Source organism: Flavobacterium glycines, assembly GCF_900100165.1.
GTDB classification, from domain to species: Bacteria; Bacteroidota; Bacteroidia; order Flavobacteriales; family Flavobacteriaceae; genus Flavobacterium; species Flavobacterium glycines.
The window spans coordinates 1-57,671 of the sequence record NZ_FNEO01000011.1; the positions used below are offsets into that span (position 1 = coordinate 1).

A 57,671-nucleotide genomic window follows, 5' to 3' on the forward strand; every position below is an offset into this window, starting at 1 on the left:
ATCTTCACCAAGAACTTTCTATATTCGAGCAGAAGCAGGAACAACTAATTGTTACAGCACTGCATCGTTTACAGTTACGGTTACAGATAATCCAGATATAACAGTTCAAAATCTTACTGCTTGTGAAACAGGAACTACTGGTGCCGCTTCAGTAAACTTAAATAATGCAATTTTAACTAATCCTGACGGAGGAGTAATTAGTTTCTATAATTCTTTGGCTGATGCTCAAAATGAAGTAAATGCAGTAACAAGTCCAACATCTGTTACTGTTGCATCTTCTCCTAGAACTTTCTATATTCGAGCAGAAGCAGGAACAACTAATTGTTACAGTACTGCATCATTTACAGTTATAGTTACAGATAATCCAGATGTAACCACAACACCACTTTCTTCTTGCGAAAGCGGATCAACTGGTCAGGCGACATTTACTTTAAATTCTGGAGTTACAGATGCTGATGGAGGAACATTGAGTTTCTATACCGATGTAGCAATGACTAATTTGATATCAGATGAAAATGCAGGATTAACAGGAGTACAATATACAACCGGTTCACGCACCATTTATGTAAAAAGTGTCAGTGGATCTTGTATGGGTACAGCTCAATTTGTTATTACAGTTAATGCTAATCCAACTTGTGATATTACAGGAGAACAAACCGTATGTTTAGGTGGTAGCTCAACATTTACAGCCACAGCAGGAATGACAACTTATGCATGGACAGGACCAAATAACTTTAGTGCTAATACTCCGTCAATTAGTGTGAGTGTTGCGGGAGTTTATTATGTTACAATAACAAATGCTAATGGTTGTCAAAGTACTTGTTCACGAGAACTTATGGTTGTAACTTGTGGTGGTCCAATATGTACTTATACCCAAGGTGCTTATGGTAATTCCGGAGGTAAATATTGTGATGGTACAGAGGGAGGAATTCCTACTGTTGACTTAATTACACAAGCGCTTACCAATGCCGGAGGTACTATTACTGTAGGTAAACTAGGTTCTTCTGTTGTTATGAGCTTAGGTGATGAGAACTGTATCATTACTCAAATGCCTGGAGGAGGAAAAGCGACTGAAATAGTTCCGGCAGGAGATTATGATATTTGTCCTTCTTTACCAAATAGCTTCTTGAAAAATGGTAAAATTAATAATGTATTACTTTCTCAAACCATTGCATTGTCTTTGAATGTCAATATAACTAACCCTTCTAAATTAGGCAATTTTGAGTTGCAAGCAGGTACTTTAGCAACTGCAAAACCTGAAGGAGGTTGTGGTTCGGAAGTTGCAAAACCAAGAGTTTGTGGTCATTTTGAAGGTAATATTTGGGTTGGTACTGTAAATGAGTATACTTACAGAACATTCAGTGCTGCTGTCATTAATGCTATTATTCCAGACGGAAATGGTATGAAAACCATAGCCGGATTGTTAGATTTAGCAAATAGAGCTTTGGCTAATGTTGATGATGTTAAAAATAGCGAAGATGGTGCATCATTGTCTGATATTGCCGGAGCAGTAGCTGCTGTAAATGAGGTGTTTGATGAATGTGCTATAGCTGTTGGTTGGGATATAGAAAAATGTCCAGAGCCACCAACTTTAGATTTAGCAACAGTAACAACTGCTAAAATCAGCAGTGTTGAAACCGCTGGTTTTGATGCTTATCCGGTACCTTTTAAAGATCAATTGACTATTAAATATAATTTTGATTATGTATCTGATGTGACAATTGAAGTATTTAATTCAAAAGGAATCATTGTTTATTCAATGATTGATACTAATAGTTATCTTGGTAAAGAAGTTGTAATTACGATTAATGCTACTTTGGAACAACAACAAGTGTATTATGTAAGATTAACAACTAGCCAGGGAAGTACTGTGAAAAGTGTAATGTCTTCGTATTAAATAGAGTAATTAATTTAATTAAAAACACCCGTTAATTCGGGTGTTTTTTGTTTTTAGGAATAGCAGCTTTCGGTTTTTAAAGAAAAAAGTAATGCTAAAATAAATCTTTGGCACAGTTCATGAATAACTGATTTTAAATCTTAACCATTTAAAAATTTATTACCATGAAAAAAATAATGACACTTTTCGTATTTGTAGGTTTATTTGCTGTTTCAAGTTGTACTACATCAGATGATTTGCATGAAGATAATGATACCTTTCCTGAGGCTTTTGAAATTAAAAATGTTAATTTGGCCAGGGTAGCTGATAATGAATATAATTTAGAAAGTACTTTTCAGTATGAAATAGGAGGGAATTTATACGATGATGAAACTGTTTTGGTGTATCGATTAACAAGTCTTATTAATTCAACTACTCCGGTTTGGCAATTAATTCCAAGAACCATCTATTTTACAAACGGAGATGAATTGGATTATGATTATGATTTTAGTAAAGTTGATTTTGTTATTACTGCCAGGGGAACTTATAATTTGTTAAATACTCCTTCATATATCAATAATCAAACATTTAGAGTTGTTATTGTGCCTTCTGCTTTGGCTGCTACTATGGATACCAGCAATTATACAGAGGTTATGAGTACTTTAAAAATAAGTGAAAGTCAGGTTCAAAAAGTAAAATTGTAATAGTACAGTGAATTGGATAATAAAAAAGGAAATCTCACGATTTCCTTTTTTTGTTTTATATTTTTTGACTTCGTTTGTCCTTTTGTATTGAAGCAATGATTCCTGATAATAGAGCAAGGGCAATAAATGCTAAAGAAGCCCATTCAGGTAGGTTCAGGAATTTGTGGAAAATCATTTTTAATCCTACAAAGCATAAAATGGCAATCAGACTGTATTCCAAATAGCTGAATTTTTCAAGCATATTGGCTAAAAAGAAATACATCGAGCGTAATCCTAAGATGGCAAAAATATTCGAACTAAATACTAAAAATGGATCTGAAGTAATTGCTAAAATGGCAGGAACACTGTCGAGTGCAAAAACAATATCCATTAGTTCGATGAGAAATAAAGTAACAAATAAAGGAGTAGCAGTATTGATGTTGTTTATTTTAACAAAAAAATGTTCGCTCTCAATTTTTGTGGTTATAGGCGTTAATTTTTTCAGGTATTTGTAAAAAATGGAATTATGAGGATCGTATTCATGATCTTCTTTTTTAAAAAACATTTTGAGGGCGGTGTAAATCAGGAATGCGCCAAACAAGTAAGTTGTCCAGGCAAATTTTTTGATAATCATTACTCCAAAATAAATCATGATACCACGGAAGACGATAGCTCCAATTATTCCCCAAAACAAGACACGGTGCTGGTATTTTTTTGGAATTCTAAAAGAAGAAAAGATAATGGCAATTACAAAGATATTGTCAATACTCAAGGAGAGTTCTATGAGGTAACCCGTAATGTATTTCATTGAAGCAACTGATGGTTTTAAACGATCAGGGTTTTCAATGTAATTGTTTTGGTAGAGCCAGTAAACAATTGTAGAAAACAGGAAAGATAAGGAAATCCAGATAGCGGTCCATTTTCCGGCTTCTTTGGAGCTGATTTCGTGTGGGGTTTTGTTAAAAATTCCTAAGTCTAATGCAAGGAATAAAAAAATAGTCGCTATAAAACAAATCCAAACTATCATAATAATTTTATTGTGTTATTACAAAGATAGTTTTTTGTATTAATGATTGATTGGTGAATTTCATTTTATAAGATAAAAAAAATGCCTCCATTTCTGAAGGCATTTTTAGTTTTATAAATTGGGAATTATTACAAAGCAGATTTAACTGTTTTGATAATTCTAGCAGCAATTTTGTATGGGTCACCGTTAGAAGCTGGTCTTCTGTCTTCCAACCATCCTTTCCATCCTTTTTGAACAGTGATTAAAGGAATACGGATAGAACATCCTCTGTCAGAGATTCCGTAAGAGAAATCGTGGATAGAAGCAGTTTCGTGCTTACCAGTTAAACGTTGGTCGTTATAAGCTCCGTAAACAGCGATGTGCTCTTCAACAACCGGACGGAAAGCCTCACAGATTCTTTCGTAAGTAGCTCTGTCTCCACAAGTTCTCAATACTGAGTTAGAGAAGTTAGCATGCATACCTGAACCATTCCAGTCCATATCTTTTCCTAGAGGTTTTGGGTGGTACTCAATATAGTAACCATATTTCTCAGTTAAACGATCTAATAAATATCTAGCAACCCAGATTTCGTCTCCTGCTTTTTTAGCACCTTTAGCAAATAATTGGAATTCCCATTGTCCGCAAGCAACCTCTTGGTTGATTCCTTCAAAGTTGATTCCAGCAGCAATACATAAATTAGCATGCTCTTCAACTAAGTTTCTACCGTGAGTGTTTTTTCCACCAACTGAACAGTAGTACATACCTTGTGGAGCTGGATAACCTCCTACAGGGAATCCTAATGGCAATTGAGTTTTAGTATCCATGATGAAGTATTCTTGTTCGAAACCAAACCAGAAATCATCATCCTCATCGTCAATAGTAGCTCTTCCGTTAGATGGGTGTGGAGTACCATCAGCATTCATAACTTCACACATTACTAAATATCCGTTGATACGATCTGGATCTGGATAAATAGCAACAGGAACTAATGAACAATCAGAAGATCCACCTTCAGCTTGTCTTGTAGATGAACCGTCAAATGACCATTTATCTAATTCTGCTAAAGTTCCTTGAAAGTTTTCATGCTCTTCAACTTTAGTTTTACTTCTAAGATTTTGAGTTGGCTCATATCCATCTAGCCAAATGTACTCTAATTTTATTTTTGCCATAATAATATAAATTAATTTTCTTGATTTAATTTTGAAGTGCAAATATAAGATATTTTTTTCTAGTCCTAAAAACCTTGGGGGGCTTTTGTTTTGAATAGGTGTTATTTTTCACATTACTATATTTTGGTGGGGGGTATATTTAAAAAAAAACAATTTTCAAGCTAAATAAAAAGCAATTTAGCAATGCCTTGTTCGGCTGTTTTTAGCTTAGGATTCTTTATCTTTGTGTTTTTAATTACAAATTGTTATTAACTATTTAAAAAACAGCTTATAATGTCAACAATACGTTTTCAAGCATTAAGGGAAGCTTCTAATAGAAAAGTAGTATCTTTTGAAGAAGCTAATAGAAAATCAAATATTTTTGGTTTAAATGTATTTAATGAAAAAGCAATGAAGCAATATTTGACTTCGGATGCTTTTAAAGCGGTGCAGGGAGCTATTGAAAATGGAACAAAAATAGAACGAAAACTGGCAGATTATATTGCGATGGGGATGAAAGAGTGGGCTCTGTCAAAAGGTGTTACTCATTACACCCACTGGTTTCAGCCATTAACAGGGACTACAGCAGAAAAACACGATGCTTTTTTTGAAACCTCTTTTGATGGTAGTGATCCTGTTGAAAAATTTGGAGGAGCGCAATTGGTGCAACAAGAACCGGATGCTTCCAGTTTTCCAAACGGAGGAATCAGAAATACTTTTGAAGCCAGAGGTTATACAGCCTGGGATCCTACTTCGCCGGCATTTATATATGGTACTACTTTGTGTATTCCTACTGTTTTTATTTCGTATACAGGAGAGGCTTTAGATAATAAAATTCCTTTGTTAAGAGCTTTGGCTGCAATGGATGAAGCTGCGACTGAAGTTTGTCGTTATTTTGATAAAAATGTAAAAAAGGTTACCGCAACCTTAGGTTGGGAACAGGAGTATTTTTTAGTTGATAAAGCTTTAGCGCATTCCCGTCCTGATTTGATGATGACCGGAAGAACTTTGTTAGGGCATACTTCAGCTAAAGGACAACAGTTAGACGATCATTATTTTGGTTCAATTCCTACTCGCGCGTTAACTTATATGCGTGATTTAGAGCAGGAATGTATGTTGCTTGGAATTCCGGTTAAAACCCGTCATAATGAGGTAGCGCCTAATCAATTTGAGTTGGCACCTATTTTTGAAGAGACTAATTTAGCTGTAGATCATAACTGTCTTTTGATGGATATTATGCAAAAAGTAGCCGAACGTCATGATTTTAAAGTGTTATTGCACGAAAAGCCTTTTCAGGGAGTAAATGGTTCCGGAAAACACAATAACTGGTCGTTGGCAACTGATACCGGAGTGAATCTTTTGAGTCCGAGTAAAACGCCAATGAGTAATTTACAGTTTTTGACTTTCTTTATTAATACCATTAAGGCGGTTAATGATTATGAAGAATTATTACGCGCTTCAATTGCTACAGCTAGTAATGATCATCGCTTAGGTGCTAATGAAGCGCCTCCGGCGATTATTTCGGTATTTATTGGAGAACAATTAACTAAGGTTTTGGCTGAATTAGAAAGTGTGACCAGAGGTAAATTATCACCGGAAGAAAAAACAGATTTGAAATTAAATGTAGTTGGTAAAATTCCTGAAGTAATTTTAGATAATACGGATAGAAACCGAACATCACCTTTTGCTTTCACTGGTAATAAATTCGAGTTTAGAGCAGTGGGTTCTTCTGCCAACTGTTCCAATGCGATGACAACTTTGAATACAATTGTAGCCAAACAATTAAGAGATTTTAAAGCAGAAGTAGATACTTTGATCGATTCTAAAGCAATGAAAAAAGACGATGCTATTTTTAATGTTTTAAGAGAATATATTAAGGTTTCAAAAGATATTCTTTTTGAAGGAGATGGTTATAGTGAGGCTTGGGAGAAGGAAGCTAAAAAGAGAGGCTTGAGTAATTTTAAAACAACTCCGGAGGCTTTAAAAGCTAAAGTATCAAAACGAGCATTGGATTTGTTTTCAGAATTAGGGATTATGAATCATGTAGAAGTAGAGGCACGCTACGAAATCGAATTGGAAGAATATACTAAAAAAATCCAGATTGAAAGCAGGGTGTTAGGAGATATTTCTAAAAATCATGTGATCCCAACGGCTATTCGCTACCAAAATACTTTGATTGAAAATGTGAAAGGGTTGAAAGATATTTTTGGTAAAGAATTTGAATCGATTGCTAAAGAGCAAATCGGTTTGATAAAAGAAATTTCTACGCATATCGAAGGTATTAATGCTAAGGTAGAAGAAATGCGAAACGAAAGAAAAAATGCAAATGCTTTGAATAATGCTCAAAAAACGGCTGAGGCGTATTGTAATAAAGTAAAACCTTATTTTGAAATCATCAGGAATCACTGTGATAAATTAGAATTATTAGTAGATAATGAATTATGGACATTAACTAAGTACAGAGAGTTGTTGTTTACGAAATAATATACTTAGTTAGAAGTTAAAAGTTAGAGGTTATGGGGCGGGGCTTCTAACCTCTAACTTTTAACCTCTAACTTCTAAAAAATAATTATCTTTGCCGCAAAATCAAGTTGCTTTTGCAATTACACAATTAGAATTCATGAGTTCAGATACTTCAAAAAGATACGCACAGCGTGGTGTTTCAGCATCTAAAGAAGATGTGCACAATGCTATTAAAAATATAGATAAAGGATTATTTCCTAAGGCATTTTGTAAAATTGTTCCGGATTATTTAACTCAGGACGAAGATTATTGTCTTATTATGCACGCCGACGGAGCTGGAACTAAATCTTCTTTGGCATACATGTACTGGAAAGAAACTGGAGATATCTCCGTTTGGAAAGGTATTGCACAAGATGCGTTAATTATGAATATTGACGATTTATTATGTGTAGGAGCAACTGATAATATCTTGCTTTCTTCAACTATTGGAAGAAACAAAAACCTGATTCCTGCGGAAGTAATTTCAGCTATTATCAATGGAACAGAAGAGTTAATTCAGGAATTAGATTCTTTTGGTGTGAGCATTCATTCTACAGGAGGAGAAACTGCTGACGTGGGTGATATCGTTCGTACTATTATCGTAGATTCTACAGTAACTGCCAGAATGAAACGTTCTAGAGTTATTGACAATGCGAATATTCAGGCTGGAGATGTAATCGTTGGATTGGAATCTTTCGGTCAGGCTTCTTATGAAAAAAGCTATAATGGTGGAATGGGAAGTAATGGATTGACATCGGCTCGTCATGATGTTTTCGGGAAATATTTGGCAACAAAATATCCTGAAAGTTACGATGCTGCTGTTCCTGAGGAATTGATTTATTCAGGTCAGGTACAATTGACAGATGCTGTTGAAAATTCTCCTATTGATGCCGGACAATTAGTGCTTTCGCCAACGCGTACTTATGCGCCAATTATCAAGAAAATTTTAGACAAATATGCTGCGAATGAAATTCACGGAATGGTTCACTGTAGTGGTGGAGCGCAAACTAAGATTTTACATTTTGTAGATAATTTACATATTATAAAAGACAATTTATTTCCGGTTCCTCCATTGTTCAAATTAATTCAGGAACAATCTAAAACGGATTGGAAAGAGATGTATCAGGTTTTCAACTGTGGACATCGTATGGAATTGTACGTTCCGGCAGCTGTAGCAGAAGATATTATTGCGATTTCAAAATCGTTCAATGTGAATGCGCAGATTGTTGGTAGAGTGGAAGCTTCTGAAAGTAAAAAACTGACTATAACCAGCGAATACGGAACTTTTGAATATTAATTATTAAAGAGTTACTAAGTATCTCAGAAACTTAGCTACTCAGCAACTCAAAAAAACATGTACGAATTAGTTTTTTGGAAATATTTGGAAGAGGTTTATTTAAATCATCAGGAGGTTTATGAAGCTATCGATGAGCAAAAAAACATTGAGGGTTTAGAAGAACTTCCGGTTGAGGTTATCATGAACCGAATTGCATCGGTTTTTTCCAAATGGGAAAGAGTAGATGAGAACAGCTGGAAAAATAAGGATGGAGTAGGTGCCTTTCAGGTAAAAACTACACCTCAAATTGTTCAGATTGATTGTTATGGGACGCAGGGTAAAACGATGGATAAGTTAGTAGATGTTATGGAAGAATTCAAATGTCCGCTTTATGATCCGCAAGTTCCGGCCCGATATGATGAAATGTACGAAGAAGAATAAAATACAAAAGCGTTAAGTTAGAATCTTAACGCTTTTTTTATGCTATAATGGTTTTTTGTCTTTGTCGTCGTCTTTTTCTTTGCTCTCTTTCTTTTCACTTTTAAATCCGATAAGTTTACGGTATTTGGTTTCGGTTTCTTCTAGTTCTTCTTCCATTTTTTTGTATTGGCTGATGTCTTTAATGGTGATCACGGCTGCAACTATATTGTTGTCTTGGTCAATTAAAGGGCGGCCGCTAATTAGTACTCTTCTTTTTTCCTGTGAAACAGGATTCCAAAGCACTAAGTCAACATCATCAGTAACTTCGCCGTTAAAAGCGCGTTCCATAGGCAAATTTTGAGCCGGAAATACGGTTTTTTCATCCGGGAAATAGAGTTCAAAATGAGTGGTTAAATCCGTTGGGATTTTGTCGTCTTCTTCGATTCCAAAAATGTCATTAGCCACATAATTAGCCAGTATTACTTTTTTGTCGGCATCGGCAACAATTACTCCTTCGCCGATATTTTCAACAATCACTCTTAGTTTTTCTTCATTTTCATAGAGTTCATCAACGGCTTTTTGTTGTTCGATACTAAGTTCTACTGTTTCCGTAATGTCTCTCGCTGCCGAATAGATTATGCCTTCTTTCAAATCGATATTACTGTTCCAATCCAGCCATCGGTAAGAACCATCTTTATGGCGTACTCTGTTTTTAAAGCTAATTACTGTTTTGCCTTTACGTATTTCGGCTAAGACTTCGTCGGAGGTGGAGCGATCCTCAGGATGTGTTAAATCCATGAATTTTATTTCATCCATGTCTTTTTGGGTGTAACCTAAGGTGTTGGTAAAAGCAGCGTTGATTTTGATAAAATGATCATTTTTGGCAACGGTAAAAATATCAAAAGACATATTGAAAAATGCATCGGTAGCTTTAAGAGAATCTTCTAATTTTTTTCTTTCGGTTATATCAGTTGAGATACCACCAATGGCGTAAATACGACCTGTTGCATCATATAAAGGATATTTTACGGCAATGTAGGTGTGGATTCCGTCTTTTTGCTCAATGGTTTCTTCTGATTTGAGTTCGGTTAATTTTTTTGCTACTTCTAAATCAGAATTTCGGTATGTTTCAGCAATTTCTTTAGGTAAAAAATCATGGTCGGTTTTGCCAATTATTTTTTCGTTAGTGGTGCCAAATAAATCACCAAAATTTTTGTTGATTAGAAGGTATTCACCATTTAATTTTTTGATAAAAATAGGACTGGATGTATTGTCAATGATGGATTGTAATAATTGTTTGTTTTCTTCCAAGAGTTTTTGAGCTCTTTCTTTGGCTTTGAATTGCGTTCTGATAATGAAATAAACTACAATCAAAAGAAGTATGGAAAGTACAAATAAAGAGATTTCAATAGCATTCAATTGGGAGTCCATTGTAGTGTCATGAGCAGGGTCTAATCGGATTAAAAAAATCCATGCGGCAGCAACTACCACAATGATATTGATAATAAATCCCAGAAATATTTTTTTTTCAAAAGAGATATTCATGGCTTTTCGGTTTTGGTTATGGACTTAAAAAGATAGTCTTTAGAGTTCAATTAAATAGTTAAGTTAGTAAATAATATCCTGAAAAAGAGATTATTTGCTTTTTTGTTTCTGAAAATTACCAAACCCACCAGGGAGCCTGAGTGATTTCTGCATATACAACCAAATCAAAAGCAGCATGAGCTATAATTGACGGAAGTAGGTTTTTAGATTGCTGTTTTAAGATGCCCAGAATAATAAAAGCAATGAATGAAGCAATCATAAAAAATGGAATATTTTCGTGAGGTATTATCGTGGCAGGAGAGATAAATAAACTGGTTTTATAGGCTGTATGTGTAAAGGCAGCGAAAAGAATAGCCCAATAAGTATTTATCCTGTTCAATTGGGTTTGGATAAAACCTCTGAAAAATAATTCTTCTGTGATGCCAATGGATACCGCTATAATTGAAAACGGTTTTATTAAATTGGGAAGTACGGGCATTGTGTTACTTCCTCTGTAATACATTGCTGCGGCCAGCCCCATTTGAATTCCAATAATAAGATAAATTATCGTTCTTGTTTTAAAAGTGTTTTTAAATAGTTGAGCAAAAGAAATTAATTGGTGATTGATATTACGACTTATAATAAAGGATGTATGTGATAAAGCAACGAAAGCGATAATTTTATAAGGAAATGAATAATTGATGAAATAACCAAAAATCACAATTTCGAAACTGCATATTAAGGTATCAAATAGCTTTTTTTTAACGTTAGGGGATACTATTATAGTTTCAGAGGTCTTCATTAGATTTTTCAATGTTTTTGAGATTTTTTTATAATAATCAAACTGAAAATTAGAACTAAAGGAATTAATAGGAGCAACCATCCTGAACCCATGCAGGCTCCGGAATTAGGGACGATAATACAGCCGGGTAAACTTATTTTTAGTTTTTGTATGCTAAGGCTGTCTTTCATGTTCTTTTCGGATAGTGATAAATAGCGTAGTGATTTTAAGTTGTTCAGCGATTTTAAGTTGGATACTGAGTCTTCGATTACCAGTCCTCTTAGATTGGTTAATTCTTTTAAGGGTTCCAGATTTTTAATAGAATCGTTTCCGTTTATTTGTAGTATTTGCAAATTTTTTAATTGAGAACAGAAAGTGTTTAGTTGTGTTTGTGTGGTGTTTTCAGGTAAACCCAACCATTTGATATTGTGATAATTTGCGAGTAAATCAATGGAACTAAAAGTGCCCGATAATAGAATAATGGATAATTGGGATAATTTATCTTTTATCGGGGATAAATCTGCTTTACAGTCACTATTCGTCAATACGATTTCTGTTAGTTTTTTTAATGGTCTTAAAGCGGAATAATCGTTCAGACAGCCAAATAAACTTATTTTTTCCAATTGTGGGTTTTCAACGAAAAAGGATTTGTCTAAAGATTTGAGATTATTTCCATTGATAATACATTGTTTTAATCCAATTATTTTAGGTAGCGGTTTAGTAATAACAGAATCTGAGAGATTGAGATACAGACACTCAATGGAATTGAAATTTTTTAAGAGATTTAATTGTTTTTGATTTAAAGATATTTTTATAAAGTGAGGAGAGAAAAAGGCAGCATGCTGCAAATAGTCTTCGATGTTATTTTCGTTGTTGTAGTTTTCAAAAACTAAATTAATGTTTGGTTTTTGTGAGGCAATTTCTTTTAAGTATCCTAAGTAGTTTCCAGGGATTTTGTCGTTTATAATTATTGTTGCTAAGTTGTCAATTTCGGAGGATTTCATTTTTTGAAACCATGAGAGAAGATTGACTTTTTTGTTAATCAGTAAGCTGTTTAATTTTCCGTTTACATATATAATTGAATCTTTTGAGTAATTAATTTTGATTGAATCAATTTCTGGGTTACTATAAAGAATTGGAATGGAATTGAACTCTAACAGATCTCCATTTTCTGCTAATACAGCTCCAAATTTGTTTGATGTAGAAGGAAAACTTATTGTATTGTAATTTTTAGAGAGATTTATTATTGCGCCTTTACCGTAAGATTTTACAACAACATACTGTTGTTCGTTTTTGTAATAATTAGCTAACCAGGCTAACAATAAAAATAACAAAGTCATGAAAAGAATTATGGGCCAACTAATGCGTTTAAGGTTATTCGAACCTTGCTCTTTAAAGGTTTTCATGATGCTGGTGATGGATTAAAATTATATCATTTTATTTTGTGTTAAAAAATGGTGTGTAATTTAAATAATTAAAAGTAATGTTTTGTAAATCAGTAAACTAATTTAAGTTGTTGAAGTGTCTTTTGTTTTTGTTTTTTCGAATTGCATAAGGTTCAGACTGAACAAGATTACAATTAGTGTTACCCCTACATCGGCAGCAATGGCAAGAACCAAATTGCTGTATCCAAATACCGCCAGTAAGATAAATACCAATTTTGTAATGATGGCACCATAAGTATTGGCTTTTATTTGTTTCATTGTTTTTTTACTAAGTCTGATAAGGAATGGGATTAAAGATAATTGATCGTTCATTAAGGCAATGTTTGCGGTTTCAATAGCTGTGTCACTTCCGGCTGTGCCCATGGCAATTCCTACAGTACTTAATGCTAAGGCAGGAGCATCATTAATTCCGTCACCTACCATTGCTACTTTGTCGTATTGTTGTAAAAGGGCTTTTATCTCTTCTGATTTTTGTTCGGGTAGTAATCCTCCAAAAACTTTGGTAATGCCTACTTGACGCGCTACAAAGTGAGCTGCTTTTTCCGTGTCTCCGGTAAGCATAATTACATCAATATTTTGTTCCTGAAGTTCTTGTATGGCTGAACGACTATCGGGTTTTATTTCGTCGGTAAGTCCAATGATACCCGCAACACCTTTACCAAAGCTAACGACTACACTTGTTTTTCCTTCGGTAGATAATTGAGCAACGATAGATTCTACTTCGTCTGAAATGTCATGATATTCCCGGATAAATTCCAATTTGCCTACCAGAACTGTATCGATTTGGCAAACAACGCATTTTGCTGTAGCTCCTTTTCCCATTATGCTTTTAAAATCTTTAGCAATATGAGGCTCAAAACCTTCCGTTTTACTGGCGGTAATTATGGCTTGAGCTAATGGATGTTCTGAAAACATTTCGGCACCTGCTGTGCAGGAAAGTAATTCTTCCCGGCTGGTTCCTATTAATGGATAGACATCGGATACTACAGGGGTTCCGTATGTAATAGTTCGGGTTTTATCTATTGCAATGGCTTGAATTTCGGACAGGGCTTCAATGTATTTTCCTCCCTTTACCAGAGCGCCTTTTGCGGAAGCATTACCAATAGCGGCATAAATGGCTACAGGTGTTGAGATAACTAAGGCGCAGGGGCAGGCAATAACTAAAAGTGTGACGGCTTGTTTTAACCAATGATTAAAATCTAATCCTAATATAAAAACCGGAATTGTAAAAATTAAAATAGCTATTCCAATAATAATAGGAGTGTATAATTTTGAAAAACGCTGAATGAATTTTTGTGTTTCGCTTTTGGCGGCACCTGCTTCAAAAGTGAGTTGGATAATTTTTGCAAAAGTGGTGTCGGTGGAAAGTTTGGTCGTTTTAATTTCTATAAAGCCATTTTTATTGAGAGTTCCTGCAAAAACAGCATCACCCATTTGTTTTTCCTTGGCAGTGGGTTCTCCTGTAATGGCCGATTCGTCAATGAGACTTTCTCCAAAAGTTATTTTTCCATCTAAAGGAATGATTTCGCCAGCTTTAATTTGGATGGTAGTTCCAATTTCGATTTGGTCAACAGGAATTTCACAATTTAATTTTTTTACAAATGCTGTTTTGGGTGTGCTTTTAATTAATTCATCTAAAGCCGATTTGGAGTTTTCGAGTCCGATGTCTTCTAATCTTTCGCCCAAAACATAAAGAACAATGACAACGGCAGCTTCGGGATATTCGCCTAAATACAAGGCTGCAATAACGGCAATGGTCATCAGTAAATTGATACTGCTAAAATTGAATTTAAGAAGCGATTGTATTCCTTTAAGAATTACTTCATGGCCAATCAGGATGATAAAGCTACAGAAAATAAAAGGAGCATAAGGCATTGGGAGATGAATACCTAATAAGGAAAGTATTTCTAAAATAATGACAGTACTGACCGAAAGGAGTAAAAAAACAAATTTTCTATCTTTAAGAGGTAGGTTCATAAGAATGGGATTTTATTTGAACTATAGGCAGTTAAATAGTTGAAATATTTCGGTTTTTTAAGTGTAAAACTTCATGTGTAAGGAATAATGATTATATATTAAATTTACTTAAAAAATATCGTAACTACTTTAGCTTTAATAAAATCTTAAGATTATAAATGATTTATATGCCTGAGATGTGAAAAAGTTTTCGAACTTTGCAGCAGAATTATTTACATATGAAATCGCCATTAATAACAAGTTTGTACAAGCAATTACCTAATAAATAAAAGCGATACCATATATAACTGCTAAAAAAATAAATTTTACATATATGAAAATAAACCTTAAAAACGGAATTGATAAACTTATTTTCGGTATGAAACAGAAAGATGTTTCAGCTGTTTATGGTACACCGGATAGAAATTACAAAGACGAAGATGATAATGTGATTTTTACTTATAATAAGTTTAAAATGCGTTTGACTTTTTATAAAGACGAAGATTTTAAAATGGGTTATATTGTGGCTTCCAGTCCTGATTTGGAATTATTTTGTAATAAAGTTATCGGTAAAAATATCAAAGATGTTAAAAATGAGTTGGCTAAAAAAAGCATAACTAAATTTACTCAGGAAGAGTTTGATACTTTTGAAAACTATTTTAACGAAGACAATTGGTTGCTGTTTCAAACGGAATTTGAAGAGGTAGTGAAATTAGAAGTAGGAGCCATCATCAATGATAAGGATGAGTTTGAATGGAAATTTGGAAAAAAATAAAAACGTACTAATAAACAAAAGCAAGACCCCTTTCATAAAAATGAAAGGGGTCTTGCTTTTGTATTTTGTTTCTAAATATTATTTGGTTTGTTTGTCGAAAATTTCCAATTCGAAAATTAAAGTTGCATTAGGAGGAATCACTCCGCCGGCACCACTTTCACCGTAAGCTAATTTAGAAGGGATATAAGCAATCATTTTGTCTCCAAAAGAAAGTAAATTGATAGCTTCAATAAATCCCGGAATCATACCGTCTTTTTTACCAATTTCAAAAGGAAAAGGATTGTAACCACCTTGCATGGCTCTCATTTCGTTGTACACGTTATAAGTCTTAGCAATTTCTTCACGGCTGCTGTCAAATAATTTTCCGTCTTCAAAATAGCCTGAATAATGAAAATAAACAGTAGTACCTGCTGCCGGTTTTGTTCCTGTACCTTTTTGTGTGATTTTGTATATTAAACCAGAAGGCGTAGTTGTTGCAGTTGTTTTTTGACTGTTTAAATAAGCTACTTTTTCAGCAGTTAATGCAGCCATTTTTTCTTTTTGAATTTTTTCTGCTTCTGCTTTAGCTTCTGCTTCTTTTTTTTCTTCTTCGGCTTTGTTGTTGTAATAGTTAGCAAATACTTTTTCGGCTTTGAATTTTTTTGCTAATGAACCTTTTTGAGTGATGACGATGTTTTTGATTACATCATCCTGAGCAATTTTATTGACAACATCCATTCCCTGAACCACATGACCAAAAATAGTATGTTTGCCATTTAACCAAGGTGTTTCTTTGTGAGTAATGAAAAACTGACTACCGTTTGTTTTTGGACCGGCATTGGCCATAGCCAGAATACCGCCTTTGTCAAATTTTAATTCCGGGATAAATTCATCTTTAAAAGCATAGCCCGGTCCGCCTGCACCTGTTCCCTGTGGATCTCCGCCCTGAATCATAAAATCATTGATAACGCGGTGGAATTTTAAACCATCAAAAAATGGTTTCCCTTTAAGTTTGCTGTCGGTAACAAATTCGTTTTTGCCCTGTGCTAAAGAAATGAAATTGGCAACGGTAACAGGAGCTTTTTGAAAATCTAATGTTAAAACAATTGCGCCTTTACTGGTATTGATGGTAGTAAAAATACCTTCTTCTTTTAAAGGAGCTGTTTTTTTAACTACTTTTTTTGAAGTTTCCTGAGCCTGAATTGTAAGTAAGGCAAAGAATGCTAAAAATAATATTCTAAATTTCATTTGTTTTTGTTTTTCTAATGGTTGTATTTAATATTATTGGGCTTTGATTAATTCAATTTCAAAGATAAGGTTGGTTTGTGGAGGGATTATATTTCCAGCACCGCCGGGACCATAGGCTAAATAAGCTGGTATAAATAATACAGCTTTATCTCCAAAAGATAATTTTTCAAGTCCTTCGGTGAAACCGGGGATAATTCCATCTTTCTTTCCAACTTGAAAAGGTACCGGTTGATAACCGTTTTGAGCAACACGTTCCGAATCAATTTTTCCAAAAGCCATTGCAACGTTTTCTAAAGTAGTGTCATAAAGTTCTCCGTATTCTGAAAATACAGCATAATTTACTTTAACTTTAGTTCCGATAGCTGGTTTTTTACCACCTCCTTTATGTGTAATAATGTATTTTAATCCCGAGACTGTTTTTTTTGACTTTTCTTTTAACGCTCCGAAATAGTTGATTTTAGCTACAATTGTTTTCCCGTATTTTTTATCATACATTCTTTCTTTTTGAGCTTCAAGTGCTTTTTGTATTTTTTGATTTTTAGATTCGATTACAAAATAATCATCAAATGTTTTAACGGCATTAAATTTCTTAGCAGCTTCTCCTTTTCGGATAATGGTAATGGACTTCACTTCATCGTCCTGATTAATGGAATTGACAACTTCCATACCTGCATTAATTACATGACCAAAAATAGTGTGTTTTCCGTTGAGCCAGGGTGTTGGATTTCTGGTAATAAAAAATTGACTGCTGTTTGTGTTTGGGCCATTATTGGCCATAGCCAGAACGCCTTCTTTATCAAAAATTTCACCGAAATATTCGTCTTTAAATCTATAACCGGCATTTCCTGTTCCGCTTCCTTCCGGGTCACCGGTTTGAATTACAAATCCTTTGATAACACGATAGAATTTTAAACCGTTATAAAATGGATGTCCTTTTTTGTAATCTGTACTAACAAAGCGATTGTTCCCTTCGACAAGTGTAATAAAATTAGCCACAGTAATAGGGGCGTTTTTGTAATCCAGTTCTAAATAAATGATTCCTTTATTAGTGTCAATTTTAGCATAAATACCATCTGCGAAATAATCACTTTCATTTTTGCAGGAATAAAAACTGCTGATAAGAAATAATACAAATAGAATGCTTTTTTTCATATGGTAACAATTTATTGTTCTAAGGTATCTTGTGTTTTGGGTTTAGTTTTTACAGCAACTTTTTTAGGTTTTTTTATGCTGTCCTGAGGTGAGGATAAACTAAGAGCGATACCTTGCTCCAATTCTTTTTTGTATACGGCTTCAGGCTTAAAATCATTTAGTGTTACAGTACAGATAAGAGGTTGGTTGTGACCTATTTTTTTATTGTCGCCATGATAACCATAAGCAATATGAGATGGAAATAAGAAATTTATTTTTTCGTTTTTTCGCATTAATTTGATTCCTTCTCGTATTCCCGTCATAATTTCTTGTTTGTCCACGCGATATACCTGAGGTCTTAATTCTACTTCCGAATAAATAATAGCTCCGTTAAGGTCTTTTAATTCGTAATTAAAAAAAGCAACGTCCCCTTTTTTAGGAGTCAATGTATCTGTTTCATTTTTGGTTTCATAATAATACCAATAGCCTTTAGCTGAAGCAAAATAGCTGATTTTAGGATTTTTTTTCATCAAAGTTTTGATTAAATCCTCTTCAGAAGCTACCAGTTTTTTATTCCTCTCAACGGATCTTTTCATAAATACACCTGAAGCTCTGGAGATAGGACGTCTGGCATCTTGCTGCTGTTTACAGCCTCCAAAAACAAGACATAAGATGAAACTTATAGCGATTATTTGGGGTGCTTTCATAGGTTTATAGATTTAGGGTTTGGACCAGGTTTTTGAATTTTTCTACCGTTTCTTCCATTGAAGTTTCCGATTTTCCTCCTGCAGCATTGCGGTGTCCTCCACCATTAAAATGGGCTCTCGCAAATTCATTGACATCAAAATTGCCTTGAGAACGGAAAGAGATTTTAATGATGTTTTCGTCTTTGTTTTCGATAAAAATAGCCGTAAATTGAATTCCTTTGATGCTTAAACCGTAATTAACAATGCCTTCGGTGTCACCTTTTATGTGATTAAAGCTATTTAATTCCTCTTGTGTAAGTGTGATATAAGAAGTTTTGTGTTCAGGAATTACTTTTAGATTTTGTAACGCCTGACCTAATAACTGTAATCGGTTGTAGGAACTATTGTCAAAAAGTAAATTTGGGATTATAGTGTTTTCAACACCTAAATCAATTAATTCGGCAACAATTCGATGGGTGTTTCCGGTAGTGTTTGGGAATCTAAACGAACCTGAATCCGTTAAAATTCCTGTGTAAATACAAGTTCCTATGGTTTTGTCTATTTGGTCTTTTTGTTCAAGGTAGCAAATGAAATTATAGAGCATTTCACAAGTTGAACCAAAGGATGTATTAGAATATATATAAGTTGCATAATCATCCGGTTTTTGATGATGGTCAATCATAATGTAAGTGGTATCCAGTACTTCGAGTACTTTTTCCATTTCTCCGGTTCGATGAAAAGCATTAAAGTCAAGTGTGAAAACAATTTCTGCTTCCTGTAAAATTTTAGTGCAATTTTCTTTGTCTTTTTCAAATACCTGAACGGCTTCTGATTCCGGAAGCCAGGCTAAGAAATCAGGAAATTCGTTAGGCGAAATTACAGTTGCTTTGTGATTGTTTTTCTTTAAAAAATGATAAAGGCCTAAAGTAGAACCCATAGCATCTCCATCTGGATTACGGTGCGGAATAATTGCAATTTTTTTTGGCGTTGCCAATAAAGTCTGGATTGCTTGTATATCTTGTATATTCATAGTTTGCGAATTTACATTTTTTAATGTAAACTATGAATTCGTTAACAGGATTTTATTCTTTTTTGTCTTTGTTTAATTTGTTTAAAACGTCGGCTATTTTAAGGTTTAAATTGTCTAATTCTTCATCATATCTATTGGAGTTGTATTTTATTTTTAGATATGCTGTTCGGTATAACTTAATTCTTAATTGACAATACTGAATAATCGATTTAATCTGTTTGTGATTTTCTTGAGGCAAATACAATAAGTCGGCTTCTTTCATGAGTTTGATGTTTTCCTCCCAGTAATAGATGCCTCTTGATTCAATCATATACAGTAATTCTTTTTTTGATTCTTCATCGGTTACATATACGTTGTAAGCTTCTAAAGCCATTTTTTCCATATCGATGAATTCCTGCATTTTGTTTTCGTATTCGAAAAACTGATAGACATAGATTTTTTTAGAGATAATATTGTAAGAAAGTAAAGGAATGGCAATTAATGATATGACAGAAATAGAAATTAAGGCAACTTTTCGTTTTGCATTTAAAATAGTTAGGATAAAACCAAAAAACAGCCCGGATAACAATCCGCCAATATGTGCTGCGCCATCGACACCTTCTTTGAAACTTTCTATGATGTTGAGTATTATGAATACAATGGTTAGTGTTATTGTGTTTGAAGTTAGTTTTCTATTAATCGATTTAGTTAAAATAATGATTAATAGTATGCCGTACATTCCAAAAATGGCTCCCGAAGCTCCGGCGCTTATTATTTTGTCATACCAATAAATAGTAGATAAACTGGCTAATAAACCACAGGAAATATAACTGACTAGAAATCCTAATCGGGTTAAGTAGGATTCTATTAAAAGTCCTACGTAACCAAGAGCAATACAATTAACAAGTAAATGAAAGAAACCCAAATGAATGAATAAGCAGCTAAATAATCTCCACCATTGATTTTCCACCGTTAAAAGATTGTAATTGGCTCCCCAATTGATAATATCGGATAGCTGAGGTTTGAAAAAGTTAACCCCGGAAAATACCATCAAAAAGAAAATAATAAAGTTGATATAAATCAATATCGGAGTGATGAAATATCCTTTGGCAGGTGTGAAAATAGACAGAAAAGAATAAAAATTATTAACCGAATACTCTTTTTTTGTTGCGTTTAGAATGCTTTCTTTGGTGCTGTTTATTGTTTCGGTTATGTTATTTTGATCCAGAGTAGTTGTAGGTTGTTCTTTTTTTAAGTCATTAAAAACATCAAAAAAAGAATCCGTGTTTTTTAAGTTTCTCCCTTTGTCATAAATTTGGTTTCCATTACTGGAACTAAGAATGAAGCCATCTTCGTTTTCAAAACTAATCGTTATTTTTTCGTTCCAGGTTTCTTGTTTAGGATTTGTTTCGGCAATTAATTCATTTTCATTTATTGCTAAAATACTCCAATTTAATTTTTGACAGGCTTTGATAGAATAGTAAAGAAATTCTAATCTTGACAGGTGATTGTATGGTATGTATTGAATGTGTGAAGCAGGAAATCCAAAAGCCATCGGAATAAATTTTACATGCGATTAGTATTACAATGATATAAAATTTATTTGAGAATTTACTTAAAAATCATCAAGTTTGTTTCTTTTGAATTTTTCATACAGTTGGTGTTTAACCCCTCCTACGGTTTGTGAGTGATAAATACCAACAGAGCCTGAAGAAATATAAGCTATAAAACAGGCAAGGGCTATAAAAACAGCACTTTCTATACCAAAAAGTTCAATTCCCATAATAGTACAGGCTATTGGTGTGTGTGTGGCACCCGAAAAAACAGCTACAAATCCCATTCCGGCTAAAAGCGCAATCGGTAACGGGACATATCCTGATAAAGCACTTCCTAATGTCGCACCAACAAAAAACAAAGGAGTTACTTCGCCTCCTTTAAAACCTGCTCCTAAAGTGAATCCGGTAAATAAAATTTTAAGTAGAAAATCATAATTATTACTGGGAATGCTGAATGCTTCTACAATTGAATGAACTCCCAGTCCTATGAATTTAGTTGCGCCAAAATAATAAACCACAACTGCAAAAATTATTCCCCCTGTGTATGGTCTTAAAGGTGGGTAGGAGATGGTTTTTGAAAATAAGCGACCCCAAAAATGAGTGCTTCTTGAAAACAGCATGGCAGCCAAACCAAATAGAGCGCTAACAGGGATTACCCAAAGTAAATTTTCCAGATTTAATTCAGGAATTAACGGGATTGAGTAATGAGTGTGATGCACCGGCCAAAGCCCGACGGTGTAATGAGCAAAATAAGCGACTATAAAAGAAAGAATACAGCTTTTTAAGCTTATTTTACAAAAGTAAACCACTTCAAGGGCAAAAATTGCTCCTGCAAGCGGTGTTCCGAAAACAGCAGCAAATCCGGAACTGATTCCTAAAATTAGGAGTGTTTTTCGGTCTGTGGCATCGAGTTTAAAAATACGGCTAAATTGATCCGCTATTGCGCCTCCCATTTGCACGGCTGTACCTTCTCTACCTGCCGAACCGCCAAAAAGATGTGTGATGATAGTTCCTAAAAGAACAAAAGGAGCCATCTTGAGCGGAATTGTTTTTTGAGGATTTTCATATTCTTCCAGTAAAAGATTGTTTCCTTTTACAACGTCTTTACCGTAATAGTGGTAGAGTAATCCTATCAATAATCCTCCAACAGGTAAAAACCAAATTAACCAAATGTTGTGATTTCTAATATGAGTTGCCCATTCCAGACTCATTAAAAAAAACGCAGAAGCTGAACCTGAGAACAAACCAATTAAAGAACAGATTAAAATCCATTTGAAAGAAAGTAGTATGTTTTTTTTAAAATCCATTGGTTTTTGGAGGCTTTGCATTCTCTATTATAGTTTTCGAGCGCAGCAAAAACAAATTTAGATATTATTTGCTTTTGTGCGCTCGAAAAGTTGTTTTTAGAATGGTGACTATTCTGCAATAACAGCAGTTAGTTCAATTTCTACAAGATATTCAGGAGCTACTAATTGGTTGATTCCGTAAAAACCAGTTGTAGGCTTAATGTCTTTGAAAAATTTTGCGTGAGCCGTTGCAACAGCTTCAAATGTTGTTACATCAGTAGTGAAAATACGAGTACGAATAACATCTTTCATGCTTGCATTTAAATCTTCCAATACTTTTTCAACTCTTTCTAAAATGTTTAAGGTTTGAGCGTGTGCGTCATCAGCTTTTACTTTATCGCCGTCAACAATTGCTACAGTTCCTGAAACTTCAATAATGTTTCCAATACGAACCGCACGACAATATCCCATTTTGTCTTCCCATGGAGATCCTGTAAGGATGTTTTCTCTTTTCATTTGATGTAATTGTTTGATTTTTAGAGAAATGATTCTCTGATTAAAATTTGATTATTTTTTGCAATTTATAAAAAATACTAAAATAAAAAACATGGATTTTTACAAACTCAAATAGGTTTATTCTTGTTTGATTTATAATAAAATAAAAAGTTTATTGTTATCTATTTGGAATAACTTTGGAAAAGTTGTTTTTTTGGATGTATTTTTTTTAAATTAAATGTATAAATGATGAATCAATATTTTAGTTTTAAGGGTCAGTTTTTGGTTTTGGCTTTCATTTTTGGAGCGTTTTCAACTGCTTTTTCTCAGGAAGAATTTGGGAGTGAGTTTAAGGTTAAGGCAGCTCCTGTAAAAAAGAAGAAAGAGGCGGCGCCTGTTAAGGATGTTAAGTTTAATTCGAAAGATTACGAGAAGATAAAAGCATACGAAGTGGCTGGCTTAGATAAGAATAATTATGTAGTGCCTAAACCAGAAGAAAAAGATGCTGAGAAATTAGCTAAAAGGGATCAGGATTTAGGAGTGGTTAAAACAACTTCAGGTACTGCAAAAGTAAGATACCGTGATGCGGCTTATGTCGATGGTGATAAAATTAGAGTGTATTTGAATTATGAAATTGTTGAGCAGGAAGTTCTTTTAAGCGGAGATGCTCAGGGATTTGATATTACCCTGAAAAAAGGAGTAAACCGAATTGATTTTGAAGCCATCAATGATGGTTTTGCAGCACCTAATACTGCCGAATTTAAAATATTTAATGATAAGGGAGAGGTGATTTCTTCTAATCAATGGAATATTGCACAAGGTTATAAAGCAACAATTGTGATTGAAAAGGAGTAATTTTTTAAGAAAAAAACTCTTTTGGTTAAAATTTCTTTAATGTTCAGTATGGGTTTTGTTTTATAAAATTAAAGCTTGGTATATTTGTTGATACTTAGGATAGTTAACTAAAACAAAATTTAAATTAATATGAGGCAGTTTTTGTTAGTTGTAATGATGTTTTTTGCAATAAACAGCTTTGCTCAAACTGAGTTTGGTAAGAAGTTTAAACCAATTGCACCATTGAATAAGCCAGTTGTTCCTAAGAAAGTAACGCCATCGGTTAGCACTCAGGCTCCAGTGATTAAAGCTCCTGATTTGTTGAAAAAACCGGATGAAGTTTTGCCTTCGTTTTCAAAATACCAAATTGGTCAGACGAAATCTTTTTCTATGGAACAAACCAATGATTTTGTCAATCCCGGAGACAGAATTATGGAAAAGATGACTAAGGATTTGGATAAAACTCTGGTTAGGGAAGGCTTAAAAGAAGATGATCGTCTTTTGGTTAAAATCGATAAAAACTTTGGGGAGATTCGAACCAAGTCGAAATATTTTACTGTTTACTATCGTGATTATATTTATATAGACGGGGATTTGATTAAAGCCACCATTAATAATCAAATGATAGGCGGGATAATGGAGTTGTATTCGAGTTATGGTCAATTTGTTTTTAATTTAAATGATGGTATCAATACTTTTGAGATGGAAGCATATAGTAAAGGTACATCAGGAGGGAATACCTGCGAATTTAAAATCTTTGATGATAAAGGTGTTTTGGTCCGTTCAGAATTATGGGACAATTGGGATAAGGGTGTCAAAGGAAAATTTGTTATTGTAAAAGAATAAAAAACTAATGCGTTGAAAGTGTTGTTTTTTGGAATTAATAAGGGCTGAAATTGGAAAAGAAAAAAAATAAAAAATTTCAAAAATCCATTTTTCCATTCCAAATTTTAAAAGTAATTTTGCGCCCATGCAACACAACGTACTTATTTTAGATTTCGGGTCGCAATACACTCAGCTGATTGCGCGTAGAGTTCGCGAATTAAATATATTCTGCGAAATTTTTCCATACAATAATATCCCTTCGGATTTATCAAGTTACAAAGCTGTAATATTGGGAGGAAGTCCATTCTCTGTTCGTGGAGAAGATGCACCGCACCCTGATTTATCTCAAATTAGAGGGAAAATGCCATTGCTTGCTGTATGTTATGGTGCGCAATATTTATCTCACTTTAGCGGGGGTGAAGTTGCTGCTTCTAACACCAGAGAATACGGAAGAGCTAATTTGTCTTTTATTAAGGAAGACGAGGTTTTCTTTGAAGGAGTTTCTCCAAACAGTCAGGTTTGGATGAGTCATAGTGATAGTATTAAGGCGTTGCCAACTAATGGAGTTAAATTAGCAAGTACACATGATGTGGAATTTGCTGCTTACAAAATTGAAGGCGAAACAACTTATGCAATTCAATACCACCCGGAAGTATACCATTCTACGGAAGGGAAACAAATGCTGGAGAATTTCTTAGTGAAAATTGCGCACGTTCCTCAAAACTTTACGCCAAATGCTTTTGTTGAGGAAATTGTAGCTGAAATGAAAGAAAAAATCGGAAACGATAAAGTGGTTCTTGGACTTTCAGGAGGTGTAGATTCAACTGTAGCAGCAGTTTTATTGAACAAAGCAATCGGGAAAAACCTGTATTGTATTTTTGTTAATAATGGATTGCTTCGAAAAAATGAGTTTGAAAGCGTATTGAATCAATACGAAGGAATGGGCTTGAATGTGAAAGGAGTAGATGCTTCTCAACGTTTTTATGATGCCTTGGCCGGAGTTACTGATCCTGAATTGAAAAGAAAAGCCATCGGAAATGCTTTTATCGAAGTTTTTGATGATGAGTCACATAAAATTGAAGATGTTACCTGGTTAGCTCAGGGAACAATATATCCTGATGTTATTGAATCGGTTTCTGTAAAAGGGCCATCGGCAACAATAAAATCGCACCACAATGTGGGAGGTTTACCGGATTATATGAAATTGAAAATTGTAGAACCTTTGCGTATGCTTTTCAAAGATGAGGTGCGCAGAGTGGGAGCAAGTTTAGGTATTGATCCTGAATTATTAGGAAGACATCCTTTCCCTGGACCGGGATTGTCAATCCGTATTTTAGGAGATATTACTCTTGAGAAAGTAAGAATCCTGCAGGAGGTTGATGCTGTTTTTATAGACGGATTAAAATCTTGGGGATTGTATGATAAAGTTTGGCAGGCAGGAGCTATTTTGCTTCCTGTAAATAGTGTTGGGGTTATGGGTGACGAGCGTACTTACGAAAAAGTAGTTGCGCTTCGTGCTGTAGAATCTACCGATGGAATGACTGCTGATTGGGTTCACTTGCCTTATGATTTCTTAATGAAGGTATCTAATGATATTATCAATAAAGTAAGAGGTGTGAACAGGGTAGTGTATGATATTAGTTCAAAACCACCAGCAACAATTGAGTGGGAATAATAGAAAGCTAGTTAGCTCTTCTTAGTTATTATAAAAACGGTATCAGATTTTAGAATAGATTTGATGCCGTTTTTTTTATATGAGCATATTAATTTTTTAATAAAAGTATAGGATGAAGTGTTTTTTTGCAATTTGGATTTCGGTTTTAATGTTTACAAATGTGGTTTTTGCTCAGGGAACCATAACTCATAAAGTAGAGAACGGTGAAACAATTAATGACATTGCTAAGAAATATCAGGTTACGCCTTATGATATTTATAAATTGAATCCTGATGTACAAAGGAAATTAAGTTCTAAAATGCTGCTTCTGATTCCGTCTAAATCAGCAGGTTCATCTAAGGTGGTGATTCCTTCTAAAACAGGATTGAAAGTTTCGAATAGTTCAGCAGAAGTGACTCATAAGGTGATGCCTAAAGAGACTTTGTTTGGAATTGAAAAAAAGTACAATGTTTCGGATGCTGATTTGAAAAAAGCGAATCCTTTTTTAGAAACCGATGGTTTACAAATCGATCAGATTTTGGTTATTCCTTCTAAAAATGTCTTAAAGCCAGTCGTGAAAACAATTTATCATGATGTACTTCCTAAAGAAACCAAATTTTCAATTGCTAAACAATACGGAATTACTGTTGCTGAATTAGAAAATAAAAATCCTGAGATTGTTTCTAATTTGCCAGTAGGATATCATTTGTTGATAAAAGGTAATCCTGTTAAAAAGGCTGAGGTTGTTCAGGCTAAAGTTGTTACTGCTCCAAAATATATTACTTACGAAGTAAAGCCTAAAGAAACTTTGTATAGTTTGTCTAAGATGTCTGGTATGACTCAGGAAGATTTGTTGGTGTTGAATCCTGAACTTAAAAATGGAGTTGAAATAGGAATGCTTGTAAAATTTCCAGCCAATATAACATTAATAAAGGTTGATGATAATAAGGAAGCTGTTAATTTGGTGCCAAAACATAATTCAGGAGAACGTAAAAAGCTGGCTTTGTTGTTGCCTTTTAATGTTGCTAAAATTCAGGGAGATACTTTAAACACTATTGCTTCAAGGCTAAAAAAAGACAAGTTTTTGAATATGACTTTGGATTTTTATGCAGGCGCTTTAATGGCTATTGATTCGGTTAAAACATTAGGGTTGCCAATTGATGTTAGTATTTATGATTCTGAAGAAACTAAAAACAGTTCGAATGTTGCGGCGATAGTAAATGCTAATAATTTACAAACAGTAGATGCGGTTATTGGACCTTTTTATCAGAATAATGCTGAGGCTGCTGCTCGTTTATTGAGTGCGAATAATGTGCCTGTGATTTCGCCATTGTCTAAAGATGCCGGGAATGCTATTGCTAATTTATATCAAACAGTGCCGGCAAATGATTTGTTGAAAACAAAGATGTTTGATTTCATGAGGTCTAAAAAAGGAAATATTCTTGCAGTTGTAGACAGAAAGAAAGTTTCGGTTATTCAGTATTTGCAACAAAATCAGAAAGATGTTCGATTAGTTCCGTTGAATACAAATGGAACGGTTTCGGCAGAAGGTTTAAAAGCAATGTTGCTTCCTAATGTGGTGAATTATGTTTTGTTAGAAACTGCCAATACCTGGATGGTTAAGACTACAATCTCGGCATTGGTGAGTGTTATGCCTAATTATCAAGTGCAATTAGTGGTTTTGGAACCAAATGAAACATTGGATTCTGATGAAATTAATTTTTCAAATTTGGTTAAATTGAAATTAATGTATCCTTCTGTTACCAGAGATAATCTGATGCCGGAAGGTGTTGTTTTTGAAAATAAATTTAAAAAATTGAATTCGATTACGCCAAGTGATTATGCAACTCGAGGTTTTGATGTGACTTTTGATACGATGATGCGTCTGATGCAAAATAAGTCATTTGAAGAAACTGCTAATTCGGTTGTGACTGAGCAGTTTGAAAATAAATTTGAATACAATAAAAAAGAAGGTGGAGGATATGTAAATAAAGGGGTTTATATTTTGTATTATGATAATGATTTGACTTTAAAAGTTGCTAATTAATGTAAAGGAAATTATCGTTCGATGCTTATCAAAAAAAAACACAACGCAAAATCAGATGTCTTTGCGTTGTGTTTTTTGATTTTATATTGTTCCTAGTTTAAAGCTTTTTTAAGATAATTTTCAATAGATCGTTTAAATGGTTAATCAGTTCTATTTTATCTTTTTACCGGTTTTGTCAATTGCTAAATATTGGCCGTTTAATTGAACTTTTGAAATTCCTTTACGAAAACCTGAAACGTTCTCATAAATTATAGGTATAACTTCTGAGCCTGACATATTTAAAAACCCCCATTTCCTGTTTGTTCTAACTGCAATGAGTCCTTCTGAAAAAGAACTTACTTGGTCATATTTAACAGGGATAATTTCTTTTCCTAAATTGTTTATTAACCCTGTTTTTTTATTCAATTTAACTTCTGCAAATCCTTTAGAGAATCTGTCTGCGGCATCATATTTTGGCGGGATAATTAAATTTCCTGATTTGTCAGTAAAACCATATTTTCCATTCAGCTTAACTGATGCAAGTCCTTCATAAAAACTATCTACACTATCATATTCCATTGGAATGATTAGTTTGCCTGCATAATCTATGAAGCCCCATTTTTTATTTAGCTTAACAGCTGCAAGGTTTTCAGAGAAATTAGTCACTCTGTCATATTTTAACGGAATAATGATTTTTCCAGACTTATCTATAAAACCATATTTGTTTTTTAGCTTAACTGGGGCAAGTTCATCTGAAAATTCATTTACTGAATCGTATTCCAGCGGAATAATTTCTTTTCCTTGACTATCAATAAAGCCCCATTTTCCATTGAGTTTAACGGCTGCTCTTCCGTAATTAAAGTTGTATGTTTCTTCGTATTTAAGTGGGATGATTACTTTTCCAGCAACATTTATAAAGCCACATTTAGAATTTAATTCAACGGCTGAGAATCCTTCTTTGAATTCGCCGGCATAATCGTATTTTGCAGAAATAATTGTTTTTCCATTAGAGTCTTTAAAACCAAATTTATGAGTATTTTGATCCATGTAAAGTTTTAAATTTTGCGAATGTCCTGTTAGAACAGCCATGCATAATGCTAATGCTGCTATTATTTTATTCATTTTTTTATGTTTAAATTTAAAATTTGTTTTCAAAGATATTATATATTGTATAATTTGTAGTCTGTGTTGTGTTAAATATTTTTGATTTAGTTTTTTTATATGTTGTTTTTTAAAAACAGTTCAGATAATAAATAGTTCTCTACTTTTTCTCTAAATAGCTTTTAATAAGTTGTTATGAAAACGAAAAATTATCATTTAACCCAGATTGCAGCGGCATTCTTTGTGTTCGTCTTAGCGGACGGAAATATACAGTGGAGAGCAGGTGGGGTGTTTCTTGAGAAAACAAAAAAACGTTCATAAAAAAATAAATTTGTACGCTATAACATTCAACTAAAAATGTACCTTGCGCCAATGCAAAGTACATTTTTTTCTTTTTTTTGAATGGATCAAAACAAGCAACAACTTATTAAATTAGCTCATACTAAAATGCCTTTTGGGAAATATGAAGGTCGGTTTTTAATTGATTTGCCGGAGCATTATGTGGTTTGGTATCATAATAAAGGCTTTCCGAAAGGAGAATTAGGGGATCAGTTAAAATTAGTTTATGAGTTAAAATTGAACGGATTAGAAGAATTGATACGGAATATTAAAAAAAGATACCCAAAACCTCATTGATTTCTCAAATTAATGAGGTTTTTATTTTTGCATTAGCAAATGTTGATTTTAGAAATTATCTCATTTCCAAATTAGCATAATCTAAATTTATAATCGTATTTTTGCCACGTTTTTTATACAACTACAATACAAACTAGAACAGCATGAATCAAACAAAATATATTTTTGTTACTGGAGGGGTTACTTCTTCTTTGGGAAAAGGAATTATAGCAGCATCATTAGCAAAATTATTACAGGCACGAGGGTACAGAACAACTATTCAAAAATTTGATCCCTACCTAAATGTTGATCCCGGAACATTAAATCCTTATGAACACGGGGAATGTTATGTAACCGATGATGGAGCTGAAACTGATTTAGATTTAGGACACTACGAGCGTTTCCTGAATGTTCCTACTTCTCAGGCTAATAACGTGACTACTGGTAGAATCTATCTTTCGGTTATTGAAAAAGAAAGAAGAGGAGAATTTCTGGGAAAAACGGTTCAGGTTGTTCCTCATATCACTAATGAAATTAAGGATAGAATGCAATTGCTGGGGCAATCTGGTGATTATGATATTGTTATTACTGAAATTGGTGGAACTGTAGGAGATATTGAATCTTTGCCTTATATTGAATCTGTTCGTCAGTTAGTTTGGGATTTAGGTGAAAATAATGCTATTGTAATTCACCTGACTTTGGTTCCTTTCTTAGCTGCGGCTGGTGAGTTGAAAACAAAACCTACACAGCACTCTGTGAAAACATTGATGGAAAGCGGTATTAAAGCTGATATTTTAGTTTGTAGAACGGAACACGAACTTTCTCAGGAAATACGCAGTAAGTTAGCTTTGTTTTGTAATGTGAAAAAAGAAGCAGTTATTCAGTCTATTGACGCTTCTACTATATATGAAGTTCCTAATTTAATGCTTGAAGAAGGATTGGATGTTGTAGCTTTGAAAAAATTAGACTTACCTAAGAAAGCCGCTCCGGATTTGAAAAACTGGAATACTTTCTTAAAAAGATTGAAAAGTCCAAAACATACTGTAAATATTGGTTTGATTGGGAAATATGTTGAAATGCAAGACTGTTATAAGTCTATTTTAGAGGCTTTTATTCATGCAGGTGCAGCTAATGAAACTAAAGTTAATGTAGTTTCTATCCATTCAGAATATATTGATGAAGAAAATATAGCTGATAAATTCAAAGATATTGATGCCATCTTAGTAGCTCCGGGCTTTGGTGAAAGAGGAATTGAAGGTAAAATCGCTGCGGTGCGTTATGCCCGTGAAAACAAAATGCCTTTCTTCGGAATTTGCCTTGGAATGCAAATGTCGGTTATCGAATATTCAAGAAATGTAGTAGGATTAGCAGAGGCTAATTCGACTGAAATGAATTCAGATACTCCAAATCCAGTAGTGAATTTGATGGAAAGTCAAAAGAATGTTACCGAAAAAGGAGGAACAATGCGTCTTGGTGCATGGAAATGCGAAATTAAACCAGATACTTTGGCTCACCGAATTTATGGACAAACTACTATTTCTGAGCGTCACCGTCACCGTTATGAGTATAATAACGAATACCTTGATGTACTTCAAAAAGCAGGATTGAAGGCTTCAGGTGTTAATCCGGATACAGGATTGGTGGAAATTGTTGAAATTGAAGACCATCCTTTCTTTATTGGGGTTCAATACCATCCGGAATATAAGAGTACAGTAGCTAATCCACATCCGCTTTTCGTGAACTTTGTGGCAGCAGCTGTAAAGGCAAAAAAGAAATAAATGTATTGCTAGAAATAGAATCAAATAATTTGACAAAAAGTCGAGATAAATAATTTGTATTAAAAATGGAAGAAAAAAAGTTTGACCCCAATTCACTGATTGGTTTTATATTGATTTTCGGTATATTACTTTGGATAATGTATCAAAATAAACCTTCTGACGCAGAACTTGCGGCAGAAAAAGCCAAAAAAGAATTGGTTGTTAAAGGCTCAAAAGCTCAAGAAAATACGGCTAAAATAAATGCAACTACTGCTGATGTTAATGATACTTTGAAATTAGCTCAGTTGCAAAAAACTTTAGGAAGTTTTGCTTATTCAGCTACTTTGCCTTCTGCAAAAGATGAATTTACAACAATTGAAAACAAATTAGTAAAACTTACAATTGCTAATAAGGGTGGATATGTGGTAGAGGCTACATTAAAGAATTTTGAGCGTACTAAAAAAGGGTCAGGTCAATCAGTACAATTGATTAAAAACAACAATGCTCAATTTAATTTACAGTTAGCCACTGTTGATAATCATACTTTAAATACAAAAGAACTTTATTTTGAACCGACATTAACAAAAAATGGTGAAGACCAAATTTTGACAATGAAATTAAAGGCTTCTGAAAATGCTTATTTAGCTTATAAATATGTATTGAAAGCTAATGATTATATGTTGGATTTTGATATTCAATCGCAAGGTTTGAATACTATTTTAAAGACTGCTAAACCTTTGCAATTAGAGTGGGCTTTCAAAACTTACGCTAATGAAAAAAGTATTTCTTATGAAAACCGTTATACAGAACTGTATTTTGAATACGAAGATGGTAAGAAAGATTATTTAGGCCAGGGGCATGATAAAACTGTAACTGCTGAAGAGGTGTCTTATGTGGCTTATAAACAGCATTTCTTTTCTTCTATCTTATTGACATCAACTCCATTTAAAACAACGGAATTGTATTCTAATAATTTAGTGAATGATGCTAATGTTGATACAACTTACACTAAGCAATTCAAGGCAGTAATGCCATTGGCTTTCAAAAATGGTGAGATTGATCAAAAAATGAATTGGTACTATGGTCCAACAGATTACAAATTATTAAAATCATACGACAGACACTTAGAAGATATTGTGGCTTTAGGTTGGGGGATTTTCGGTTGGATTAATCGTTATCTTTTCATTCCGGCTTATAGTTTCTTAAGTATGTTCATTTCACAGGGATGGGCTATTGTGTTGTTTACGATTTTAGTAAAATTAGTAATGTCGCCGGTAACTTATAAATCATTCCTGTCTCAGGCTAAGATGAAAGTTTTACGTCCTGAAATCACTGAAATTGGTGAAAAATACAAAGATGAGCCAATGAAGAAACAACAGGAAACAATGAAGCTTTACAACAAAGCAGGAGTAAATCCAATGGCAGGTTGCGTACCTGGTTTGCTGCAAATGCCTGTTTTCTATGCTTTATTCCAGTTGTTCCCGGCATTAATTCAATTAAGACATAAAGGTTTCTTATGGGCAGAAGATTTATCATCATTTGATTCAGTTTATAAATTGCCATTCCATATTCCGGCTTATGGAGATCATATTAGTTTGTTCCCAATTTTAGCTTCTATTGCAATTTTCTTTTATATGAAAATGACTACCGGAGACCAACAAATGGCAACACCACAGCAGGAAGGTATGCCGGATATGGCTAAAATGATGAAAGTAATGGTATATATTTCACCATTAATGATGTTGTTTTTCTTTAATAGTTATGCTTCAGGATTGAGTTTATATTATTTTATTTCTAACACAATTACAATTGGAATTATGTTAGTAATTAAAAATTACATTATCGACAGTGATAAAATTCACGCCGAAATCCAGGAGAACAAAAAGAAAGAGCCTAAGAAACAAAGTAAGTTTCAGCAAAAATTGCAGGAAGCGATGGCGCAACAAGAAGCAATGAAAGCGCAACAAAACAAAAAGAAATAATTTAAAACCAAAAAATCTCGTTTAACGGGATTTTTTGGTTTTATAGATAATTTATTATTCGATAAATTCGTTTTAGTAACAAAAATAGTTTCATGAAGATAATAGAAAAAATCAGTTTAATTGTACTCTTGTGTATTAGTGTTTGTAGTCTTCAGGCGCAAAATGATTTTAACAAAGTAGATGCAGGCGGTAAAAAAGATGGCCTATGGAGAGGTTTTTATCCGGAGTCGAAAAGAATTCGTTACGAAGGCACTTTTTCGCATGGAAAGGAAGTAGGTGAGTTTAAATTTTTTGATGATACCAAGGCAGGAACTGTTATTGCAACCAGAACTTTTAATCCTAATGATAATGTAGCTTACACTGTTTTTTATGACCAAAATAAAAACAAAGTGAGTGAAGGTAAAGTAGTCAATAAATTGTTTGAAGGTGAATGGAAATACTACCATCATGCGTCAACTGTTATTATGACCATTGAGAATTATAAAAACGGAAAGCTCGAAGGTTTGCGTTCAGTGTTTTTTCCAAGCGGAAAAATTGCTGAAGAAACCTATTATAAAAATAATTTGAAAAACGGTAGTTCTAAGAAATATTCCGAAAAAGGATATGTTCTTGAAGAGGTTTTTTTTAAAGACAATCAATACGATGGCTTAGCTACTTTTAGAGACGTGGATAATACTATTGTTTCTAAAGGTAAATTTGTGAACGGAAAGAAAACCGGAGTCTGGCAATTTTTTGAAAATGGAAAATTAACAGATGAAGTGAATGAGAGTAATCCTAAACCTAAAAAAACTTTAAAGACCAAGTAACTATTTTGAAGAATTCGGTTTTTAAACGAAATGTTATAATGAATCAAATCGGTTAAAAACTTTGTACCTTTGCACCCAAAAAAACAGATTTTAGAATGAAACGTGTTGTAGTTGGACTTTCTGGTGGAGTAGATTCGAGTGTTGCAGCTTATTTGTTGCAACAACAAGGTTATGAGGTTATTGGTCTTTTTATGAAAAACTGGCATGATGATTCGGTGACGATTTCAAACGAATGCCCGTGGTTAGAAGATAGTAACGATGCCTTGTTAGTCGCTGAAAAGTTAGGAATTCCGTTTCAAACAGTCGATTTAAGCGAACAATACAAAGAAAAAATCGTTGATTATATGTTCAACGAATATGAAAAAGGAAGAACTCCTAATCCGGATGTACTTTGTAATCGCGAAATCAAATTTGATGTTTTCATGAAAATTGCTTTAAGTCTGGGTGCTGATTATGTGGCTACTGGGCATTATTGTCGAAAAAGTGAAACAGAGGTCAATGGAAAAACAGTTTACCAATTGCTTTCCGGAGTAGATAACAATAAAGATCAATCGTATTTTCTTTGTCAGTTATCTCAGGAACAATTAGAGAAAGCTTTATTCCCAATTGGTGAATTAACAAAACCTCAGGTACGTGAAATTGCTGCCGAAATGGAATTGGTGACTGCCGAAAAGAAAGATTCTCAGGGATTGTGTTTCATTGGAAAAGTACGTCTTCCTGAATTTTTACAACAAAAATTACAACCTAAAGACGGAATTATCGTCCAAATTGATAAGGATAATTCGGTTTATAATAACTCGGTTTCAGAAGATTTGTCAACAGAAGACGCTTTAGCTTTAGCTGCAAAACCTATTAAGTACACAACTGAAATGGGTAAGGTAGTAGGAAAGCACCAGGGAGCACATTATTTTACCGTAGGGCAAAGAAAAGGATTAAATGTTGGTGGAACTGCTGAGGCCTTATTTGTTATTGCAACTGATGTTGATACAAATACGATTTATACAGGGATGGGAAGTCATCATCCGGGATTGTTTAGAAAAGCCTTGCGTGTTTCTCCTTCTGAGGTACATTGGATTCGTACCGATATGGCTTTAGCCAATGGAGAAACAATGAAAGTAAAAGCCAGAATTAGATACAGACAAGAATTACAGGAAGCAACTTTACATCAATTTGAATCCGGATTGTACGTGTCTTTTGAAAAACCGCAATCTGCAATTACTGAAGGTCAGTTTGTAGCCTGGCACATTGGTGACGAATTAATTGGTTCGGGAGTTATTTCCTAGTTGTACTTTAAAAAAATAAGTATATATTTAAGTGATTAATTTCAATTGAGATTAATCACTTTTTTTATTCCCTGCAGTTATGAAAAAGTACATCATACTATTTTTTGTTTGCTTTCCACTTTCTGTGTTTTCACAAGAAGAGGCTTGGGTATATTTTAAAACCAAAGTGAATGAACAGTATTATTATGAAAATCCTTTGCAAATGTTATCTCAGCGGGCGTTAGAAAGACGGTCGAATCAAAATATAGCATTGGATTTTAAAGATATTCCCATCAATCAGGATTTTATTAATATTATAAAAGCAGTTTCCGGAATAAGAGTGATGGCTAAATCAAAATGGATGAATGCTATTCATGTGCGGGGTTCGCAAAGTGTTATAAACTCTTTAAAAATCTATGTTTTTGTAGATCGGGTTGATTTTGCTGATAAAACCTTAAATACTACCAATAAATTAGTTTCAGTATCTAAAGTTGCTCTTTCTGAGGAGAATGACCAAAAGAAAGAAAAAATGACCGTAGCAATAAGCGGTTTTGCTTCGCAAATAGAGATGTTAAACGGGCAATATTTGCATCAGCAAAATTATAAAGGTGCAGGGAAAATAATTGCAGTTTTGGATGCCGGTTTTGTAGGTGTAGATCAATCAGTTGCTTTTAAACGTTTAAGAGATAATCATCAAATTTTGGGAGGCTATAATTTTGTATCAGGAAACAATAGTTTGTATACGCTCGACTCTCATGGAACGAATGTGTTATCTACGATGGCTGCTTATGGCGACAATGCTTTGGTAGGAACTGCTATTGATGCTTCTTATTATTTGTTTATTACCGAAGATGTAAGTTCTGAAAATCCTGTAGAAGAATCTTTATGGGTCGAAGCTGCTGAAAAGGCAGATAGTTTGGGTGTAGATATCATTAATAGCTCTTTGGGCTACACGGATTTTGATAATCCTGCTTATAATCATCAATACAGTGATAGAAATGGGAATGCTGCTTTTATTTCTAAAGGAGCCGAAATTGCTTTTAGTCGTGGAATGTTAGTGGTGGTTTCGGCAGGAAACGAAGGAACAACATCTAATCCTTTTATAGGAGCACCGGCTGATGCTTTGTCGGTTATTACAGTGGGAGCAGTGAATTTAAATGAACAAAAAGCGACTTTTAGTTCGGTAGGGCCTACAGCAGATGGACGAATAAAACCTGAAGTTATGGCTTTAGGGCAAAATGTAATTGTATCTGATACACAGGGGAATTCTGTTTATTCGAATGGAACTTCTTTTTCGGCCCCAATTATTTCGGGAATGTTAGCTTGTTTATGGCAGGCTTATCCTGACGCAAGCAATCAGGAAATAAGGGATTTGTTGTTGCAATCTTCAAGTCGATATAATGTTCCTGATAATAATTACGGTTATGGAATTCCTGATTTTAATTTGGCTTTAAATAATGGAACTATTTTAAAGAAAAATGATTTTCAATATTTCGCTGCTTTCCCAAATCCTACATCCGATTCGGTTTCCATTCTTTTTCCACCCAATTTTAATTCGGGAATGATTTGGTTTTATAGCGCTTATGGTCAGAAAGTTTTAGAAAAAAAAGTAATAAGCCCAAAGGATTCCTTTTCTTTAGAAGCATTGAGTAATGGTGTCTATTTTTATAAAATCAAATCGGATTTATTCTCAAAAGAAGGTAAGGTCATTAAAAATTAATTGGTCATGAACTGTATTACATCTCTATTTAATATTCAATATCCCATTATTCAGGCCGGAATGGTTTGGGTAAGTGGTTATAAATTGGCCAGTGCAGTGAGTAATGCCGGCGGTTTGGGTTTGATAGGAGCAGGGTCTATGTATCCGGAAATTTTGCGGGAGCATATCCAAAAATGTAAAAAAGCTACGTCAAAACCTTTTGGGGTCAACGTTCCAATGCTGTATCCTGATATTGAAACGCTCATGCAAATTATTGTCGAAGAAGGAGTGAAAATCGTTTTTACATCGGCAGGAAATCCTATGACCTGGACGGCTTATTTAAAGGAACATGGCATTACGGTAGTTCATGTGGTGAGCAGCACTAAATTTGCCCTGAAAGCGCAACAAGCGGGAGTTGATGCTATTGTTGCTGAAGGTTTTGAAGCAGGCGGACATAACGGACGTGAAGAAACTACTACTTTTACTTTAATTCCAATGGTGAAAGAACAAATAAAAATTCCTATTATTGCAGCCGGTGGAATAGCCACAGGTAATGGAATGCTTGCAGCAATGATTTTGGGGGCTGATGGCGTTCAGGTAGGCAGTCGATTTGCTGCTTCAGTGGAATCTTCGGCACATGATAATTTCAAAAAAGTAATTCTGAATACTAAAGAAGGCGAAACGCAGTTAACATTAAAAGAGCTGACACCTGTACGTTTGATAAAGAATAAGTTTTTTGAAGACATTCAGGAATTGTATACTAAATGTCCAACAAAGGATGATTTAGCGGCTTTATTAGGAAGAGCACGTTCTAAAAGAGGTATTTTTGAAGGTGATTTGGTCGAGGGAGAATTAGAAATAGGTCAGATTGCCGGATTAATACATGAGATAAAAACAGCCGGGTCAATTGTAGCAGACATGATGCAGGAATATCAGTTGGCTAAAAATTCAGTTGCCCATTTTTTATGATAAAAAGATTAAAAATGACAAAATTAAAATGCTTTTATATTTGCCTGTTCTTTTTAGGAATTGCTGTCCAGCAATCTTACGGTCAAACCTATAAATTTCGCACTTCCGGTTTTAGTGTTTTAGAGAGAAATGAAAAAGGAAAATGGGGTAAATGGTCTGATTTGAGTTTGGTAAATATTACGGTAACATTAGATACCAATAAAAACAGAATCCTAGTCTATTCCAGAAATATTCAGTTGTATGAAATTCAAACTTATCAGCCTGAATCGGAATCAGAGAGTGATTTGGTTTATTCTTTTCTTTGCAAGGATAACGATGGAGTAGATTGTACTTTGTCTATCATCACCCGAAAAAAACAAGACAACCGAAAGCAATTATATATTACTTATCCCGATCACGTGATTGTATATAATATCTTTACGATGTAAAAAAAGCGGTTCAAAAATTACTTTTGAACCGCTTTTTTTTATTGTAAAATGATTTGACTTTTTATTAATTGGAAAGTATTACTACAATCTTATTAAAGTCGGCAGCTGCATTTATTACTGCTTTATAATCTTCAAAACAAGATAGAGGGTAGTTTATTATATTGTAGTATTCGGTGTTTTCTACAACAATTTCATTGTCTTTTTTATTGTAATTGCTTATAAAAGCTGCTTCTGTTTTATTATTTATGTTTGTTTTGAAATCCATGTTGAATTTTTCTAAATTCTGAATTGTAGCACCCTGAGGTAAAATTATTTTAATTTTACGAGTGTAAAAATGTGGATAATCAATTTCTACAGGTAAGACTCTTTTGTTTTCTTGGTAAAATTCCATTTGGCGACCTATAATTTGACCAATTGAAAATAAGTATTTATCTCCTGCCATCTGAATAAGCTCCTTTCCTTCAAAAGTCAAATCTAAAACAAATGGTTTTTTCCCTATATTTTCTACACCGTCATTGCTGGCTGTTAGCGTTTTGTATTCGGTTTTAACAGAGTAATTTTCTGCAATATTTTTCAGGATCGTTTGGTATTGTTCTGCAGGGTAAAAATCTTTGACAGGTTGCATATTTAATCCTGAATAACCTCCAAAAGAAAGTTTACTGGTAATATTGGGATTAGCAATATCTTTTGTGAAATCGACCACTATATCCATATAGTCATGAGAAATTTCAGTTCCTGGAATTTCAATAAAATTGATATCACTAATTGCCATCGTAGTTCCGGCAAATTCCTTTTCTTTGATGAAAAGGCCATAGTTGTTGCCTAAATATTTTGGGAAAAGAGGAATTCTAAATTCTATTTCTTTTGGACTTAAGTATTTCTTTATATTTGGGAAGTAAAGTAAAAAATCATTTAAGTTTTCATAACTTTCAAAATCTTTATCAAAAGGTATTTTATAACGGCTTGTTGTAAATACAACATTGTTTTCAATTTTAAAATTTTTCAAAACGGCTTTGTATAATTTTAAAATATCAACTTCATTAGCTTGTTTTGACTTGATGATTTCGGTTAGATTTTCTTTAGAATCAATAAAACGTTCAAAAGTTATTGTTTTTTTGATTTTGTTTTCAATATTCCAAATTTGTTCTTGTTCATCATTGGATTTTGTAATTGTAGCACAAAAATCTTCAATTGATTTTTGCTCTTTTTTATCTAGAGCTGTATTGATACGATTGTGTACATTAGTTGCGAATTCTTTGTAATTATACAGGTTCTTTGCGCCATTATTATTGTTTGCATCTAATTTGTATCTAAAAAGTTTAATTTGAACATCCCAATTGGAATACTTTTCGTCATCATCCAGAGCTGTAATGTCTTTTTCATTAATTGTTAGTACAGTCTTACCATCTATTTCATTATCATTAAATGTTGGATTACTTAAGCCATTGTAAGTTTTAGTTTTGAATACTAAGTTTTTCGGATAAATTAATTGGAAGTTTAGATTACTAATAGGAAGTTCTGCTTGCATTTTGATAGTATTTCCTTTTAAATCAGGATTCTCTTCCAACAAATATATTTTTTCAATTATTGCCCCTTTCTCCAGACCATTAACTGCAAAATAGTTGTATTTAAGACCTCTTTCTTTATCTATTTCTTCTTTAATATCTTCTGGTTTTAAAGTAATTATCGTTCCGTTTTTTAGAAGAACTCTTACTTTGTTCATTAAAATCGTTTCGTTATTTCCAAATGAAATATAGATTTTATTGTTTCTTTCTATTGCTTCATCTGAATTGATAAATATTTTTTCATGTTTTAGGTGGTATTGTTTTGCAGAATTACCTGTAACTACAATTTCAATTTTTTCCGTACAGTCTAAAATAACTTCTTTACTGTCTTTGTAAAGTGTTGGGATTTCTATTTTGTTTGGTTTTTCTTGCCAGTCATAATTTTTAAAGGAGAAGTCTTGTCCATAGTTGATTGTAACATTGATGAATAAGAGCAATGTTAGAATGATTTTTAAATTTGTTTTTTTCATATTTTTTTTGATAAAATTAGGACTTGGTTATAATTCGTTTTTAATGCTTTTATACTTGAATTCCAGAGTTCAAAGTCAGATTTGTTTAAGGTTAGTTTCTTCTGAATTAAATTGATATTTAGGTTTATATTCCCGTCTTTTAATTCATAAATAAAATCAGCTTTTATACAATCATTGTTTATGCTAAAATTCTTTGGTATTTGTTTTATATTATAATTTTTGGGGATTTCTAAATGGTAATTTTTACTGAATTGTGTTAGGTATTCAAAATCAAAATCTGAAATTCTGTTTTTTTCAATTAGAAGGTCATCAAAAAATTTGTCCAGAAATAAATTAATATAGACATCAGAATCTAATTGTATGATGTAATTATCTAAATCAAAATTGTAATTTATAATATAGGGTTTGTCTTTGTCATTTTTGTTTTCTTCATTGTATTCTATTAAATTAAATTTATTGGAGCCTTTTAAAACTAAGTTTTTAATAGATTCAAATCTGGTTTTATTATAAGTCTCTCCAATTTTCATTAGTGTATGACTCCTATTGTATCCTTCAAGTTTTAATTTGCCTTTTCCAATCAGTTTATTGTCTTTAAGACTAAGATTTACATCATCCGATATTTTGTTGTTTTCTGCAGGAACGATAGGCACTTTTACAATTTTATATTTTTCATTTTCATAAAGTAAGGCTTCTTTTCCCTGGATAAAGGCTGTTGGAATACCGTAATTGGTTTCGTTATCAGTGGCATCAAGAAAAATATAATTGTCATTTTTTTTAAATACTGCTATCATATGATTGTCAACAGCAGGAGTAGGTAATTCATTATAAGTGTAAGGTAAACTTCTTGTACCAATCCAGGCAATAGTCACATCTTTTATTTCAGCATATTTTGCCATACAGTTTATAATGTTCCCCATGTCTTTACAATCGCCAAATTTGCGTTGAAAAACTAAACTTGCTTCACGAGGGATGAAGCCTTCATAACCATTTTCAAAAGCAATGTATTTGATGTTTTCTTTTACCCAATAAAATATAGCTTTTATCTTTTCTTCATCGGTTTTTTTGTTCTGTGTAATTTCTAATGTTAGGTTTTTTAAAAGACTGTCTTCTTCTTTGTTTAAGTCTTTAATGAATCCTTTGTAATAGGTGTAAAGATTATCGATATTCCCCAATACATTATTGGTTTGATTATCTATAACATAATTTTTTATATAAAAATTAATATGAGGAACTATGTATAAATAACCAGGGGCGTTGTTTTCGTATTTTAAAGGTTTAATATCTTTCAATGTCCATTTGTAAATCCATTTTCCTTTTTTTTCAGATTTTGAAAACACAATATTATTATTAGGATCATTAAAGATTTTGTATCCAATTTCAATGTTCTTTTCGGTAGTTATTTCAAGTGTTGAATTTTGAATTGGTAATTCATCACCAAAAATAAACTTATGTAATAAATATGGGTCAATAAATTCAGTTTGATAATTGTACACTTTTTTAGAACCTGTTTCCAGATTGTTAAAAGTGAGTTCACGTACCATTACATCATCAAAGAAAACACTTCCGTTTTTTGAAGGTTTTTCATTTGATTGAGATACTTTTATTTTTTTTTCTTTTCCATTATCATTAAACAGCGCATAAGCATCATAGTTGTTTAGTTTTACTAAATTGGAATAAGAAAATGATTCTTTATTGTTTTGAATACCATTTTCAGAGAGAATCATGGACTCAAAATGGTTGTCCTGTATTATTTTTAATTTTTTATTTTCTATCGATATGTTATAGGATTGTTGGTTATTGATTATAAGTTCATTATAGTCAGGATATGTTTTTTTGTATTCAGTAAGTGTATTTTGAGCAAGAGTACTTAAGCTAAAAAAACACGATAAGAATAAATAATTAAATAACTTATATTGAAATTTCGAGTAATTCATTAGAATCATATTTTTTAGTTGAATTTAGTTTTCCGTTAGTATAAATTAAAGTTTTACCATTTAGTTCGTCATTCTTATATTCTGCGGATATTTTTAGTTGCCCATTTTCTTCAAAAAATTCCTGAATTCCATCATAATTATCGTTTAAGAAATGCTCTTTTCTATAAATATTTCCATTAGAATAATATTCAATTCGTTCGCCGTTCATTAAACTGTTGGAATAATTACATTGGTATTCGGTTTTCCCTTCAGTATTGTTAATTATGAATTTTCCATCGGTCTCGCCATTAACCAGATTCATTTGCATCGCTATTTTTCCATTAGGATAATAAGCTGTAATGATAGCATTTTCTTTGTTAATGATAGTTTTAGATAATGGATCGTTGTTTTTATTTCTGGCAATGTAATATACCGGGCTATCGTTTTGGTAAATTATTGTAAGAAGCAATTCTCCTTTCTGGTTATAAAAGGAATAGTCTCCTTCTTTGGAATCGTTTATTTTGTTGTACTCAGAGAGTTTGGCTTTATTATGATAGTAATGCGTTATTTTGCCATTTTCAACACCATGAGTAGAGGTATATTCAGATCGGAGGTTTCCATACAAATCATAATTTTTGGATATGCCATTAGTGTATCCCAAGAAATAATTACTTTCATATTTTATAGTTCCCAATGGACCGTAATATTTATAATTACCATGTAAAAGACCGTTGATATAGTTTGCATCTACAATAGTATTGCCTAATTTGTCTTTTTCAGTATAAGTACCATTGAAAATACCATTTTCAAGCTGGAAACTACGTGTTATTGTACCATGAAATAGGTTAGTGGTAAATATTCCTGTTTTGTTTTTGTAGTCAAATTCATTTTCAAGTTCTCCTTTTTCATTATGAATTTTAGTATTTGTAGTAATTCCGTCAATATAAACAGAATGTTTATATATGTTTCCGTTTTGCCAATATAATTTATAATCATAATTTAAATCCCCATCAATGTAGTAACCTTCTTCGTGTAAGGAGCCGTCCGGATGGTTATTTTGGTAAGGGCCTTGTTTTATATCATCTGTATAGTAGTAGGTAGAAGTTAATTTGCCATTTTCATAAACTTCATATTTACCGTTAATTTTATCATTAGTTAAGTTTTTTATACTATTTACACTTCCGTTTTTGTTAATGGTTTTACTAATGCCATTTAGCACACTATTGGTATAATTTTCTTCTAATTTTTTAGTGCCTGAAGGATAGTAGTATAGCCAAAGATCATTCTTTTTTCCATTATTATAATTTCCTGAAACTATCGTGGTTCCATTATAATCGTTGATGTCAAATTTGTTATTCAACAAATTAGTTTCAATTGGTTTTGAGGTGTTTAATGAATATTGTATGCCTGAATTGATTACTCCGGATTTAAATTTTTCTATATAATACAGATTTCCTTCAATATCATAGTAATCATAGGTTTCCAGTTGTTCTTTGTCATCGTAAAAGGCCTGACTGGATTTTTTTCCATTAGAATAATAGTTCGTTAGATTTTTTAATTTTCCATCGCTATAATTAAGTTCTTTTTCTAATAATGAACTTGCATAATAAGATTTATAGAAATCCTTTATTTTACCTTTACTATAGGTTGCTTCAGATTTGATGGTTTTGTCGTTGTAATATTCTAAATATTCTCCATCAAGTATGTCGTTCTCATAATTCTCGATTGCTGTTAAATTCCCTAATTCATTAAAGGTTTTGAAAGCTCCATTTAGTTTTCCATTTAAATAACCGATTTCAGATTTTAATTTACCATTTTCAAACAAACAAACATATTTCCCATTTCTTTCTCCATTTGTAAAGTTAACTTCACAACTTTTGCTGCCATTAGGGTAAAATGAAGTGCTGATGCCTTCTAAGAGTCCATTTTGGTAATTTTCTATAATATTTACTCCTCCATTTTGAAAGTAGGTTGTTCTGGTACCATTTAATTTTCCGTTTTTAAATGTTTTCTCTTCAGTTAGTTGACCTTCATTATTATAATATTTTTGAAGTCCGTCTAATTCATTGTTTACAAAGTTTAGTTCACCAATAAGAAGACCGTTTTTATTCAGGTATTTGTATTTTCCTTCGTATTTTCCGTCTATTACCTTTCCTACAAGATAGGGCTCGTTGTCTTTCAAAAAAGTAATTACTTCTTCCTCTTTTCCAAATAAATCTTTTTTACGTTTTGCGAAAAAATACCAAAAATCCTTGTTGTAAAAATTCTCTTCAAAGTATGTTATTTTTTTCTTTTGCTTATTTAATTCTTTTTCCAGTTTGTCTTTATAGGATAAAAGCATGTAATATGTAAATCCTTCAAAATAGTTTTTCGCAACCATTTCCTTAATCCATGGAATGTAAGAGGTTTCAAAAAAACCATCACCCATTTTATGTTCAAGGGTGTATTCAGAAACTGCTTGTACTTGTCTGATGATTACATCATCAATTTCGGATTTTATTTTATAAGCTTTATTTAGAGGTAATTGGTTTCTTAAAATAGTTTCTATTTCTTCGAAATTATCTCCGGTTTTTGAAAAAACAAAATTGTTTTTAGTCAGATAGTTTTCACCATATTTAGCATTTAATTGTAGAACTGCTTTTTCTGCAAATTTTCCATTTGGAGCCAGTATAAGGTAACTCATTAAAGCAAGCGTTCCTTCGGTTATTTTTCCATTTTCAAATGCAATCAGACCTAATAAATAATGTGCAGAAGCATAATTAGGATTGATAGTGATAACTTGTTTAAGTAAATCAATGCATTTTTGATTTTCCTGTTTTCTAATGTACAGAATCGCAAAATTGTATAAAAAAGAAGCCGAATTTGAAAGGTATTGTTTCCCTTCGTTAAAGATTTTTTCTGATGATTCGTATTCTTTGTTGTCACTTAAAAACACCCCATATAATGTATAGAGTTCCGGACTTTTTTGCATTTGTTTGGTCAAATACAGATTTTCTAAAAATAACTTAAGTTCGTCTTTTTTATTAAGTGCATTTAAGCATAATGCTTTTTCGTATTGTGCAGTGAGGTATTTAGGATCGTTTGGAGTTATCTTATTGTATTCAATGATGGCTTGGTCAAATTTTTCTAAATCATATAAATTGACTCCTTTTTTTATAATAGAATCATTGTTGTAAACATCAGAAAAATCGTTTTGAGAATATGACTTAGATATAACACTAATTAATACAATTAAGAAAAAATGTTTCATTTTGAATTTTATTTATATTTTTCAAATATAAATTTTTTTTCTGTATTGTAAGAATATGATTGTTTTTTTAATTTTCAATATCCTTTATAAACTCATCGTATTCCAGGTAAAAACGTTCTAGCGCATCCATTTTTTCGTTGTAAAAATCAAAAATGATGTCCCAATTGTTTCGATTACTAAAGCCTACTCCCTGTTTTTCTATCCAGATGCGACTAATGGTTTTTCCGTTTTCTAAAACATAGTCTTTTTCAAAAACTAAATCACTGATAAATTCTTCTTCAAGAATGCCTTTTAAGGCTTCCAGTTTTTCAAAATAAGCGATTCTTTTTTCATTATTACGGTGTTCAATATCAATCAGAACCTGTGCTTTTTTATTATCCACATAAAATTTAAAAGAGAAATCCTTAATCTTAGTGTCGTACAACATCCATTTTCGTGGGTATTTTTCGGCAAAAGTTACCCAAAATTCTCTTTTTAATCGTTGTGTTTCTTCTTTACTGTACATTTTTAGTGCTTTGGTTTTAGAAAACTTGTGCAAACTTGTTTTCTAAAGTATATTTATATAATTATTTGCAAAAATAGCTTTTGATTATGGATTTTCAATATTTTTTAAAATTTATCCCTGCTATAGTTCAGGCGCCATTGTCTGCTTCGGTTTCGCATGAAAAGATGATTCCTTTTGAGCGCAAAGAACTTTTGGCTAAAATAAATTTGAAAGAAAGGAATCCTAAAGAAGCAGCAGTAACTATGTTGTTCTATCCCAAAAATCAGGAAACACATTTGGTTTTAATTGTTCGTAATTCGTATAAAGGAGTACATTCGGCTCAAATTGCTTTTCCCGGAGGAAAGTTCGAACCGGAAGACATTGATTTTAAAACAACAGCTCTCAGAGAAACCGAAGAAGAAATTGGGATTAGCCGAAATAAAATTGAAATTATAAGAGCATTTACTTCTCTGTATATTCCGCCAAGTAATTTTATGGTGTACCCTTTTTTAGGAATTTGTAAGGAAGAGATTCAATTTGCTCCCGATCCGGTTGAAGTGGCTGCGGTAATCGAATTGCCTTTAGCTGTTTTTAGAAATGATTCGATTCTAACAATTGAAAATTTGACCACTTCTTATGCGCATCAAATTGAAGTTCCTGCTTTTAAAATACAAGATCATATAGTTTGGGGAGCCACCGCAATGATGTTGAGTGAATTAAGAGATGTACTGAATCATGTTTTCAAGTCTGTTAATTAATGCCTAACTTTAAGTAAGTTAAAAGCATCTAATCAATATTTTTTATAATTTCGCAATCCAATTTAAAAATATACATATATAATTGTTTATGGGACTATTTAAAAGAAATCCTTTTGGGCATATCTTGTTTCTGAAAAAATGGCTTATCCGTTTTTTTGGAAGTTGTACTCATAGACGTTATCGTGGATTTAATGATTTGCAAATTGAAGGTTCAGAAATTATCAGGAATTTGCCGGATACGAATGTACTTTTTATTTCAAATCATCAGACTTATTTTGCTGATGTAGTGGCCATGTTTCATGTCTTTAATGCCAGTTTAAGCGGAAGAATCGATTCGATTAAAAATATAGGTTATTTGTGGCAACCCAAAATGAATATTTATTATGTAGCTGCCAAGGAAACGATGCAGTCAGGCTGGTTGCCTAAAATCTTGTCTTATGCAGGAGCCATTCCGGTGGAGAGAACCTGGCGTTGTGAAGGGGTTGATGTAAAAGAAAAAAAAGCAGTAAATCCAAATGATACTGAGAATATCAAAATAGCACTTAATGATGGCTGGGTAATTACTTTTCCGCAAGGCACTACACGCTCTTTTAAGCCGGTTCGAAAAGGAACGGCTCATATTATTAAACAACACCGTCCGGTGGTAGTTCCTATTGTGATTGATGGTTTTCGTCGTTCTTTTGACAGAAAGGGAATTCGAATGAAAAAGAAAGGAATCTTACAGTCTTTTATCATTAAAGAGCCTTTGGAGATTGATTATGAGAATGAGACCATTGATGAAATAGTTGAAAAAATTGAATTTGCAATCGAGCAACATCCTTCTTTTTTAAAAGTTATTTCCACCGAGGAATTAGAAGAACAGGAGCAATTGAACAAGTTGCGTCAATGGGAAGTGGAGTAATTTATAAAGTTCTTGTTTTATAATAATTCACTAATAGATTGACAAATTTGCTGTAGCTTTCAATTCCTTCATTTTGTTGGTTCAGTTTTAAATAACGGTCATAAAAGGCATGAAAACCTCTTTCGACAGGAGTTTCATATTGCAGCCAAAAATCTTCACTTTCCTGAAAATTTTTCAAAATACCCGGATGAACTGATTTTAAAAGCTGTTTATAGGTGTTTTTATTTCGAATATACCAATTGTTCAAACAATAACGCAGTGCAAAACTGTAACCTGAATATTTAAAGTACAAATTCTCATTGTTTACCGAAGCCAGAAAACCTATGAAATTACATTCGCTTTCACTGGCATAGCCCATTTGATGTGCCATTTCGTGACAGCTTGTTGTGGGTAAATTATACGTAGGAATCAAATAATTGAGCTGAGCTTCATTGGTGAAAGGATTCAGGTAACCGCTAAATCCCATATAAGTCAAGGGTAGTGTAAATAAAGATTTTTTAACACTCAAATTGGAATAACTAAAAAACGGATATTCAGAGGCAATGGTTTGATAGCCTTTCAGGTTCATGCCGAAAGTAGTTTCATGACTGTATGGAAAAACCACTTTTGTATTGATGTTTTGGGTAATCAGGGTGTGTGTGTTGTTAACTTTGATGATTAATTTTTTAGTGAAATCCAGTAAATCGGCATCAGTATACTCGCGTTCAATTTTCATTTTTTCAAAAAGCGGTTGTCGGTAATAGTTGGCAGCCCACAGGAAATAAAAGAAGAAATAAAACACCGAAAGCGCACTTAAAATGGAAAAAAAATGTTCTTTCCAATTCGTTTTCCAATTTTTTCGATTGTTCCAAAACCATTTGCCGGCTAACAAAATCAAAATAAAATAGAATATGTCGCCTATAGAAAATGGAATCCATCCAAAGATAATTCTGAAAAAATTAGAAAGAACAGGATACAATCCGTTGCTGTAAAAAGCTTCGACAGTCTCGGGAAAAAAGGAAATGATTTTGAGAATTAAAATCTGAACAATTAAGAATAAAGGGAGTAAATATTTTCGTTTCAAAACACCAATTTTATATTGTAAATATAATTACAATATTTAGTTTAATATTAGAAAAGGCTTTTAATCTTTGTAACTTTGAGTCTTTAAAAATCGCAAAAATAAGATATGAGTCAGGAAATACTAAATTTAGAACCTAAGGCATTGTGGAATAATTTTGCCAAATTGAATGCAGTGCCACGTCCGTCAAAAAAAGAGGAACGTGTAGTTGCTTTTATCAAAGATTTTGGTGAAAATCTCGGTTTGGAAGTCACTGAGGACGAAGTTCAAAATGTAATTATTCGCAAGCCTGCTACAGCTGGAATGGAAAACCGAAAACCAATTGTTTTGCAAGGACATTTGGATATGGTACATCAAAAAAATGCCGATACGGTTTTTGATTTTGAAACTCAGGGAATCGAAATGTATGTTGATGGTGATTGGGTTCGGGCAAAAGGAACGACTCTGGGAGCTGACAATGGTTTAGGTGTTGCAGCTATTATGGCCATTTTAGAAAGTACCACAATTGCGCATCCTGCTATCGAGGCTTTATTTACAATTGATGAAGAAACCGGAATGACCGGAGCTATGAATCTGCAAGGAGGTTTGTTGCAAGGGCAAATTTTGTTGAATTTGGATACCGAAGAAGATGATGAAATCGATATTGGTTGCGCAGGAGGTGTTGATGTAACTGCCGAAGCCGAATATGACGAAGAGGAAACACCGGAACATTCGGTAGGTTATTCCATTACTGTAAAAGGCCTGAAAGGTGGGCATTCAGGGATGGATATTCATAAAGGATTAGGGAATGCCAATAAAATAATGAACCGCTTGTTGTTTGATGGTTTTGATAATTTTGGTTTGCAAATTTCGGAAATACACGGAGGAAGTTTGCGCAATGCTATTCCTCGTGAAAGTGTTGCCAAGGTGATTATCGCTTCGGTTTATGATGAGGCTTTTGTTTTTGATATGCAGCAAATTGTAAACGAAATCAAAACAGAGTTAAAAACCACTGAACCGAATTTGGAAATTGTTTTCGAAAAATTGAAAAAAGCACCTGCTAAAGTAATGCCTCCTATGGCGCAATATTATTTTGTGCGTTCAATGGCAACAGCAGCTAATGGTGTGCATAGAATGAGTGCTGATTTTGATAATTTAGTAGAAACTTCTAATAATATTGCAAAAGTTACTGTTGGAAAAGGAAAGTTGTCTGTGCAATGTTTGACGCGTTCTTCGGTAGAATCGGCTAAGTTTGATTTGGCTAACGATTTGCGTTCGGCTTTCGAATTGATGGGATGTGAGGTTGAAATTTCAGGATCTTATCCGGGCTGGACACCTAATCCGGAATCGAATATTTTAGCTACTTTGATTCCGATTTATGAAAAATTAAATGGAGAAAAACCCAAAGTAGTAGCCTGTCATGCCGGTTTAGAATGTGGAATTCTTGGTACAAATTATCCTGATATGGATATGATTTCTTTCGGGCCAACTATCCACGGGGCGCATTCTCCTGATGAAAGAGCCAGTATTTCTTCTTCTCAAAAGTTCTGGAAGTTTTTGATTGAAATTTTAGCAAATATTCCTGTTAAGTAATAGAGTGCTCAATATTCAGTTTTTAGTGTTCAGTTTTATATTTGCTGATTACTAAAAACTGAATACTGAACACTTAAATTATTTCTTCTTCAGTACTTTGTATTGTTCGTAGCATCCACTAATAGCATCCATGATTTGTAAGTCATTCGCTGTTTGAATAAAAGCTTCAGAATAATTACATCTTTGTAAAATTTCAGGAATTTCTTTTTTGTCGATACCGAGTAATACTGCTAGTGTTTCGCGGTCAAATTTAGATTCTAAAAGTGTTCTTACGGTATCGTCTTTTTTCATTTCTTTAAGCTTTTTAAGTTCTGTTGACTTTTTACCAAAGAAATTATACAACATATCGGCGGGATTAAAGATAGAACCTAATACTTTTCCGAAAGCACCTGGTGAATATTCCCCAGCTTCGTAGCCTGAATTTAGTCCTGAAATATTGTAACGGTAGTTTTGATTTACGGGAATGGTTTTAGAATCTACTTCTAAATAGCCTGTTAAATTAAAAGGTCTGATGACAACTTCTTCTAATGCAATTGCTTTTTCAGTTAAGAAAATTTTAGCGACCTTATTTTTTATCCAGTCATTAGTTACTTTTACTCTTAACGATTGAAAGCCTAAAAGTGTTAAATGTAAAGTGTCAGTTGGTTGAACGTCAATTTCGAAATATCCGTTTGTGTCGGTTATGGAACCTCTTACCTTGTTGATATTGATAATATTAACACCCATTAAAGGACTTTTGGTGTTGTCGTTATAAACGTAACCTGTTACTTTTTGGGAAGTAGTTACTGCTTGTGCAAAAGTGGGTGCGGCCAGCAATAAAAAAAAGAAAACTACAAAATATTTCATAAACTGAATTAAAACTTTAAAAGTAATAAAACGGCTTTAAATATTTTGTAGTTTATAATTATTATTATAAGAAAATTAACAATAGGATGTTAGTCTCTTCTTGATCTTCTTGGTCTAGAAGTATCTCCGAAACTTTCAGAACGTCTTGGAGCTCTGTCTGAAGAACCTTCTCTTCTTGAGGAACCTCTTTCGTTTCTGAAACCACCTTCTCTTGGAGCTGAATTTCTCTCGCCTCTAAAACCACCTTCTCTTCTAGGAGCAAAGTTTCCTTCGCGGCGACCGCCTTCGCGTTTTCCACCGGAATTTCTTCCGTTGTGGTCACGTCTTCCGCCTCCGTCGTTTTTAGAAATCTCAACATTAATACGGCGACCTTCTAACTGAACATTGTTTAATATGTCCATAACTTTGTCAGTGTGTTCTGCATCGGTATTAAAGAAAGAGAATCCTTCTTTTACATCTACTTTGAAAACATCATCACGACCTAAGTCTAAAGTTTCTTTTAGATAATCTTTCAGTGTCATCCAGTCAAAGTTATCTCTGGCACCAATATTTACAAAATATCTGGTAGCACCACCATTGTTGTTTTCTCTTGGTGCGCGCTCACTACCGCGTTCACGTTTGTCAGAACCTGAAACCGAAATGTCTCTGTTTTTCTTGTAGTAGTTGATGAAACGGTTAAATTCAACTGAAACCATTTTCTTGATTAGTTCTTCTTTAGATAAACCTTCAAGTACATCATTGATAGCTGGTAAGTAGTTGTCAATTTCGTGATCAACCTCAGTATCTTTAATTTTGTTAGCTAAATGCAATAATTGAATTTCGCAGATTTCGATTCCGGAAGGAATTGTTTTTTCTTCAAATTTTTGTTTAATGATTCTTTCGATAGAAGAAATTTTGCGCAATTCACTTTTAGTAACAATTACAATCGAAGTACCTAATTTACCGGCACGACCTGTACGTCCTGAACGGTGGTTGTAAGTTTCGATTTCGTCAGGTAATTGGTAGTTTACTACGTGAGTTACGTTGTCAACGTCAATTCCACGAGCAGCAACGTCAGTAGCAACAAGCATTTGGATTTGTCTTCCTCTGAAAGATTTCATTACCCCGTCACGTTGTGCCTGAGATAAATCTCCGTGTAAAGCTGCAGCGTTGTAACCGTCTTCGATTAATTTTTCGGCAATAGCCTGAGTATCTCTTTTTGTACGACAGAAAACTACTGAGAAAATATCCGGGTTAGCATCGGCTAAACGTTTCAATGCTTCGTAACGGTCACGTGCATTTACTAAATAAAATTCGTGAGAAACCGTTGCTGAACCTGAGTTTTTAGTTCCAACAGTAATTTCCTGAGGATTGCTCATGAATTGTTTTCCAATTCTGGCAACCTCTGCCGGCATAGTTGCAGAAAACAACCAAGTGTTTTTCTCGTCTGGGGTAGTTGAAAGGATGTTTACAATATCATCATAGAATCCCATGTTCAACATTTCGTCTGCTTCGTCAAGAATGCAGTAATTAATTTGAGTGATGTTTACTAATCCTCTGTTAATCATGTCCTGCATTCTTCCTGGAGTAGCTACAATAATTTGTGCTCCTCTTTTAATTTCTCTTGCTTGTTCTGTAATACTAGCTCCTCCGTAAACTGCTACTACATTGATACCTCTTTCGTATTTTGAGTAGTTTTTAAGTTCGTTGGCTATCTGTAAGCAAAGCTCGCGCGTTGGAGATAAAATTAACGCCTGTGTATTTCTGTTGTCAGCATCAATTTTTTGGATAACTGGAAAACCAAAAGCTGCCGTTTTCCCTGTCCCCGTTTGAGCCAACGCAACTAAATCTGTATCTTTTTCCAATAATAGGGGAATCGCTTTCTCCTGTACTTCCGACGGATTTTCAAATCCTAGATCTTTAATCGCCTTCAGTAACGATTCACTCAATCCTAATTGTTCAAATTTGTTCATATGTATTTTTAAAATAGGGTGCAAAATTACTGCTAATAATCGATATAAACTAATGCATTTTTAAGTTTTAATGAATTTAATTATTTTGATTATCAGAAAGTTATGTTTTTAAACTAAAAAACAAGTTTTGATTTTTCGATTTTTTACAGCTATTGCAGTGTGTTTTTATAATAAAAATAAATGAAAAAGTTAGATTTTGAACAATTATTTTACTTCACTCAAATAAGAAATTAACATCTGGGTTGCTTTTCCTCTGTGACTGATTTTGTTTTTAATAGCCAACTCTAAATCGGCAAAGGTTTCCTGATAACCTTCAGGTCTGAAGATTGGGTCGTAGCCAAATCCCTTGTTGCCTGATTTTTCAATAGTGATTTCGCCCTTGGCAATTCCGGTAAATAATTGTTGTTCTCCATTAATGTTAAGGGCAATTACAGTTTTGAATTGTGCTGTTCGATTATTGGAATCACCTAATGCGTTTAAAACTTTTTCCATATTGTCATTGGCGTCTTTTTGTTCACCGGCATATCGGGCAGAATAAACTCCGGGTTCTCCATTAAGCGCTTCAATTTCTAATCCGGTATCATCGGCAAAACAATTGTAACCGTATTTTTCAGTAACATAGTTGGCTTTTAAAATGGCGTTTCCTTCAATAGTTTCTGCTGTTTCAGGAATTTCTTCGTGGCAGCCTATAGATTCTAAACTTAGAATTTCAATGGAATCGGGAAGTAATTGTTGAATTTCTTTGATTTTGTTTTTATTGTTCGAAGCGAATACAAGTTGCATAGTCTTTTTGTTGGTGATTTTGTGCAAATGTAATCATTTTTTGAGCTGTACTTAACACTTGATGAGACTGAGTTAGTAAAGTATTTGGTCAAAGAATTTCTCTGTTTAATAAGTTTTAAATCCTATTAAGTTCTGAAGGTTAATTTTAATAATAATTTTGTAATAGGTTAATAGTCAGTTAAAAGTGTTGTTTTTAATTTGATTGTGTGTATTTTTTTGTACCTTTATTATGTGGTTTTGATTGTTCATTTGAACAGTTTAATCGTTAGATGAGCTTGGAGTTCAATAGTTAACTATACTGGTATATGTATAAGTTGGTAATGATGAATCAAAACATACACAGGGGGCTTTAATAGCCCCTTTTTTTTTGAGTACAAAATCAAAGAGTTGGTTTTTGTAAAAAGTGAAGAATTTCGTATTTTTTTGAAGGTCTTTTTGAAAAATATTGCTAAAAAAAATGTAAAAAAAGAAATTCTTTGCGAATATGTTTGATTAGGGTTAATGTATTGGTTTTTAGTTGTTTACGGTTTGAAATTATTTGATTTTTATGTGGTTAATTAAAATAATAGTTGTAATTTTACTATGTGGTTTTGATTCATTACTTGTGTATGTTAATTTGGGTAGAAAAATGAAAACACAACAATCATCAGCAGCATTTAGTTAATTATAAGTTGAGAATAGTAAATCAAAACCAAATAAGGAGGGCTTATCGCCCTCCTTTTCTTTTAATGCTTGGTTACATTCGATAAATTGTCCGGAAAATATAAATCAGAAAGATGAGTGAATTCATCCCCACGCATGAATATAGAAACATCTACATCTTCATAAGAAGTTTTTCCGGCCGCAGCCAGTAATTCGTTGGCAGCATACAGTGTGTTTTTGTGGAAATGATATACTCTTTCAAATTTATCTGTAACCGATAAGCCTTTGATGAGCATTTTATCCTGTGTGGCAACTCCTACCGGACAATTATTAGTATTACAACGCAAGGCTTGGATACATCCTAAAGAGAACATAAAACCACGGGCACTATTGCATAAGTCGGCACCCAGGGCAATAGCTTTTAGGATAGCATGCCCTGATATGATTTTTCCGCTACAAATAATTCTAATTTTGTCTCTGATGTTTAATCGAATTAAAGTTTTATTTACAAAAATTAAAGCTGGTTCCAAAGGCATTCCTACGCCATCGGAAAATTCTAGTGGCGCAGCGCCTGTACCGCCTTCTGCACCATCGACGGTAATGAAATCAGCGAAGCAGTTTTGATCAATCATTTCCTGACAAATAGCTTCAAATTCGACAGTTTGACCAATGCATAATTTGAATCCGACAGGTTTTCCGTTCGATAATTCACGCAAATGTCCTATAAATTGCACTAAGCCTTTTGGATCGTTAAAAGCTGTGTGGCAAGGAGGAGAGAGAATGGTGGTGTGTGGTTTTACGCCTCGTATCCTTGCAATTTCTTCTGTGTTTTTTGCAGCGGGTAAAACGCCTCCATGTCCCGGTTTTGCTCCTTGCGAAAGTTTAATTTCAATCATTTTTACCGAAGAGAGATGGGCCTTTTCTTTGAATTTTTCAGCGTCAAAATTGCCTTCTTCATTGCGGCAGCCAAAATAGCCTGTACCAATTTGCCAACAAATATCGCCACCCTGTAAATGGTAATCGGTTAAACCGCCCTCGCCGGTGTTGTGGTAAAAATTTCCTTTTTTAGCTCCTTTGTTGAGCGCCATAATGGCATTTTCGCTTAAGGCACCAAAACTCATAGCTGAGATATTCAATAAGGAAGCCGAGTAAGGTTGTGTGCAATCAGGGCTTCCTATGGTGACACGAGGTAGTTCCTCATTTACATGTGCAGGGAAAATAGAATGTTTTAGTCCTTCGTAAGACGAAGTGTTAATATCTAATTGTGTTCCAAAGGGAGTTGTGGAGCTAATGTTTTTAGCGCGTTGATAAGCAAGTGAGCGTTCGTTTCTGGAAAAAGGTTTGCCGTCAGTGGTTCTCTCAATAAAATACTGTTGGATTTCAGGAGCTATTTCTTCAAACATGTATCTGAAATAACCTAAAACAGGAAAATTTCTCAGAATGGAATGTTTGTGTTGCAAACTGTTAAAAATTCCAATTATTAATAGGATGAAAATAGAAATGGCAATTAATAAGCTGGTTTTGAATAAAAAATGAGCAGCAAGACTAAGGATGAAAAGTCCTGTACCAATGATAAAAAATTCTTTTCTCATGATAAAAAATTTGGGTTAGCTACAAATAGGAATAATCAAATAACTGGAGGAAAATTTACCGTTTGTTTAATTTTTTAGCTGAATAATAGTCGAACATAAACATGCTTAATTCCTTTTTTGTCTGAATCTCTTTCGTCGATTTCGAGAATGTCGGTAAGGGATTTGAGCATTGGCGTTAATTTTGAAAAACCATAATTTCGAGGATCGAATTCGGGTTTTTTCTTGACAATCAGGTTTCCTACATCGCCCAGAAATGCCCAGCCCGCATCATCTGCCAGGTCTTCAATGGTGGATTCTATGAGTTCTATGGTAGGTTCGTCAATTTTGTTCAGAGGTTTTTGCGTAGGTTTTTCCGGTGCTTTAATAACTGTTTTTTCAGTTGGTTTTTTAGTGTCAATCGTCATTTTGGGTGCTTTTTTCTTAATGGCTCCGTCTAAAACTTCTAGGAAAATAAAGCGGTCGCAGGCGCTGATAAAAGGTTTGGGCGTTTTTTGTTCTCCAATTCCAATAACTTTCATGCCTGATTCTCTCAGACGAATGGCTAAACGTGTAAAATCAGAATCGCTCGAAACAATACAAAAACCGTCTAATTTCCCCGAATACAATAAATCCATCGCATCGATAATCAGGGCAGAATCCGAAGAATTTTTACCTGTGGTGTAGCTGTATTGTTGAATAGGAGTAATGGCGTGTTCCAGTAAAACCGCTTTCCAGCCATTCGCATTGGGTTTAGTCCAATCGGCATAAATGCGTTTGGTGGTGGGAGTACCAAATTTGGTAATCTCTTCCATCATTCCTTTTACATTGCTGTACGGAACATTATCGGCATCTATAAGGACTGCAAGTTTGAGTTCTTTATTATTTTGTGACATAACAATTTCATTTGTGAGCTAAAGATACTAATTCTAAAGCGTGAAAATGTTCTGTCTTGTCTTTAAAGTTTTGTTAATACTAGGTTTTGTAATAGGAAAGGATGGTTTTATTTCCTCAAAATTTTCTCCATTGATTTTCCTTTTGCTAATTCGTCAATTAATTTGTCTAAATAGCGAATTTGTTGCATCAGTTTGTCTTCAATTTCTTCCACGCGATAACCGCAAATTACACCTGTGATTTTAGAAACATTGGGATTGATTTGTGGTGCCT

The 57,671-nt window shown here is 33.4% G+C and carries 46 protein-coding genes (1 of these 46 running past the window's edge); 21 read left to right on the top strand and 25 right to left on the bottom strand.

Going from position 1 to position 57,671, the window contains the following annotated elements:
• Together BLR17_RS16525 and BLR17_RS15890 are read left to right on the top strand one after the other, a co-directional pair.
• Window positions 1-1,897, top strand: a 1,897-nt coding sequence (locus BLR17_RS16525; protein ID WP_175444415.1) for a hypothetical protein, incomplete at its 5' end; no start/stop codon positions are given.
• Window positions 1,898-2,061: 164 nt separating this feature from the next.
• Window positions 2,062-2,580 carry a hypothetical protein gene (locus BLR17_RS15890; protein ID WP_066325342.1) on the top strand — a complete coding sequence of 173 codons (519 nt, stop codon included), beginning with the start codon at window positions 2,062-2,064 and terminating at the stop codon, window positions 2,578-2,580.
• Between the two features lie 55 nt (window positions 2,581-2,635).
• On the opposite strand, the gene BLR17_RS15895 is transcribed toward BLR17_RS15890, so the two are convergent.
• Both BLR17_RS15895 and BLR17_RS15900 read right to left on the bottom strand, forming a co-directional pair.
• The gene (locus tag BLR17_RS15895; RefSeq protein WP_066325339.1) at window positions 2,636-3,586 is read right to left on the bottom strand and encodes a TerC family protein; all 951 of its coding nucleotides are present in this window, start codon (window positions 3,584-3,586) and stop codon (window positions 2,636-2,638) included.
• Window positions 3,587-3,714: 128 nt separating this feature from the next.
• Window positions 3,715-4,734: a glutamine synthetase beta-grasp domain-containing protein gene (locus BLR17_RS15900; RefSeq protein ID WP_066325366.1), complete on the bottom strand. Its 1,020-nt coding sequence runs from the start codon at window positions 4,732-4,734 to the stop codon at window positions 3,715-3,717.
• A 273-nt stretch (window positions 4,735-5,007) separates the two neighbouring features.
• Between BLR17_RS15900 and BLR17_RS15905 the strand changes: the two genes are divergently transcribed.
• The 3 genes from BLR17_RS15905 (at window position 5,008) to BLR17_RS15915 (ending at window position 8,932) form a co-directional block, all read left to right on the top strand.
• The gene (locus tag BLR17_RS15905) at window positions 5,008-7,197 is read left to right on the top strand and encodes a glutamine synthetase III family protein (protein ID WP_066325335.1); all 2,190 of its coding nucleotides are present in this window, start codon (window positions 5,008-5,010) and stop codon (window positions 7,195-7,197) included.
• Window positions 7,198-7,333: 136 nt separating this feature from the next.
• Complete coding sequence (locus BLR17_RS15910) at window positions 7,334-8,512, top strand: AIR synthase related protein (RefSeq protein WP_066325364.1); 1,179 nt, start codon at window positions 7,334-7,336, stop codon at window positions 8,510-8,512.
• Window positions 8,513-8,569: 57 nt separating this feature from the next.
• Window positions 8,570-8,932 carry a hypothetical protein gene (locus BLR17_RS15915; protein WP_066325330.1) on the top strand — a complete coding sequence of 121 codons (363 nt, stop codon included), beginning with the start codon at window positions 8,570-8,572 and terminating at the stop codon, window positions 8,930-8,932.
• A gap of 42 nt (window positions 8,933-8,974) precedes the next feature.
• Here the strand turns inward: BLR17_RS15915 and BLR17_RS15920 are convergent, their stop codons facing one another.
• The 4 genes from BLR17_RS15920 to BLR17_RS15935 all read right to left on the bottom strand — a co-directional run bounded on the left by BLR17_RS15920 (window position 8,975) and on the right by BLR17_RS15935 (window position 14,638).
• Window positions 8,975-10,456 (bottom strand): PAS domain-containing protein, encoded by a 1,482-nt coding sequence (locus tag BLR17_RS15920; RefSeq protein WP_066325327.1) that lies wholly within the window; start codon window positions 10,454-10,456, stop codon window positions 8,975-8,977.
• 115 nt (window positions 10,457-10,571) lie between these two features.
• Window positions 10,572-11,237, bottom strand: a complete 666-nt coding sequence (locus BLR17_RS15925; protein ID WP_169817143.1) for a CPBP family intramembrane glutamic endopeptidase — start codon at window positions 11,235-11,237, stop codon at window positions 10,572-10,574.
• 8 nt (window positions 11,238-11,245) lie between these two features.
• Window positions 11,246-12,622, bottom strand: coding sequence for a leucine-rich repeat domain-containing protein (locus BLR17_RS15930; RefSeq protein WP_066325319.1), 1,377 nt, complete (start codon window positions 12,620-12,622; stop codon window positions 11,246-11,248).
• 102 nt (window positions 12,623-12,724) lie between these two features.
• A complete protein-coding gene (locus tag BLR17_RS15935) occupies window positions 12,725-14,638 on the bottom strand; it encodes a heavy metal translocating P-type ATPase (RefSeq protein ID WP_066325312.1) in 1,914 nt (637 codons plus the stop codon).
• A 313-nt stretch (window positions 14,639-14,951) separates the two neighbouring features.
• Here BLR17_RS15935 and BLR17_RS15940 point away from each other — a divergent pair, with 313 nt between their 5' ends.
• On the top strand, window positions 14,952-15,392 hold the full coding sequence (locus BLR17_RS15940) for a hypothetical protein (RefSeq protein ID WP_066325308.1): 441 nt from the start codon (window positions 14,952-14,954) through the stop codon (window positions 15,390-15,392).
• Between the two features lie 78 nt (window positions 15,393-15,470).
• On the opposite strand, the gene BLR17_RS15945 is transcribed toward BLR17_RS15940, so the two are convergent.
• From BLR17_RS15945 to BLR17_RS15975, 7 genes are all read right to left on the bottom strand, one after another.
• Window positions 15,471-16,619, bottom strand: a complete 1,149-nt coding sequence (locus BLR17_RS15945) for a peptidylprolyl isomerase (protein WP_066325306.1) — start codon at window positions 16,617-16,619, stop codon at window positions 15,471-15,473.
• A 33-nt stretch (window positions 16,620-16,652) separates the two neighbouring features.
• A complete protein-coding gene (locus tag BLR17_RS15950; RefSeq protein ID WP_066325303.1) occupies window positions 16,653-17,771 on the bottom strand; it encodes a peptidylprolyl isomerase in 1,119 nt (372 codons plus the stop codon).
• A gap of 11 nt (window positions 17,772-17,782) precedes the next feature.
• Window positions 17,783-18,457: a gliding motility-associated peptidyl-prolyl isomerase GldI gene (gene gldI / locus BLR17_RS15955; protein ID WP_066325300.1), complete on the bottom strand. Its 675-nt coding sequence runs from the start codon at window positions 18,455-18,457 to the stop codon at window positions 17,783-17,785.
• Window positions 18,458-18,461: 4 nt separating this feature from the next.
• Complete coding sequence (locus BLR17_RS15960; RefSeq protein WP_066325296.1) at window positions 18,462-19,466, bottom strand: DHH family phosphoesterase; 1,005 nt, start codon at window positions 19,464-19,466, stop codon at window positions 18,462-18,464.
• Window positions 19,467-19,518: 52 nt separating this feature from the next.
• A complete protein-coding gene (locus BLR17_RS15965; RefSeq protein WP_066325294.1) occupies window positions 19,519-21,000 on the bottom strand; it encodes a rhomboid family intramembrane serine protease in 1,482 nt (493 codons plus the stop codon).
• 60 nt (window positions 21,001-21,060) lie between these two features.
• Complete coding sequence (locus BLR17_RS15970; protein ID WP_066325360.1) at window positions 21,061-22,308, bottom strand: voltage-gated chloride channel family protein; 1,248 nt, start codon at window positions 22,306-22,308, stop codon at window positions 21,061-21,063.
• A 108-nt stretch (window positions 22,309-22,416) separates the two neighbouring features.
• Entirely contained in the window at window positions 22,417-22,803 is a 387-nt protein-coding gene (locus BLR17_RS15975; RefSeq protein WP_066325292.1) for a RidA family protein, read from the bottom strand.
• A gap of 225 nt (window positions 22,804-23,028) precedes the next feature.
• On the opposite strand from BLR17_RS15975, the gene BLR17_RS15980 reads away from it, so the two are divergent.
• The 4 genes from BLR17_RS15980 (at window position 23,029) to BLR17_RS15995 (ending at window position 28,142) form a co-directional block, all read left to right on the top strand.
• Window positions 23,029-23,637: a hypothetical protein gene (locus BLR17_RS15980; RefSeq protein WP_066325290.1), complete on the top strand. Its 609-nt coding sequence runs from the start codon at window positions 23,029-23,031 to the stop codon at window positions 23,635-23,637.
• A 129-nt stretch (window positions 23,638-23,766) separates the two neighbouring features.
• Window positions 23,767-24,462 (top strand): hypothetical protein, encoded by a 696-nt coding sequence (locus tag BLR17_RS15985; RefSeq protein WP_066325286.1) that lies wholly within the window; start codon window positions 23,767-23,769, stop codon window positions 24,460-24,462.
• A gap of 124 nt (window positions 24,463-24,586) precedes the next feature.
• A complete protein-coding gene (guaA, locus tag BLR17_RS15990) occupies window positions 24,587-26,116 on the top strand; it encodes a glutamine-hydrolyzing GMP synthase (RefSeq protein WP_066325280.1) in 1,530 nt (509 codons plus the stop codon).
• A 112-nt stretch (window positions 26,117-26,228) separates the two neighbouring features.
• The gene (locus BLR17_RS15995; RefSeq protein WP_066325279.1) at window positions 26,229-28,142 is read left to right on the top strand and encodes a LysM peptidoglycan-binding domain-containing protein; all 1,914 of its coding nucleotides are present in this window, start codon (window positions 26,229-26,231) and stop codon (window positions 28,140-28,142) included.
• Between the two features lie 150 nt (window positions 28,143-28,292).
• On the opposite strand, the gene BLR17_RS16000 is transcribed toward BLR17_RS15995, so the two are convergent.
• Window positions 28,293-29,243 carry a WG repeat-containing protein gene (locus BLR17_RS16000; protein ID WP_066325277.1) on the bottom strand — a complete coding sequence of 317 codons (951 nt, stop codon included), beginning with the start codon at window positions 29,241-29,243 and terminating at the stop codon, window positions 28,293-28,295.
• 381 nt (window positions 29,244-29,624) lie between these two features.
• On the opposite strand from BLR17_RS16000, the gene BLR17_RS16005 reads away from it, so the two are divergent.
• The 8 genes from BLR17_RS16005 to BLR17_RS16040 all read left to right on the top strand — a co-directional run bounded on the left by BLR17_RS16005 (window position 29,625) and on the right by BLR17_RS16040 (window position 38,740).
• Window positions 29,625-29,858 carry a DUF3820 family protein gene (locus tag BLR17_RS16005; RefSeq protein ID WP_066325275.1) on the top strand — a complete coding sequence of 78 codons (234 nt, stop codon included), beginning with the start codon at window positions 29,625-29,627 and terminating at the stop codon, window positions 29,856-29,858.
• Between the two features lie 143 nt (window positions 29,859-30,001).
• Window positions 30,002-31,615 (top strand): CTP synthase, encoded by a 1,614-nt coding sequence (locus BLR17_RS16010; protein ID WP_066325272.1) that lies wholly within the window; start codon window positions 30,002-30,004, stop codon window positions 31,613-31,615.
• Window positions 31,616-31,680: 65 nt separating this feature from the next.
• Window positions 31,681-33,576, top strand: coding sequence for a membrane protein insertase YidC (gene yidC / locus BLR17_RS16015; RefSeq protein ID WP_066325270.1), 1,896 nt, complete (start codon window positions 31,681-31,683; stop codon window positions 33,574-33,576).
• 92 nt (window positions 33,577-33,668) lie between these two features.
• On the top strand, window positions 33,669-34,382 hold the full coding sequence (locus BLR17_RS16020) for a toxin-antitoxin system YwqK family antitoxin (RefSeq protein WP_066325267.1): 714 nt from the start codon (window positions 33,669-33,671) through the stop codon (window positions 34,380-34,382).
• Between the two features lie 95 nt (window positions 34,383-34,477).
• Entirely contained in the window at window positions 34,478-35,665 is a 1,188-nt protein-coding gene (gene mnmA, locus BLR17_RS16025; protein ID WP_066325264.1) for a tRNA 2-thiouridine(34) synthase MnmA, read from the top strand.
• Between the two features lie 79 nt (window positions 35,666-35,744).
• Complete coding sequence (locus BLR17_RS16030) at window positions 35,745-37,364, top strand: S8 family peptidase (protein ID WP_066325259.1); 1,620 nt, start codon at window positions 35,745-35,747, stop codon at window positions 37,362-37,364.
• 6 nt (window positions 37,365-37,370) lie between these two features.
• Window positions 37,371-38,312, top strand: coding sequence for an NAD(P)H-dependent flavin oxidoreductase (locus BLR17_RS16035; RefSeq protein WP_066325257.1), 942 nt, complete (start codon window positions 37,371-37,373; stop codon window positions 38,310-38,312).
• Between the two features lie 14 nt (window positions 38,313-38,326).
• Window positions 38,327-38,740: a hypothetical protein gene (locus BLR17_RS16040; RefSeq protein WP_066325355.1), complete on the top strand. Its 414-nt coding sequence runs from the start codon at window positions 38,327-38,329 to the stop codon at window positions 38,738-38,740.
• A 64-nt stretch (window positions 38,741-38,804) separates the two neighbouring features.
• On the opposite strand, the gene BLR17_RS16045 is transcribed toward BLR17_RS16040, so the two are convergent.
• From BLR17_RS16045 to BLR17_RS16060, 4 genes are all read right to left on the bottom strand, one after another.
• Window positions 38,805-40,775: a DUF3857 domain-containing protein gene (locus BLR17_RS16045; RefSeq protein ID WP_066325255.1), complete on the bottom strand. Its 1,971-nt coding sequence runs from the start codon at window positions 40,773-40,775 to the stop codon at window positions 38,805-38,807.
• Complete coding sequence (locus BLR17_RS16050; protein ID WP_169817142.1) at window positions 40,772-42,709, bottom strand: DUF3857 domain-containing protein; 1,938 nt, start codon at window positions 42,707-42,709, stop codon at window positions 40,772-40,774. Before BLR17_RS16050 ends, BLR17_RS16045 begins: the two co-directional genes overlap by 4 nt.
• Window positions 42,684-45,938, bottom strand: coding sequence for a toxin-antitoxin system YwqK family antitoxin (locus BLR17_RS16055; RefSeq protein ID WP_066325251.1), 3,255 nt, complete (start codon window positions 45,936-45,938; stop codon window positions 42,684-42,686). The genes BLR17_RS16050 and BLR17_RS16055 overlap by 26 nt, the downstream gene beginning before the upstream one ends.
• A 67-nt stretch (window positions 45,939-46,005) precedes the next feature.
• Complete coding sequence (locus BLR17_RS16060) at window positions 46,006-46,443, bottom strand: DUF4268 domain-containing protein (RefSeq protein ID WP_066325250.1); 438 nt, start codon at window positions 46,441-46,443, stop codon at window positions 46,006-46,008.
• A gap of 86 nt (window positions 46,444-46,529) precedes the next feature.
• On the opposite strand from BLR17_RS16060, the gene BLR17_RS16065 reads away from it, so the two are divergent.
• Both BLR17_RS16065 and BLR17_RS16070 read left to right on the top strand, forming a co-directional pair.
• On the top strand, window positions 46,530-47,180 hold the full coding sequence (locus BLR17_RS16065) for an NUDIX hydrolase (protein WP_066325249.1): 651 nt from the start codon (window positions 46,530-46,532) through the stop codon (window positions 47,178-47,180).
• An 88-nt stretch (window positions 47,181-47,268) separates the two neighbouring features.
• On the top strand, window positions 47,269-48,081 hold the full coding sequence (locus tag BLR17_RS16070) for a lysophospholipid acyltransferase family protein (RefSeq protein WP_066325246.1): 813 nt from the start codon (window positions 47,269-47,271) through the stop codon (window positions 48,079-48,081).
• A gap of 1 nt (window position 48,082) precedes the next feature.
• On the opposite strand, the gene BLR17_RS16075 is transcribed toward BLR17_RS16070, so the two are convergent.
• Window positions 48,083-49,144, bottom strand: coding sequence for a DUF3810 domain-containing protein (locus tag BLR17_RS16075; RefSeq protein ID WP_066325244.1), 1,062 nt, complete (start codon window positions 49,142-49,144; stop codon window positions 48,083-48,085).
• 105 nt (window positions 49,145-49,249) lie between these two features.
• Between BLR17_RS16075 and BLR17_RS16080 the strand changes: the two genes are divergently transcribed.
• Entirely contained in the window at window positions 49,250-50,713 is a 1,464-nt protein-coding gene (locus BLR17_RS16080) for an aminoacyl-histidine dipeptidase (protein ID WP_066325242.1), read from the top strand.
• A 78-nt stretch (window positions 50,714-50,791) separates the two neighbouring features.
• Here BLR17_RS16080 and BLR17_RS16085 read toward each other — a convergent pair whose 3' ends face one another.
• The 6 genes from BLR17_RS16085 to BLR17_RS16110 all read right to left on the bottom strand — a co-directional run.
• Window positions 50,792-51,559: a carboxypeptidase-like regulatory domain-containing protein gene (locus BLR17_RS16085; RefSeq protein ID WP_066325238.1), complete on the bottom strand. Its 768-nt coding sequence runs from the start codon at window positions 51,557-51,559 to the stop codon at window positions 50,792-50,794.
• An 89-nt stretch (window positions 51,560-51,648) separates the two neighbouring features.
• Window positions 51,649-53,511: a DEAD/DEAH box helicase gene (locus tag BLR17_RS16090; RefSeq protein ID WP_066325235.1), complete on the bottom strand. Its 1,863-nt coding sequence runs from the start codon at window positions 53,509-53,511 to the stop codon at window positions 51,649-51,651.
• A 204-nt stretch (window positions 53,512-53,715) separates the two neighbouring features.
• Complete coding sequence (locus BLR17_RS16095; RefSeq protein WP_066325233.1) at window positions 53,716-54,294, bottom strand: non-canonical purine NTP diphosphatase; 579 nt, start codon at window positions 54,292-54,294, stop codon at window positions 53,716-53,718.
• Between the two features lie 725 nt (window positions 54,295-55,019).
• Window positions 55,020-56,528, bottom strand: a complete 1,509-nt coding sequence (locus tag BLR17_RS16100; RefSeq protein ID WP_066325230.1) for an FMN-binding glutamate synthase family protein — start codon at window positions 56,526-56,528, stop codon at window positions 55,020-55,022.
• A 74-nt stretch (window positions 56,529-56,602) separates the two neighbouring features.
• A complete protein-coding gene (locus tag BLR17_RS16105) occupies window positions 56,603-57,400 on the bottom strand; it encodes an NYN domain-containing protein (RefSeq protein ID WP_066325228.1) in 798 nt (265 codons plus the stop codon).
• A 107-nt stretch (window positions 57,401-57,507) separates the two neighbouring features.
• Window positions 57,508-57,671 carry the end of a DUF2200 domain-containing protein gene (locus BLR17_RS16110; RefSeq protein ID WP_066325226.1) on the bottom strand. The gene runs 187 nt beyond the window's last position, so only the last 164 of its 351 coding nucleotides appear in the window; the start codon falls outside the window, past its right edge; the stop codon is at window positions 57,508-57,510.

What these genes read in the sequence shown, in the direction of transcription:
- BLR17_RS15890 (WP_066325342.1), top strand. Translation starts at nt 2,062, where the DNA reads ATGAAAAAAATAATGACACTTTTCGTATTTGTAGGTTTATTTGCTGTT.
- BLR17_RS15895 (WP_066325339.1), bottom strand. Translation starts at nt 3,586, where the DNA reads ATGATAGTTTGGATTTGTTTTATAGCGACTATTTTTTTATTCCTTGCA.
- BLR17_RS15900 (WP_066325366.1), bottom strand. Translation starts at nt 4,734, where the DNA reads ATGGCAAAAATAAAATTAGAGTACATTTGGCTAGATGGATATGAGCCA.
- BLR17_RS15905 (WP_066325335.1), top strand. Translation starts at nt 5,008, where the DNA reads ATGTCAACAATACGTTTTCAAGCATTAAGGGAAGCTTCTAATAGAAAA.
- BLR17_RS15910 (WP_066325364.1), top strand. Translation starts at nt 7,334, where the DNA reads ATGAGTTCAGATACTTCAAAAAGATACGCACAGCGTGGTGTTTCAGCA.
- BLR17_RS15915 (WP_066325330.1), top strand. Translation starts at nt 8,570, where the DNA reads ATGTACGAATTAGTTTTTTGGAAATATTTGGAAGAGGTTTATTTAAAT.
- BLR17_RS15920 (WP_066325327.1), bottom strand. Translation starts at nt 10,456, where the DNA reads ATGAATATCTCTTTTGAAAAAAAAATATTTCTGGGATTTATTATCAAT.
- BLR17_RS15925 (WP_169817143.1), bottom strand. Translation starts at nt 11,237, where the DNA reads ATGAAGACCTCTGAAACTATAATAGTATCCCCTAACGTTAAAAAAAAG.
- BLR17_RS15930 (WP_066325319.1), bottom strand. Translation starts at nt 12,622, where the DNA reads ATGAAAACCTTTAAAGAGCAAGGTTCGAATAACCTTAAACGCATTAGT.
- BLR17_RS15935 (WP_066325312.1), bottom strand. Translation starts at nt 14,638, where the DNA reads ATGAACCTACCTCTTAAAGATAGAAAATTTGTTTTTTTACTCCTTTCG.
- BLR17_RS15940 (WP_066325308.1), top strand. Translation starts at nt 14,952, where the DNA reads ATGAAAATAAACCTTAAAAACGGAATTGATAAACTTATTTTCGGTATG.
- BLR17_RS15945 (WP_066325306.1), bottom strand. Translation starts at nt 16,619, where the DNA reads ATGAAATTTAGAATATTATTTTTAGCATTCTTTGCCTTACTTACAATT.
- BLR17_RS15950 (WP_066325303.1), bottom strand. Translation starts at nt 17,771, where the DNA reads ATGAAAAAAAGCATTCTATTTGTATTATTTCTTATCAGCAGTTTTTAT.
- gldI (WP_066325300.1), bottom strand. Translation starts at nt 18,457, where the DNA reads ATGAAAGCACCCCAAATAATCGCTATAAGTTTCATCTTATGTCTTGTT.
- BLR17_RS15960 (WP_066325296.1), bottom strand. Translation starts at nt 19,466, where the DNA reads ATGAATATACAAGATATACAAGCAATCCAGACTTTATTGGCAACGCCA.
- BLR17_RS15965 (WP_066325294.1), bottom strand. Translation starts at nt 21,000, where the DNA reads ATGGCTTTTGGATTTCCTGCTTCACACATTCAATACATACCATACAAT.
- BLR17_RS15970 (WP_066325360.1), bottom strand. Translation starts at nt 22,308, where the DNA reads ATGGATTTTAAAAAAAACATACTACTTTCTTTCAAATGGATTTTAATC.
- BLR17_RS15975 (WP_066325292.1), bottom strand. Translation starts at nt 22,803, where the DNA reads ATGAAAAGAGAAAACATCCTTACAGGATCTCCATGGGAAGACAAAATG.
- BLR17_RS15980 (WP_066325290.1), top strand. Translation starts at nt 23,029, where the DNA reads ATGATGAATCAATATTTTAGTTTTAAGGGTCAGTTTTTGGTTTTGGCT.
- BLR17_RS15985 (WP_066325286.1), top strand. Translation starts at nt 23,767, where the DNA reads ATGAGGCAGTTTTTGTTAGTTGTAATGATGTTTTTTGCAATAAACAGC.
- guaA (WP_066325280.1), top strand. Translation starts at nt 24,587, where the DNA reads ATGCAACACAACGTACTTATTTTAGATTTCGGGTCGCAATACACTCAG.
- BLR17_RS15995 (WP_066325279.1), top strand. Translation starts at nt 26,229, where the DNA reads ATGAAGTGTTTTTTTGCAATTTGGATTTCGGTTTTAATGTTTACAAAT.
- BLR17_RS16000 (WP_066325277.1), bottom strand. Translation starts at nt 29,243, where the DNA reads ATGAATAAAATAATAGCAGCATTAGCATTATGCATGGCTGTTCTAACA.
- BLR17_RS16005 (WP_066325275.1), top strand. Translation starts at nt 29,625, where the DNA reads ATGGATCAAAACAAGCAACAACTTATTAAATTAGCTCATACTAAAATG.
- BLR17_RS16010 (WP_066325272.1), top strand. Translation starts at nt 30,002, where the DNA reads ATGAATCAAACAAAATATATTTTTGTTACTGGAGGGGTTACTTCTTCT.
- yidC (WP_066325270.1), top strand. Translation starts at nt 31,681, where the DNA reads ATGGAAGAAAAAAAGTTTGACCCCAATTCACTGATTGGTTTTATATTG.
- BLR17_RS16020 (WP_066325267.1), top strand. Translation starts at nt 33,669, where the DNA reads ATGAAGATAATAGAAAAAATCAGTTTAATTGTACTCTTGTGTATTAGT.
- mnmA (WP_066325264.1), top strand. Translation starts at nt 34,478, where the DNA reads ATGAAACGTGTTGTAGTTGGACTTTCTGGTGGAGTAGATTCGAGTGTT.
- BLR17_RS16030 (WP_066325259.1), top strand. Translation starts at nt 35,745, where the DNA reads ATGAAAAAGTACATCATACTATTTTTTGTTTGCTTTCCACTTTCTGTG.
- BLR17_RS16035 (WP_066325257.1), top strand. Translation starts at nt 37,371, where the DNA reads ATGAACTGTATTACATCTCTATTTAATATTCAATATCCCATTATTCAG.
- BLR17_RS16040 (WP_066325355.1), top strand. Translation starts at nt 38,327, where the DNA reads ATGACAAAATTAAAATGCTTTTATATTTGCCTGTTCTTTTTAGGAATT.
- BLR17_RS16045 (WP_066325255.1), bottom strand. Translation starts at nt 40,775, where the DNA reads ATGAAAAAAACAAATTTAAAAATCATTCTAACATTGCTCTTATTCATC.
- BLR17_RS16050 (WP_169817142.1), bottom strand. Translation starts at nt 42,709, where the DNA reads ATGAATTACTCGAAATTTCAATATAAGTTATTTAATTATTTATTCTTA.
- BLR17_RS16055 (WP_066325251.1), bottom strand. Translation starts at nt 45,938, where the DNA reads ATGAAACATTTTTTCTTAATTGTATTAATTAGTGTTATATCTAAGTCA.
- BLR17_RS16060 (WP_066325250.1), bottom strand. Translation starts at nt 46,443, where the DNA reads ATGTACAGTAAAGAAGAAACACAACGATTAAAAAGAGAATTTTGGGTA.
- BLR17_RS16065 (WP_066325249.1), top strand. Translation starts at nt 46,530, where the DNA reads ATGGATTTTCAATATTTTTTAAAATTTATCCCTGCTATAGTTCAGGCG.
- BLR17_RS16070 (WP_066325246.1), top strand. Translation starts at nt 47,269, where the DNA reads ATGGGACTATTTAAAAGAAATCCTTTTGGGCATATCTTGTTTCTGAAA.
- BLR17_RS16080 (WP_066325242.1), top strand. Translation starts at nt 49,250, where the DNA reads ATGAGTCAGGAAATACTAAATTTAGAACCTAAGGCATTGTGGAATAAT.
- BLR17_RS16085 (WP_066325238.1), bottom strand. Translation starts at nt 51,559, where the DNA reads ATGAAATATTTTGTAGTTTTCTTTTTTTTATTGCTGGCCGCACCCACT.
- BLR17_RS16090 (WP_066325235.1), bottom strand. Translation starts at nt 53,511, where the DNA reads ATGAACAAATTTGAACAATTAGGATTGAGTGAATCGTTACTGAAGGCG.
- BLR17_RS16095 (WP_066325233.1), bottom strand. Translation starts at nt 54,294, where the DNA reads ATGCAACTTGTATTCGCTTCGAACAATAAAAACAAAATCAAAGAAATT.
- BLR17_RS16100 (WP_066325230.1), bottom strand. Translation starts at nt 56,528, where the DNA reads ATGAGAAAAGAATTTTTTATCATTGGTACAGGACTTTTCATCCTTAGT.
- BLR17_RS16105 (WP_066325228.1), bottom strand. Translation starts at nt 57,400, where the DNA reads ATGTCACAAAATAATAAAGAACTCAAACTTGCAGTCCTTATAGATGCC.